General features: G+C 71.3%; 45 protein-coding genes (1 of these 45 running past the window's edge). 25 read left to right on the top strand and 20 right to left on the bottom strand.

Annotated features, from left to right (window positions below; translation table 11 throughout):
• Positions 1-172, bottom strand: partial view of a hypothetical protein gene (locus AB0E78_RS09865; RefSeq protein ID WP_361830096.1) — the 5' portion only. It extends 641 nt beyond the left edge of the window; 172 of the gene's 813 nt are visible here — the first part of the coding sequence; the start codon lies at positions 170-172; its stop codon lies off the left edge, out of view.
• A gap of 31 nt (positions 173-203) precedes the next feature.
• Positions 204-1,565 (bottom strand): radical SAM protein, encoded by a 1,362-nt coding sequence (locus tag AB0E78_RS09860; RefSeq protein ID WP_361830094.1) that lies wholly within the window; start codon positions 1,563-1,565, stop codon positions 204-206.
• 296 nt (positions 1,566-1,861) lie between these two features.
• Between AB0E78_RS09860 and AB0E78_RS09855 the strand changes: the two genes are divergently transcribed.
• Genes AB0E78_RS09855 through AB0E78_RS09820 form a run of 8 tightly spaced genes read left to right on the top strand, consistent with a single transcriptional unit; the run spans position 1,862 to position 17,550 of the window.
• Positions 1,862-3,181: an MFS transporter gene (locus AB0E78_RS09855; protein WP_361830093.1), complete on the top strand. Its 1,320-nt coding sequence runs from the start codon at positions 1,862-1,864 to the stop codon at positions 3,179-3,181.
• Positions 3,178-6,555, top strand: coding sequence for an amino acid adenylation domain-containing protein (locus AB0E78_RS09850; RefSeq protein WP_361830091.1), 3,378 nt, complete (start codon positions 3,178-3,180; stop codon positions 6,553-6,555). The genes AB0E78_RS09855 and AB0E78_RS09850 overlap by 4 nt, the downstream gene beginning before the upstream one ends.
• The gene (locus AB0E78_RS09845; protein WP_361830089.1) at positions 6,556-6,780 is read left to right on the top strand and encodes an MbtH family NRPS accessory protein; all 225 of its coding nucleotides are present in this window, start codon (positions 6,556-6,558) and stop codon (positions 6,778-6,780) included.
• On the top strand, positions 6,777-7,022 hold the full coding sequence (locus AB0E78_RS09840) for a hypothetical protein (RefSeq protein ID WP_361830087.1): 246 nt from the start codon (positions 6,777-6,779) through the stop codon (positions 7,020-7,022). Before AB0E78_RS09845 ends, AB0E78_RS09840 begins: the two co-directional genes overlap by 4 nt.
• 5 nt (positions 7,023-7,027) lie before the next feature.
• Entirely contained in the window at positions 7,028-7,975 is a 948-nt protein-coding gene (locus tag AB0E78_RS09835) for a TauD/TfdA family dioxygenase (protein WP_361830451.1), read from the top strand.
• Positions 7,972-9,981 carry a condensation domain-containing protein gene (locus AB0E78_RS09830; protein WP_361830085.1) on the top strand — a complete coding sequence of 670 codons (2,010 nt, stop codon included), beginning with the start codon at positions 7,972-7,974 and terminating at the stop codon, positions 9,979-9,981. Before AB0E78_RS09835 ends, AB0E78_RS09830 begins: the two co-directional genes overlap by 4 nt.
• On the top strand, positions 9,974-15,991 hold the full coding sequence (locus AB0E78_RS09825) for an amino acid adenylation domain-containing protein (RefSeq protein WP_361830084.1): 6,018 nt from the start codon (positions 9,974-9,976) through the stop codon (positions 15,989-15,991). The genes AB0E78_RS09830 and AB0E78_RS09825 overlap by 8 nt, the downstream gene beginning before the upstream one ends.
• Entirely contained in the window at positions 15,991-17,550 is a 1,560-nt protein-coding gene (locus tag AB0E78_RS09820) for a class I SAM-dependent methyltransferase (protein WP_361830082.1), read from the top strand. The genes AB0E78_RS09825 and AB0E78_RS09820 overlap by 1 nt, the downstream gene beginning before the upstream one ends.
• On the opposite strand, the gene AB0E78_RS09815 is transcribed toward AB0E78_RS09820, so the two are convergent.
• Entirely contained in the window at positions 17,534-19,303 is a 1,770-nt protein-coding gene (locus AB0E78_RS09815) for a non-ribosomal peptide synthetase (protein WP_361830081.1), read from the bottom strand. The genes AB0E78_RS09820 and AB0E78_RS09815 overlap by 17 nt on opposite strands.
• A gap of 260 nt (positions 19,304-19,563) precedes the next feature.
• Here AB0E78_RS09815 and AB0E78_RS09810 point away from each other — a divergent pair, with 260 nt between their 5' ends.
• Positions 19,564-20,040 carry a MarR family transcriptional regulator gene (locus AB0E78_RS09810; RefSeq protein ID WP_361830449.1) on the top strand — a complete coding sequence of 159 codons (477 nt, stop codon included), beginning with the start codon at positions 19,564-19,566 and terminating at the stop codon, positions 20,038-20,040.
• Between the two features lie 211 nt (positions 20,041-20,251).
• Positions 20,252-20,932, top strand: coding sequence for a response regulator transcription factor (locus AB0E78_RS09805; protein WP_361830079.1), 681 nt, complete (start codon positions 20,252-20,254; stop codon positions 20,930-20,932).
• Between the two features lie 25 nt (positions 20,933-20,957).
• Here the strand turns inward: AB0E78_RS09805 and AB0E78_RS09800 are convergent, their stop codons facing one another.
• Positions 20,958-21,821: a hypothetical protein gene (locus AB0E78_RS09800; protein WP_361830077.1), complete on the bottom strand. Its 864-nt coding sequence runs from the start codon at positions 21,819-21,821 to the stop codon at positions 20,958-20,960.
• A 126-nt stretch (positions 21,822-21,947) separates the two neighbouring features.
• Between AB0E78_RS09800 and fes the strand changes: the two genes are divergently transcribed.
• Entirely contained in the window at positions 21,948-23,237 is a 1,290-nt protein-coding gene (gene fes, locus AB0E78_RS09795) for an enterochelin esterase (protein ID WP_361830075.1), read from the top strand.
• On the opposite strand, the gene AB0E78_RS09790 is transcribed toward fes, so the two are convergent.
• From AB0E78_RS09790 to AB0E78_RS09750, 9 genes are all read right to left on the bottom strand, one after another.
• Entirely contained in the window at positions 23,141-23,818 is a 678-nt protein-coding gene (locus tag AB0E78_RS09790) for a 4'-phosphopantetheinyl transferase superfamily protein (RefSeq protein ID WP_361830073.1), read from the bottom strand. The genes fes and AB0E78_RS09790 overlap by 97 nt on opposite strands.
• Positions 23,815-24,006: an MbtH family NRPS accessory protein gene (locus AB0E78_RS09785; protein ID WP_361830071.1), complete on the bottom strand. Its 192-nt coding sequence runs from the start codon at positions 24,004-24,006 to the stop codon at positions 23,815-23,817. The genes AB0E78_RS09790 and AB0E78_RS09785 overlap by 4 nt, the downstream gene beginning before the upstream one ends.
• Complete coding sequence (locus AB0E78_RS09780) at positions 24,003-27,887, bottom strand: amino acid adenylation domain-containing protein (RefSeq protein WP_361830069.1); 3,885 nt, start codon at positions 27,885-27,887, stop codon at positions 24,003-24,005. The genes AB0E78_RS09785 and AB0E78_RS09780 overlap by 4 nt, the downstream gene beginning before the upstream one ends.
• A complete protein-coding gene (locus AB0E78_RS09775) occupies positions 27,884-28,114 on the bottom strand; it encodes a phosphopantetheine-binding protein (RefSeq protein WP_361830067.1) in 231 nt (76 codons plus the stop codon). Before AB0E78_RS09775 ends, AB0E78_RS09780 begins: the two co-directional genes overlap by 4 nt.
• 1 nt (position 28,115) lies before the next feature.
• Complete coding sequence (locus AB0E78_RS09770) at positions 28,116-28,748, bottom strand: isochorismatase family protein (protein ID WP_361830065.1); 633 nt, start codon at positions 28,746-28,748, stop codon at positions 28,116-28,118.
• 83 nt (positions 28,749-28,831) lie between these two features.
• Positions 28,832-30,457, bottom strand: coding sequence for a (2,3-dihydroxybenzoyl)adenylate synthase (locus AB0E78_RS09765; protein ID WP_361830063.1), 1,626 nt, complete (start codon positions 30,455-30,457; stop codon positions 28,832-28,834).
• Positions 30,454-31,674 (bottom strand): isochorismate synthase DhbC, encoded by a 1,221-nt coding sequence (gene dhbC / locus AB0E78_RS09760; protein WP_361830061.1) that lies wholly within the window; start codon positions 31,672-31,674, stop codon positions 30,454-30,456. The genes AB0E78_RS09765 and dhbC overlap by 4 nt, the downstream gene beginning before the upstream one ends.
• Positions 31,675-31,713: 39 nt before the next feature.
• A complete protein-coding gene (locus AB0E78_RS09755) occupies positions 31,714-32,517 on the bottom strand; it encodes a 2,3-dihydro-2,3-dihydroxybenzoate dehydrogenase (RefSeq protein WP_361830059.1) in 804 nt (267 codons plus the stop codon).
• On the bottom strand, positions 32,514-33,494 hold the full coding sequence (locus tag AB0E78_RS09750) for an iron-siderophore ABC transporter substrate-binding protein (protein ID WP_361830057.1): 981 nt from the start codon (positions 33,492-33,494) through the stop codon (positions 32,514-32,516). The genes AB0E78_RS09755 and AB0E78_RS09750 overlap by 4 nt, the downstream gene beginning before the upstream one ends.
• 225 nt (positions 33,495-33,719) lie before the next feature.
• Here AB0E78_RS09750 and AB0E78_RS09745 point away from each other — a divergent pair, with 225 nt between their 5' ends.
• From AB0E78_RS09745 to AB0E78_RS09735, 3 genes are read left to right on the top strand one after another with little or no spacing between them, the layout of a single operon-like run.
• Complete coding sequence (locus AB0E78_RS09745; RefSeq protein WP_361830447.1) at positions 33,720-34,739, top strand: iron ABC transporter permease; 1,020 nt, start codon at positions 33,720-33,722, stop codon at positions 34,737-34,739.
• A complete protein-coding gene (locus tag AB0E78_RS09740; protein ID WP_361830055.1) occupies positions 34,736-35,827 on the top strand; it encodes an iron ABC transporter permease in 1,092 nt (363 codons plus the stop codon). The genes AB0E78_RS09745 and AB0E78_RS09740 overlap by 4 nt, the downstream gene beginning before the upstream one ends.
• A gap of 4 nt (positions 35,828-35,831) precedes the next feature.
• On the top strand, positions 35,832-36,638 hold the full coding sequence (locus AB0E78_RS09735; RefSeq protein ID WP_361830053.1) for an ABC transporter ATP-binding protein: 807 nt from the start codon (positions 35,832-35,834) through the stop codon (positions 36,636-36,638).
• Here the strand turns inward: AB0E78_RS09735 and AB0E78_RS09730 are convergent.
• From AB0E78_RS09730 to AB0E78_RS09720, 3 genes are all read right to left on the bottom strand, one after another.
• On the bottom strand, positions 36,616-37,728 hold the full coding sequence (locus AB0E78_RS09730) for a M20 family metallopeptidase (protein ID WP_361830445.1): 1,113 nt from the start codon (positions 37,726-37,728) through the stop codon (positions 36,616-36,618). The two genes, AB0E78_RS09735 and AB0E78_RS09730, sit on opposite strands and share 23 nt — an antisense overlap.
• A 158-nt stretch (positions 37,729-37,886) precedes the next feature.
• Positions 37,887-39,323, bottom strand: coding sequence for a VWA domain-containing protein (locus AB0E78_RS09725; RefSeq protein WP_361830051.1), 1,437 nt, complete (start codon positions 39,321-39,323; stop codon positions 37,887-37,889).
• Complete coding sequence (locus tag AB0E78_RS09720) at positions 39,320-40,180, bottom strand: MoxR family ATPase (RefSeq protein ID WP_361830049.1); 861 nt, start codon at positions 40,178-40,180, stop codon at positions 39,320-39,322. The genes AB0E78_RS09725 and AB0E78_RS09720 overlap by 4 nt, the downstream gene beginning before the upstream one ends.
• A gap of 211 nt (positions 40,181-40,391) precedes the next feature.
• Here AB0E78_RS09720 and AB0E78_RS09715 point away from each other — a divergent pair, with 211 nt between their 5' ends.
• The 5 genes from AB0E78_RS09715 to AB0E78_RS09695 all read left to right on the top strand — a co-directional run bounded on the left by AB0E78_RS09715 (position 40,392) and on the right by AB0E78_RS09695 (position 45,311).
• Positions 40,392-40,889, top strand: a complete 498-nt coding sequence (locus AB0E78_RS09715) for a helix-turn-helix domain-containing protein (RefSeq protein ID WP_361830047.1) — start codon at positions 40,392-40,394, stop codon at positions 40,887-40,889.
• Positions 40,890-41,002: 113 nt separating this feature from the next.
• A complete protein-coding gene (locus tag AB0E78_RS09710) occupies positions 41,003-41,557 on the top strand; it encodes an SRPBCC family protein (RefSeq protein ID WP_361830045.1) in 555 nt (184 codons plus the stop codon).
• Positions 41,557-42,603: an LLM class flavin-dependent oxidoreductase gene (locus AB0E78_RS09705; protein WP_361830044.1), complete on the top strand. Its 1,047-nt coding sequence runs from the start codon at positions 41,557-41,559 to the stop codon at positions 42,601-42,603. Before AB0E78_RS09710 ends, AB0E78_RS09705 begins: the two co-directional genes overlap by 1 nt.
• Positions 42,604-42,721: 118 nt before the next feature.
• Positions 42,722-44,371 (top strand): cytochrome bc complex cytochrome b subunit, encoded by a 1,650-nt coding sequence (locus tag AB0E78_RS09700; protein WP_361830042.1) that lies wholly within the window; start codon positions 42,722-42,724, stop codon positions 44,369-44,371.
• Positions 44,372-44,450: 79 nt separating this feature from the next.
• Entirely contained in the window at positions 44,451-45,311 is an 861-nt protein-coding gene (locus AB0E78_RS09695; protein WP_361830040.1) for a metallophosphoesterase, read from the top strand.
• 74 nt (positions 45,312-45,385) lie between these two features.
• On the opposite strand, the gene AB0E78_RS09690 is transcribed toward AB0E78_RS09695, so the two are convergent.
• Positions 45,386-47,635, bottom strand: coding sequence for a terpene synthase family protein (locus AB0E78_RS09690; RefSeq protein WP_361830039.1), 2,250 nt, complete (start codon positions 47,633-47,635; stop codon positions 45,386-45,388).
• Between the two features lie 392 nt (positions 47,636-48,027).
• On the opposite strand from AB0E78_RS09690, the gene AB0E78_RS09685 reads away from it, so the two are divergent.
• The 5 genes from AB0E78_RS09685 (at position 48,028) to AB0E78_RS09665 (ending at position 53,621) form a co-directional block, all read left to right on the top strand.
• Entirely contained in the window at positions 48,028-49,980 is a 1,953-nt protein-coding gene (locus AB0E78_RS09685; RefSeq protein WP_361830037.1) for a beta-N-acetylglucosaminidase domain-containing protein, read from the top strand.
• A 262-nt stretch (positions 49,981-50,242) separates the two neighbouring features.
• A complete protein-coding gene (locus AB0E78_RS09680; protein WP_361830035.1) occupies positions 50,243-51,106 on the top strand; it encodes a TetR/AcrR family transcriptional regulator in 864 nt (287 codons plus the stop codon).
• A 72-nt stretch (positions 51,107-51,178) separates the two neighbouring features.
• Entirely contained in the window at positions 51,179-52,075 is an 897-nt protein-coding gene (locus AB0E78_RS09675; protein ID WP_361830033.1) for a 3-keto-5-aminohexanoate cleavage protein, read from the top strand.
• Positions 52,076-52,110: 35 nt separating this feature from the next.
• Positions 52,111-53,103: a 3-hydroxyacyl-CoA dehydrogenase NAD-binding domain-containing protein gene (locus AB0E78_RS09670; protein ID WP_361830031.1), complete on the top strand. Its 993-nt coding sequence runs from the start codon at positions 52,111-52,113 to the stop codon at positions 53,101-53,103.
• 29 nt (positions 53,104-53,132) lie between these two features.
• On the top strand, positions 53,133-53,621 hold the full coding sequence (locus AB0E78_RS09665; protein ID WP_361830443.1) for a thioesterase family protein: 489 nt from the start codon (positions 53,133-53,135) through the stop codon (positions 53,619-53,621).
• A gap of 28 nt (positions 53,622-53,649) precedes the next feature.
• On the opposite strand, the gene AB0E78_RS09660 is transcribed toward AB0E78_RS09665, so the two are convergent.
• The 3 genes from AB0E78_RS09660 to AB0E78_RS09650 all read right to left on the bottom strand — a co-directional run bounded on the left by AB0E78_RS09660 (position 53,650) and on the right by AB0E78_RS09650 (position 56,128).
• Positions 53,650-53,721: an excalibur calcium-binding domain-containing protein gene (locus AB0E78_RS09660; protein ID WP_361830441.1), complete on the bottom strand. Its 72-nt coding sequence runs from the start codon at positions 53,719-53,721 to the stop codon at positions 53,650-53,652.
• Positions 53,722-53,868: 147 nt separating this feature from the next.
• Positions 53,869-55,173, bottom strand: coding sequence for an MFS transporter (locus AB0E78_RS09655; protein ID WP_361830029.1), 1,305 nt, complete (start codon positions 55,171-55,173; stop codon positions 53,869-53,871).
• Positions 55,174-55,249: 76 nt separating this feature from the next.
• Positions 55,250-56,128 carry a hypothetical protein gene (locus AB0E78_RS09650; RefSeq protein WP_361830028.1) on the bottom strand — a complete coding sequence of 293 codons (879 nt, stop codon included), beginning with the start codon at positions 56,126-56,128 and terminating at the stop codon, positions 55,250-55,252.
• 162 nt (positions 56,129-56,290) lie between these two features.
• Here AB0E78_RS09650 and AB0E78_RS09645 point away from each other — a divergent pair, with 162 nt between their 5' ends.
• The gene (locus tag AB0E78_RS09645) at positions 56,291-57,637 is read left to right on the top strand and encodes a 6-phospho-beta-glucosidase (RefSeq protein ID WP_361830027.1); all 1,347 of its coding nucleotides are present in this window, start codon (positions 56,291-56,293) and stop codon (positions 57,635-57,637) included.
• Positions 57,638-57,671: the final 34 nt, after the last annotated feature.

Raw genomic sequence — 57,671 nt, 5'->3', positions numbered from 1 at the left:
GCAGGAGTGCGGCGACCGTGCTGGGCCGCGGCACACCTTCCAGTACCTGCCGTCCGTCCAGTCGGGACGCCAGGTCGGCGAACCGGGCGTCTCCCCGTCCGGCGTCGAAGGCCACCGTGAGGATCAGGCCCGCGTCGCCGTCCCGCAGTACGTGCCATCGAGAAGAAGTCATGGTGCTCCCGTCTTTCCGGGGCCGCGGAAGGCTATACGTGGGCATCGGCCCAGAAGGTGCCGTACGCGTCGGCGGTGCCCGGGTCCGGCGCCGAACCGAAGTACGGGGTCTTGTCCATGGCCTGCGCGAACAGGTCGAGACCCTCCAGGAACACGTCGTACACCTGGTCCGGGGTGGCCTTGTCGGTGGCGAAGACGGGGGGCATGTCCTCGTGATACAGCCGGAAGTCGCGGTGGAGCAGCTTCATCCCGAAGCGCTCGGGGTGGTTGAACATGGCGCTTCCCGGATAGGGCACGAGGCCGAAGAGATACGTCGCCTGCAGCAGGTCCTCGGCGAGCAGTTCGCACACCCAGTCGATGCTGCGCCGCATGTCGTCGATGCTCTGGTCGGGAAAGCCGTTCACGGTGAAGGAGCAGGCGGCGAGCCCGGCGTCCCTGACCTGTTTGAGGGTTTCCCTGGTCGCGCTCAGCTTCATGTGATGTTTGTGCGTCTCATGGCTTTCCTGGGAGGCGGTCTCCAGTCCGATCTCCACCCACTGGCAGCCGCTGCTCTTCAGCTTGCGCAATATGCGGTCATCGGTCAGGCAATTCAGCCGGGTCTGACAGTCATAATTTATGTCACCTTCTTTTTCCAGGAGTTCGAGGAGCTCAAGGGTGCGATCCGGGTGCAGGGTGAAGGTTTCGTCACCCCAGTAGATGTTGTGACGGCCGCCGTAACGTGCCCGGTAGGCGCGGATCTCTTCGAGGACGCGGTCGAGCGGGAAATAGTCGGGACGCCTGCCGATGGTCTGGATGGTGCAGAAAGTGCACTGGTAGGGACACCCGAGCGCATAGACCTGGCGTAAATAGCGGATGTCTTCCCCGGTACTCGAAGGGAAAAGGTCCACCTTGGGAAAGGGGATGTCGGCCGGGTGCAGCTGGGGGTAGCGGTGTGCCGTCCGCACGGTGGTGCCGTCGGCCCGCCGGTGCACCAGATTGCCCACGCCGGCCACGTCGCCTCCGTCGGCGAGCGCGTCCAGGAGTGCGGGAAGGGCCTGCTCGCCGCGGTCGGCCACCACGTAGTCGACGCTCGGGTGGCCGGCCACCTCGTGGGCCAGCGGCGTGGCGACGACCCCGCCGAAGACGACGGTGGCCGCGGGGCTGATGCGCTTCACGGCGCCCGCGATCTCGTACGCGTAGCAGAGGTTGACCGTCATCGGGGAGAACAGGTAGACGTCCGCCGGGTGGGCGCGCACGGCCGCCTCCACGGCGTCCACGGCCAGCACGCCCGGCCGTGTGAACGTGTTCGGGTCGGTGTAGAGATCGACGACATCGATGTCGGTGTAGCCGTGCGCGACGAGCACTCCGCCGAGCCAGTGCATCCAGTGCGGAAGCTCCCACATGTTCTTCCGCATGTGGTCGAGACCGGGATGTGCCGCATGGTATTGAATGTCGAAGTTACGCCAGAAATCTTTGCGCTGCGCAATAGGAACGGTAGACATGGGCGTATGTACAAATGCGACCCGCAATTTCTCTCCAGGCAAGAGGGGGTTGGGGCTTCGCACAGACAATCCAATCGAAATCGAATTTCTAGCATGCATGACAGGCCACCGTCAAGAAGGCCTTCAACTAACCCTTGCCCAAGGCGACCTTGACGCCCTCTGGGGCGTGTGATCTACTGCCCGTCGGCAGCTCTGGATTGGGGGAACCCGTGCCGTCAGGGGAACTGTCCGAGGACCAGGATCAGGTACGGCCGACGGGTGCGGAGGGCGGTCCGCCCTCTTTATGGAGCAACCCCGCGTATCGCATTTTCTTAGGCGTTCAGACCCTTTCCGCGCTCGGCGACTCCTTCTCCTATGTCGCGTTGCCGCTGCTGGTGCTGCACAGCACGGGATCGGTCCTGCAAATGGGCCTCGTCACCGGGCTCACCGGTGTCGCGTCGATCCTGACCGGCCTGGTCGCCGGAGTCGTCGCCGACCGCTTCGACCGCAGACGGCTCCTGATGCTCGCCGACGGGGCGCGCTGTCTGCTCTACCTGCTGATCCCGCTTGCCTGGATCTCCTCGACGCCGATATGGCTGATCTACACCGTCGTCCCCATCGCGGGCTGCTTCTCGATGCTCTTCCAGGTCACCTATGTGACCGTGGTGCCGGCCATCGTCCAGCCGGACCAGATCACCAAGGCCAACGGGCACATGTACGCGACGTACGCGGTCGCCAGTGTCGCCGGGCCCGCGCTCGCCGGCTTCGTGGCCTCGTCCGCGGGTCCCGCCGCCGCGATCGGCATCGACTCCGCGACCTTCGCGGTCTCCGCGCTCGGTGTTCTGCTCGTCAAGTTCAACGGCAGGCCCAAGCCGACCAGTCCCGCCCAACGCGGCAACATCAGCGAGGAGTTCCTGGCCGGGGCGAAGTTCCTGTGGGCCCACCCGGTGCTCCGTCCGCTGACACTCCTGCTCTCGCTGATCACGTTCCTCATCTACGGCCTGACCGACCTCGTCATCTACCTGGTCAAGCATGAGCTGGACCACCCGGACACCACGGTCGGATACGTCCTGACCGCCGGGACCGTCGGCTCGTTCATCGCGTCTGCCGCGGTCGCCCGGGTGCGCAAACGACTCGGGTTCGGCGTGACCTGGATCAGCGCGTTCTCGCTCGCGGGCCTGTCGGTCGCCGGGATCGGCCTGTCCGGGAGCGTCCCGGTGATCGCCGTGCTGATGACGATCACCCTCATGTGCACCGGCATCGCAGGCATCTGTTCCATGTCGCTGCGTCAGGAGGTGACCCCCAGCCACCTGTTGGGGCGGGTCACGTCCTCCTTCTGGACCATCCACACGGCGCTGGGGCCGATCGGTGCCGCCATCACGACCGCGGCGGCCGCCGGAGCGGGCGTCACCACGGTCTGTCTCGTCATGGGCGTCGTCGTCCTGGCCGTCGCACTGACCGGAACGCTCACCGGAATCGCCAGGCCCCACGCCGTGGAGCCCGTGAACCCCGTTGACTCGGTGGACCGCCCGACAGGAGAGGCCGCATGAGCTTCGGCACACCCGCCACCCGGCCCCTCTCCGAGCACGCGCCCTCCGGGGCGGACGCGCTCTCCCCGGCCCAGGAAAGCTTCTGGTTCCTGGACCGCATGCACCCCGGCACCCCGCTCTACAACGCGTGCTCGGCGATCCGACTGACCGGACCGCTCGCCCCCGGCGCGGCAGCCGACGCCGTGAGCGACATCGTCCGCAGGCATGACGTCCTGCGCGCCCGCTTCCCGTCCGACGGCGGCGTCCCCCGCATGCGCGTCGAGCCCGAACTCCCCATGCCCATCGGGCTGATCGACCTGACCGGGCTGCCCCCACAGGCGCGCGCCGCCGAGGCCCACCGCCTCGCCGAGGAGCACGCCCGGCGCCCCTTCGACCTGGAGACCGGCCCGCTGATACGCACGGCGCTGCTGCGCTCGGCCGACGACGACCACACCTTGCTCCTGAACTGGCATCACATCATCTGCGACGGCTGGTCCCGGCAGATCTTCGTCGACGAATTCCTCGAACTCGTCGCCGCCCGCGCCGAGCGCCGCGCCCCCGACCTGGCCCCGCTGCCCGCCCAGTACGCGGATGTCGTCGCCCGGCGCCGCCACCAGGGCGCGGGCCATCCCGCGTACGAGACGGAACTGACCTACTGGCGCGAGCGGTTGGCCGACCTGCCCGACGTCCGACGGCTGCCCCCGGACCGCATGCCGCCCGAACGGCCCACCCCGCCAGCGGCCACCGCGCGTCGCGCACTCGACGCCGAACTGATGCCCCGCATCAAGGAGGTGGCCCGCGCCGAGCGGGTCACGCCGTTCATGGTGCTCCTCACCGGCTTCGTGATCGCGCTCTCGCGCCATCTGGACCAGGACGACGTGCTGGTCGGCACGCCGACCGCCCTGCGCGAGGACGTCGACGCCGACCTGCTGATCGGCCCCTTCCTCAACATGCTCGCCCTGCGCACCGACCTGTCCGGCGACCCGACCGTGCGCCAGGCCCTGGCCCGGGTGCGGCAGACCTGCCTGGGCGCGTACGAACACCAGACGGTCGCCTTCCAGGACATCGTCTCCGCCCTCGACACCGAACGCAGCGAGGGCGACAGCCAGTTCTTCGGCATCACCTTCCAGTACATCGGCACGCCCTCCACGACCACCGGGCCGGGCGGCCTGACCGCGCGCGCCGAGGAGGTGGACATCGGCGTCGCCAAGTTCGACCTGACCGTCGACGTCTTCGCCGAGGAGGGGCACACCGACGTACTCGCCCACTACGACAGTGAGCTCTACCGGGCCGAGACCGTCGACGCGCTGCTGCGGCTGTGGCAGTCCGTGCTCGACGACATGACCCGGGATCCGGAGCGGCCCATCGGCCTGACCGGTGGCCTCACCGCAGAGGACCGCGCGCTGATCGCCGAGGCCGCGACAGGGGCGCGGGTCGAGCCGCACGACGCCGGAGCTCCCGACGGACACCACGAACACGACGCACACCACGAACACGACGCACACGAGATACCCGACGTACCCGACGTACTCGACGTGTTCGAGCAGTGGGCCGCGAGCACGCCCGACGCTCCCGCCCTGGTGCACGGCGACACCCGGCTCAGCTACGGCGAGCTGGACCGCGCCGCCAACAGGCTGGCCCACCGGCTGCGCGGCGAGGGCGTCACGTCCGGCTCCCGCGTCGGCATCTACATGGAACGTTCCGCCGAGAGCGTCGTCGCGGTCCTCGCCGCGTGGAAGGCGGGCGCCGCCCACGTGCCGCTGGACCTCGACAGCCCCGCCCCGCGCCGCGCGATGATCGTCGCCGACGCCGGGGTGGACGTGGTGGTCACCCAGCGGGGGCTCGTCACCGACCTCGTCGGCGATCCCGTACGCAGCCTGGTCGCGGGGCCTGATGGCGCCGACCCCGCGCACTTCCCCGGCACCCGGCCCGAGCGCGCGCTGGGCCCCGACAGCCTCTGTTATGTCATGTATACGTCGGGTTCGACGGGGCGCCCGAAGGGCGTCATGGCCACCCACGGCTCCCTCCGGCGCATCCAGCTCGCGTGGGAGCACGCCTTCGCGCTGCGCGGGCGGATCCGCGGCCACCTGCAGATGGCCAACTTCAGCTTCGACGGCTACCTCGGCGAGCTCGTCCGCTGCATCGGATCCGGCGCGACCCTGGTCGTCTGCCCCCGCGAGACGCTGCTGCTGCCCGCCAGGCTGCTGCGCCTGATGCGCGACGAGGGCGTCGACGTGGCCGACTTCGTGCCCACGGTGCTGCGCACCCTGGCCGCGCACCTCGCCGAGAGCCACCAGGACCTGACCTTCCTCAAGCTGCTCATCGTCGGCTCCGACACCTTCCCCGCCGACGAGCTCGCGCGGATCCGCGGGCTGTGCGGACCGGACACGGAAGTCGTCAACTGCTACGGCCTGACCGAAGGCACCATCGACAGCACCTACTTCACCGTCGGCGCCGATGACCTGGACACCCGGTCCGTGCTCATCGGCCTCCCCCTGCCCGGCACCGAGGCCTATCTCCTCGACGACCGGATGCGACTGGTGCCGCCCGGCGTCCCCGGCACCCTCCATATCGCGGGACCCACGCTCAGCCGCGGCTACCTGGGCGCCCCTGGCCGCACCGCGGACGCCTTCGTGCCGCACCCCTTCGCCGACCGGCCCGGCGCGCGGATGTACCGAACCGGGGACCGCGGCCGCTACCGGCACGGGCCGCACGGCCTGCGCATCGAGTTCCTCGGCCGCCGCGACCAGCAGCTCAAGGTGCGCGGCTACCGCGTCGAACTCGGCGAGATCGAGGCAGCGTTCCGCCGCTCCCCGCACGTCCAGGACGCCGTCGTCCTCACCGAGAGGGAGCAGGACACGACGCGCGTCCACGCCTACCTCGTACCGAGCGCGGGGCAGGAGGGCGTGGACTGGCACGCCGTCGTGCGCGAGCATCTGCCGCTGTACATGCTCCCGGATCGCCTGGTGCTCCTGACCGCACTTCCGCTCACCCCGAACGGCAAGCTGGACCGCTCCGCGCTGCCGGGGTCCGGCGGCACCGAGGTCGCCCCGCCCGGCACGGCCCGCCCGGCCCGCACCCCGGTCGAGCACACCCTGCTCGACCTGTGGCGCACCGCGCTGCGCCGGACCGACATCGGCGTGCACGACGACTTCTTCAGCCATGGCGGTGACTCGCTGATGGTGATGCGCGTGATCGCGGCCGCCCACGACACCTGGGGCGTGGACATCACCGTACGGGCCTTCTTCCGGGCACCGACCGTGGCCCGCCTCGCGCCGCTGGTCGAGCAGTTGCTCGCCGAATCCGCCGCACGCGGCGGGACGGTCGAAAGAACCGGCGCGCCCGACCGGATCGTCCCGGTCGCCCGCCAACGCATCGCGTACGAGGAGGGTTGAGTGACGACTGAACCGCACGGCGGCGACCCGGCCCGATACCGGGTCGTCGTCAATCACGAGGAGCAGTACTCCGTCTGGCCCGAGCGGCAGCCGCGACCGGCCGGCTGGGAGGACGCCGGGCACGGCGGATCGCGCGAGGAGTGCCTGGCGTACATCGAGACCGTCTGGACCGACATGCGGCCCCTGAGCCTGCGCCGCCGGATCGAGCGGGAGGCCGCGGGATGACGCCGTACTACCAGGGATGCCTCCTCGGCGACGTGCGCGGCTTCGCGGGCTGGGCCGACGCGGCGGCGGAGCAGCAGGGTGACCTGCCGGACGACACCGTGGTGTACCTGCGCGACGACCTGGCCGTCGTACGGCACCCGGTCCAGGCCGACCAAGGGGTGCTGTGGGACGCGGCGACACCGCAGTGGCGTGCCTTCTGCACCGACGAGCTGCGGTTCGAGCCGCCCGCCGGACGGGCGTGACGGCCGTGGAGCTGCCGCACGTCATCGAGGCCCACGAGGGCGAGGAACTCCTCGACCGGATCGGCCGGGACCGCGCCGGGATACGGCAGCGGCTGCGCACGAACGGCGCGGTGCTGCTCCGCGGCTTCGCGGTCGGCGGCGTGGACGGCTTCGAGTCCGCCGTGGGGAAACTGTCCGGCGAGGCCCCGCTGCCCTACGAGGAACGCTCGTCGCCGCGCAGCACCATCAAGGGCCGGGTCTACACCTCCACCGACTACCCGCCGCACGAAGAGATCTTCTTCCACAACGAGAACTCCTACCGCCTGTCCTGGCCGATGAGCCTGTACTTCTACTGTGTCGAGCCCCCGGGCGCCCGGGGCGCCACCCCGCTCTCGGACACCCGCCGCGTGCTGCGCCTCCTCGACCCCGCCGTGCGCGAGGAGTTCGAGCGGCGCGGCTGGAAGGTGGTGCGCACCTTCGGCCCCGAGTTCGGGCTGAGCTGGCAGGAGGTCTACGACACCGAGGACCGGGCGCAGGTGGAGCGGTTCTGCGCGGCCAACGGCGTCACCGCCGAGTGGCGCGCGGACGGCAGGCTGCGCACGTCCTCGGTGCGCGAGGCCGTCCACCGGCACCCGGAGACGGGGGAGGAGGTGTGGTTCAACCATGCCGCGATCTTCCACCTCTCGACGCTGTCGCCGGAGAACCGGGAGGGCATGCTCGAACTGTTCGGCGAGGAGGATCTGCCCAACCAGAGCTACTACGGGGACGGCGCGGACATCCCCGACGACGTCATGGCGCACGTACGTGACTGCTACCGGTCGGCGGCCACCAGATTCGACTACCGGCGCGACGACGTCCTGGTCGTCGACAACATGCTCACCGCGCACGGCCGGGAACCCTTCACCCGCCCTCGAACGATCGCCGTCGCCATGGCCGAGGCGGTCGCGGCGGACGGGCGGAGGGGGGCGGCATGACGGGACGGGCCGTGTCCGCCCTGGTGAGCGACGCGTCGTACGCCCAGGCGAGGATGTACTTTCTCGATGAACTCGCCCATAAGTCAGGGGCGTTCACGGTCGCCCGTGTCCTCGACCTGACCGGCGATCTCGACCCGGCGGCCCTGGACGCGGCGGTCCGCGGTTGTGTGCGCAGGCACGAGAGCCTCCGCACCTGCTTCCGTGTCATCGACGGAGAGCTGCGGCAGATCGTCACCGACCAGGAGCCCACGCCGCGCGTCGTCGACCTGCGCTCCCTGCTCGGACGGGAGACCGGGGTGGACGAGCGGGAGCTGGTCGCCGACCTGGCCGGGCAGGAGGCCGCCGAACCCTTCGACCTGCGGCGTGTTCCCCTGCTGCGGACGACACTGATCCGGCTCACCGACCAGCGGGCTGTGCTCCTGCTGACGTTGCATCACATCATCGCTGACGCATGGTCGTTGGACGTTCTTCTGCGGGAGCTGTCGGCGCTCTACCGGGCCGCCGTTGCGGGCGTACCGGATGGCCTGCCCGAACTGCCTTTGCAGTACGCGGACTTCGCCGCCTGGCAGCAGCGGGCCGAAGCGGGTGGCGGCCACGACCGGCTCCTCGCCCACTGGCGCGAACGCGTCCGTGGACTGCCCGAGCTGACCCTGCCCACCGAGCATCCGCGCCCCGAGCGGCTCTCCCACCGTGGCCGGGAGCTCTCCGTCCCGCTCGACGACCACCTCGCGGAGCAACTGGGGTCCCTGTGCCGGGAGGAGGAGGCGAGCCTGTTCATGGTGCTGCTCGCCGGCTTCTATGTCGTCCTGCACCGCTACAGCGGTCGGTCCGACCTCGCCGTGGGCGGCACCACGTCCGGCCGGGCCCGCCCCGAGACCCAGGACGTCATCGGCTCCTTCGTGAACATGGTGGTGCTGCGGACCCTGGTGCGCGACGACCACACCCTGCGGGACGTGCTGCGCGCCACCGCGGAGACCTGCCACGACGCCTACGACCACCAAGAACTGCCCTTCGAGCGTCTGGTGGCCGCACACGGCGGTGCCCGGCGGGCCAACGTCCACCCGCTGTTCCAGATCGTGTTCCAGATGATCGTCCAGCCGGAGGACGACCTGTCCGTGCCGGGGCTGAACATCCGGATGCGCGAACCGGCCACCACCGTCTCCACCTTCGACCTGGTGTGCACCGTCACGAACACGAACGGCCGGTTGTCGGCGACGCTGGAGTACGCGACCGAACTGTGGGACGCGGAAACCGTCGCCGCCCTGGGCCATGCCTGGCAGTGTGCTCTGAGCGAGCTGGCCGCGCGGCCCGACCGCGCCGTGCGGGACACACCCCTGGCCGAGGAACACCCCTACGCCCCGGCCGCGTTGCCGGACGAGCTGCGCCGGGCGCCGGTCCTCTCGGACCTGCCCGCCGAGGCCGTGCTGACCGTCCGCGACGCCTTCGGCCACCCCGCGCCTCGGGGGGCGTTCGGTGAACTCTTCCGCCGCGATCGGCCAGGCGCTCCCGTGACGCCGACCGGAGTGACGGTACGTCCGGCCGGGGACGGCCGTCTCATGGCCGTGCCCGCGCAGGACGCTTTCCCGGGCCTCGCCCCGCCGGAGGCGGACGTCGTGCACTGCGCTCCGGTCGGCCCAGTGGAGCGTGAACTGGCTTGGCTTTGGGGCGAGTTGCTCGGCGTTACTGATGTCGGACGCAACGACAACTTCTTCGAGCGCGGCGGCCACTCGCTCCTCGCCACGGTGCTCATCACCCGGGTTCAGGAGCGCTACGGCACCGACGTGACCCTGGAGGCGTTCTTCCGGCTGCCCACCCCGGCGGGCCTTGCCGAGGCCATCGCCGCCTCGACGGACAGCGGCGACGGGCCCGGTGGCGGGGGAACGGGCGAACTCGGCGCGCTGGCCGCACTCGTGGACGCCCTGGAGCAAGGAGCCCCGGAGCAAGGAGCCTCGGAGCGCGGGGCCTTGGAGCAAGACGCCTTGGAGCGACAGGAGGGCCATGCCTGAAGCCGACCTCGCCGAGCGGATCCACAACCTCAGCGCGCGGCAGCGCACGGAACTGCTCCGGCAGCTGCGCGAACGCGGCATGAGCCCGCCGCTGAGCCTGTTCGCCGGAGCGGCCTCCGGTGACGCGCCGGTGTCCTCGGCGCAGCGGCGCATCCTCTTCCTGGGCGCACTGGAGCCCGAGAGCGCCGCCTACACCAGCGTGAACCCCTTCCGGCTCACCGGGCGCCTCGACCCAGCCGTCCTGCACCGCTGCCTGAACGAGATCACCGCCCGGCACGAGATCCTGCGCACCGTGTTCCCCTCGGTCGACGGCGTCCCCGTGCAGCGCGTCCGCGGCGCCACGTCCGTCCCGATGGCCGTCGTCGACCTGCGCGGACTCCCGCCCGCACGGCGCGCGGCCGAGGCGGACCGGCTCATCGCGGCCGAGCGCCGCATTCCCTTCGACCTGGCGGCCGCCCCGCCGGTGCGTTTCCGCCTGCTGCGGCTGTCCGCCGACGAGTCGGTGCTTCTGTCCGTGTTCCACCACGTCGCCGTCGACGGCTGGTCCCTCGCCGTCCTCGGCCGCGAACTGACCGCTCTGTACGAGGCGTTCGCCCTCGGCCTGCCCAGCCCGCTGCCGCCCTTGCCGGTGCAGTACGGCGGCTATGCCCGCTGGCAGTCGCTCCGTGAGGACGGCGACGACGCCCGGCGGCAACTGGCCTACTGGGAAGCGCATCTCAGCGGTGCCCCCGACCGGCTCGACCTGCCCACCGACCGGCCCCGGCCACCCGTGCAGAGCCACCGGGGCGCCACCCACCGGTTCGTGGTCGACCCGGATCTGACGGCTTCATTACGGGAGTTGGGCGTCCGGCACGGGGCCACCCTCCATATGACGCTGCTCGCCGCGCTCGCCACCGTGCTGTACCGCTACAGCGGCCAGGGCGACATGCTCATCGGCGGAGCCGTCGCCAACCGGCGGCAGAGCGAACTGCACGATCTGATGGGCTTCTTCGCCAACTCGGTGCTGTTCCGGGTGCGCCTCGACGACGACCCCACCTTCACGGACCACCTGGCCCGGGTACGCCGGACCTGCCTGGCGGCGCACGACCACCAGGACGTCCCGGTGGACCTGATCGCCCAGCGCCTGTTCCCCGAGCGCGACCTCGCGCGCAACCCGCTCTACCAGGTGAATTTCACCCTGCACAACACGCCCGCCGTCACCGGTCACCCTGCCGGTCTGACCGTGACGATGCTCGACACGGCGACCGAGTCCTCCGAGACCTGCCGCTTCGACCTCGATCTCAACATCCTCGAGACCGACGAGGGCCTGGACTGCCTGGTCGACTACGCCACCGACCTCTTCGACGCCGCCACCGTCGCCCGTATCTCGGAGTCCATCGGCGAACTGCTCCGTGCCGTCGCCGCCGACCCCGGCCGGCACCTCTCCGACCTGCCGGTGCTGCCCGCACACGAACTGCGGCGCATCGTCAGCGACTGGAACGACACCGGCACCGAGACGTGCGCGACCCCGCTGCACGAACTGGTGGCGGCGCAGGCTTCCCGCACCCCCGACGCCGTCGCGGTGCACCGGGCGGACCACACCATGGCGTACGGCGAACTGGACGGCGCGGCGAACCGGCTCGCCCACCATCTGCGGGACGCCGGTGCCGGGCCCGGCACCGTGGTGGCCGTACTGATGGACCACAGCCCCCTGACCGTGACCGCGCTGCTCGCGATCCTCAAGACCGGCGCCGCCTACGTGCCGCTGGACCGCACGCATCCCCCGTCCCGGACGAACGCGATGCTCGCCGACAGCCGGGCCGCCGTCCTGGTGGTCTCCGACGGTCTGCCCGCGGAGGTGGACCCCGCAGGCGCCCGAGTCGTCAGGCCGGACGACGAAGCCGAAGCCGACGCCATCGCGCGGCGGCCCTCGACCGCCCCGGATGTCCGGGTGTCGGCGGACGACCTGATCTACCTCATGTTCACCTCGGGCTCCACGGGCCGCCCCAAAGCGGCCCTCCTCACCCACCGCAACATCGTCAACTACCTGCTGTGGGCCAAGGACCACTACGCCGCGGCCACGGGAACGGGCGTACCCGTGCACTCGCCGCTCGCCTTCGACCTGACCGTGACGAGCATTTTCGCGCCCCTGCTCACCGGGCAGCGCGTGCTGCTCCCGGCGCCCGCGGCCGACGATGCCCCCGACGCCGCCCTGCGCGACCTGCTCGACGGTGCCGCCGACCTGAGCTTCGTCAAACTCACGCCCTCACACTTGAGGCTCCTCGAACAGGCCGCGGACGGGGCGCCCCTCGCCCTGCCCGCCCGGACGGTCATCCTCGGCGGGGAGGCCCTGCACGAGGACGCCCTGTCCGCCCTGCGCGCGGGTACCCCCACGGCCCGGATCATCAACGAGTACGGGCCCACGGAGACCGCCGTGGCCTGTGCCGCCTACGAGGCGGCAAGCAGCGCGCCGGAGGAGGGCGCGGGCCGAGTGCCGATCGGCCGACCGATCACCAATGTCCGCGTCCACGTCCTGGACGACGCGCTGCGCCCCGTGCCGGTCGGCGTAGCGGGCGAGGCGTGCGTCGGCGGCGCCGGAGTGGGCCAGGGCTACTGGCGGCGGCCCGGACTCACCGCCGACCGCTTCGTGCCCGACCCCTTCGGCACGGTCCCCGGCGCCAGGCTGTACCGCACCGGAGACCTGGTCAGGCTGCTGCCCGGCGGGGAGCTCGAGTACCTGGGCCGCCGGGACGAACAGGTCAAGGTGCGGGGCCACCGGCTCGAACCCGCCGAGGTCGAGGCCGCCGTGCGCAGCCATCCGGACGTACGGCAGTGCGCCGTCGAGGTGGTGAGCCGCGCACCGGGCGACGAGCGGATCGTCGCCTTCGTCTGCCTGCGGGACGGGTCGAGGAGCGACGGGGACGGATCGAAGATCGGTGGGGACTGGGACGGCGACCGCGTCGAGGAGTGGCGCAGGCTCTACGGGACCACCTACGAGGATCTGCCCGGGGAGCGCGACGTCTCCTTCAACCTCGCGGGCTGGCTCAGCAGTTACACCGGCCGCCCTCTGGACCCGGCCCACATGCGCGCGTGGCTGGACGGCACGCTGGAGCGCATCAGCGCCCTGCGCCCGCGCGATGTCCTGGAGATCGGCAGCGGCACCGGCATGATCCTGCTCAACATGGCCGCGGAGTGCCGGAGTTACCGGGCCACCGACCTCTCCGCCCCCGCCGTCGCCTACGTACAGGACGCGGTGGACGCCATGGGCCTCCCGCCCGGCCGGGTCGAGGTCCGCACGGCTCCCGCGCATCAGAGCATCACCCCGAAGGCGCCGGGTCCGGCGCCCGACACGGTGGTGCTCAACTCGGTGGTCCAGTACTTCCCTTCGGCGGACTACCTCCTCGACGTGCTCCGGCAGGCCGTCGACGCGGTGCCCGACGGCGGTCACGTCTTCCTCGGTGATCTGCGCAGCCTGCCGCTGCTCGACCTGTTCCACACGTCCGTCCAGGTGCACCGGGCCCCGGCGAACATGCGCATCGCCGAACTCCGCTCCAGGATCCGCCGCCAGAGTGCCCAGGACCCCGAACTGTGCGTGGATCCAAGCCTGTTCGTGAAACTCGCGGCACGCTGGCCCCGGGTCGCACGGGTTCGTGTGCTCCCCAAGCGTGGCCGTCACGACAACGAACTCAGCCACTACCGGTACGACGTCATCCTCACCGTCGGCCCCAAGGCGCCCAAGGCCGACGTGCCTGAGCCGGAGCCAGCCGCGACGCTTCTCGACTGGGCCGCATCGCCTCTCACCCCCGACGAGCTCCTGCGCCTCGTCGAGCGGGAGCGTCCCGGTCGCCTGCGCCTCACCGGCGTGCCCAACGCCCGGCTGAGCGCGGCGCTCTCCTTGGCAGAGCTCATCGAGGAGCGTGAGCCGTCCTCCTCCGTGGGTGAACTACGCGCCCGCGCAAGCGCCTTGCCCCCGCACGGCTGGTCGCCGGAGGACTGGTGGGCCCTGGCGGACCGGTGCGCGTACGAGGTGGAGCTGAGCTGGCTGGAGGGGCGGCCCGACGGCGCGTACGACGTCGTCCTGGTGCGCCGCGACCCGGGCGGCAGCTCCGAGCTGCTCCCGAGCGACTCCACACGCCGTGGCGGCATGCCCCAGGCCGAGCTGTTCGACGCACGGCGGTACACCAACGACCCGCACTGGCGCCGGGCCTGCGCGGTGACCATCCCGGACATCGACGCCCACGTACGGCGCTGGCTGCCCGAACCGCTGCTGCCGGCCCACTACGTCCCGCTGCCGGAGCTCCCCCTCACCTCGAACGGGAAGGCCGACCGCACCCAGCTGCGCCGTCTCGCGGCGGACCCGGCGGTCGTGGAGCGCGCCGTATGGGGAGCAGCCGCCCGGGAGCTCACCGGCACCGAACAGGTGGTCGCCGAGGTCTGGCGCGAGCTGCTCGACTGCGGGGACGTCACGCCCGACGACGACTTCTTCGGCCTCGGCGGGCACTCCCTGCTCACCCTCCAGGTCGTCTTCCGCCTGCGCAAACGCCTGGGCGTGGCCCTTCCGGCGCGCGCACCGTTCGACCACCGGACGCTCGCCCAGCTGGCCGCCCGCGTCGACGAGCTGCGGGAGCCGGAGCACGCCGAGCCGGAGTGCGGCGCCGCGCCGCCGCCGCTGACCGCCGTGCCCCGCGCCGCCGTGCTCCCGGCCTCGTGCGCCCAGGAACGTCTGTGGTTCATGGACCAGTTGAGCCCGGGGGACCCCCGCTACAACGTGCCGGTCTTCGACCGGATCATCGGCCCGCTCGACACCGGCGCGTTGACCCGGGCCCTCGACGCACTGGTCGCCCGGCACGAGGTCCTGCGGACCCTGATCACCGCGCCCGACGGCGAACCCCGGCAGGAGATCCGGCCGCCCGGGCCGGTGCCCCTGCCGCTGGTCGACCTCACCACCCTGCCCACGGCCGCCCGGGAAGCGGAACTGATCCGGCTCGTGCGGGCGGAGTACCACCGCCCCTTCGACCTGGCCGAGGGGCCGGTCCTGCGCACCCACCTCGTGCGCATGGCTCCGGAGGACCACGTCCTGTTGCTGTCGCTGCATCACATCGTGCACGACGGCTGGTCGTTGGGCCTCTTCAACGCCGACCTCGCCGCGTTCTACGAGGCCTTCGCCGAGGGACGCGAGCCCGACCCCGCCCCGCCACCGGTCCAGTACGCCGACTACGCCGTCTGGCAGCGACGCCTGCTCGACGAAGGACACCTGGACGCCCAGCTCGCCCACTGGAAGCGCAGGCTGGCCGGCGTCACGGACCTGCCCCCGCTGCCCACCGACCACCCGCGGCCCGTCCGGTCCACCGGCAGGGGCCGACTGCTCCCGGTGTCCATCCCGGCGCGGACCGTGGGCGAGATCCGCAGGCTGTGCCGCACGTCCGGGGCCACCCCGTTCGCCGTGCTGCTCACCGCGCTCGGCACGGCCCTGTGCGCACGCTCGGGCCAGCGCGAGGTGACCGTCGGCACCGATGTCGCGGGCCGTACCGTCGCCGAGACGCAGGAGATGCTCGGCTTCTTCGTCAACCAGCTCGCGCTGCGGATCGACCTGGACGGCGAACCGACCTGGCGGGAGCTTCTCGCGCGCGTCCACGGCACGGTGCTCGAAGCGCTCAGCCACCAGGACGTGCCCTACGAGCGGGTCGTCCAGGCGCTCAACCCGCCCCGCAGCCGCAGGCACAGCCCGCTGTTCCAGACCAAGCTCGTCCTGAACAACACACCGGGACGCTCCGGCCTCGAACTCCCGGGGCTGCGCATCACGCCCGTCCCGGTCGGCCTCGACACCACCAGGTCCGACCTGGCGCTCGTCCTCCAGGAGAGCCAGGACGTACGCGACGGGAACAGCCCCTCCGAGACGGCCGGGGAGATCACCGGCTTCCTGGAGTACAGCACCGAACTCTTCGAGGAGCCGACCGTCACCGGGCTGCTCGACGACTTCCTCCGTGCCCTCAAGGCCATGACCGACGACCCGGGATCTGGTGCCGCCTGATGAAGACGCTCTGGACGTATCTCCATGGGGCCCCTGTCCGCAGGCTGCGCATCGGCGCCGACGGCCATCACGTCGTCCTGGACGACCCCGACGGAGGCGCCCTCCTCCTCGATCTCACCGGAAGGCCGGTCGTCGGCTCACGCCTTCCGGCCGCCGCGGACCTGGTGACGACGGCCGGCGGGCGCCGCGGCACCGCCGACGGCGTCCGGCTGACGCTCACTCCCGACGGGATCGGCCTGGACGAGGCCGAGTTGGACGGCCCGGTCACCGCCATCGTCACCACACCGGACGGCTCCGTCGTCGTCGCGGGCACGGAGCGGGGCACGGTGTACGGGTTGCGTCCCCGGCTCGCCGAGGACGAGGCCCCGGCGAGCCCCGGCGACGCCCGTTCCGCGTTCGAGGAGGGCCGGGCGCTGGCCGCGGCGGGGGAGCACCGCGCGGCGATCGGCCTGCTCCAGCGGGCAGCCGAGGACGCCGGGCTGCGCTCGCGGGCGCTGTACCTGGCCGGTGAGTGCTTCCAGCACATGGGGGCGGAGTCGGCCGCGGCCATCGCCTACGAACAGGCGGCGCTGAGCGGCCCCGGCGATGACGACAAACGCCTGCTGTACGACAACGCGCGCGCTCTGCGGGATCAGGGCCGGCACACCGAAGCGGCCGATCGCCTTGAGACGCTGCTCGCCTGGGACGCCACGTACGAGGACGCCTGGAAGCTCCTTGAGGACTGCCGGGCGCGCGCAGCCTCGGCCACCCCGGGTGTGGACCCCTCCGGGACGGTCTCCTCGCCCCCCGAGGTGCGCGTCAGGGATCTGGAGGCGCGCGGGCTGCTGGGGAACTCCGACTCCCGGCTCGCCGCGTATGACGCCCTGTTCTACGTCCAGTTCGACCACACCGGCGTGCACGACAGCGCCAAGAAGCGGATGGAACTGGTCCAGCTGCTCACGGCCGTCGGGGACCTCTCCGCCGTGGCCACCTCGCTCGACGTCGGCAGCGGCACCTTGCGCTACCCCCAGGTACTCGACCGGTTCGGGGTGCGGTCGTACGGGATCGACCTCAGCGACGCGGGGATCCACTCCTGCGTGGACGAGCGGTGGGCGAGCCGGTTCGCCGTGGCGGACGGCACGGCGATGCCCTTCCGCGACGGCAGCTTCGACCTCGTCACCTGCATGATGGGCACGGTCAACCACCTGTCCGCCGCGCAGCGCGCGCGCTTCCTCGCCGAGTCGTTCCGGACGCTGCGGCCCGGCGGGCTCCTGGTGGTGAGCGCGTGGGATCCACAGTGCCGCTTCCAGACCTTCCTGTCCTTCTACTCACCCGCCGAAATGGCCCAGCTGCGCGGGCAGTTGACCGAACGGGTGCCACTGCGTGCGGAGTGCGCGGCTGCGGGGTTCGGCGAGGTGCGCACCACGCCGTTCTGCACGTTCCCCGACTGGCTGGTGACGGGGGCGGGCCCGGGGACGGACGCCGATCACCTGGCCCGGCTCGCGGATCTGGACCGGGACCGCGCCGCTCACGACCCGACGGCCCCCGGCCAGATGTTCCTGCTCAGCGCGCGGCGCTGACCTCCGTCCCGCCCAACGCGTCCGTAAGGGTGTCCGCGGTGAGGAAGCGGATGCTGCGCACGGTGATTCCCTCGCGTCGGCAGGCGGTGGCCAGTTTCATCGCCGTGATCGAATCCCCGCCCAGGTCGACGAAATTGTCGCTGCCCCGCACATCGCGCACACCGAGGATGCGCTCGCACAGGGCGAACACCCTGCGCATCGCCTCGTCGGGCTCGTCGGGCTCGTCGCTGGCGGGCCGTGCCCCCGCACGGCCCGCCTGCGCCTGGATCTCCTTCTCGAACAGGTCCTGGAGGAGCCGGCGGTCGAGCTTGCCGTGCCGGGTGAGCGGTAGTTCGCCGAGGGCCGAGAAGTGCTGGGGGATCATGTACGGCGGGAGCGAGGCCGCGAGGCCGTCCCGCAGGCGTGCCGGGAGGCCCGGGCCGTCCAGGACCACGAAGGCGGCAAGGACGTTCCGTGGCTCGCGGGCCTTCACCACCGCCGCCGCGCGTATGCCGTCCATCGCGCACAGCAGCGCCTCGACCTCGGCGGTCTCCACGCGATGGCCGCGGATCTTCACCTGTCCGTCGGCCCGGCCCACGACGACCGGACGGCCCTGTGCGTCCAGCCGCACCAGATCTCCCGTGCGGTAGACACGGCCGCCCCCGTCGGGCAGCGTGCCGAACGCGTCGGCCGTGGCGTCGGGAAGGTTGAGATAGCCGCGGGCGATGCCCGTCCCGCTGATGAGCAGTTCACCCATGCCCTCGGCCGCCTGCTCGGCATCGGTGCGGTCGACGGTCAGGCGGGTGCCTGGTATCGGGTGGCCGATCGGCAGCGGGTCGTCCGGCGCGTACTCCTCGGCACGGAACCCGGCGGCCTCGTCGAGGCGGAGGAAGCAGCGGCCCACCACGGTCTCCGTCGGCCCGTAGTGGTTGTAGACGACCGAGCCGGGAAAGAGCCGCCGCAGGGCCGTGAGATGCCGGGCGCGCAGCACCTCACCACCGACGACGAACTGGCGTGGCCCGCGCAGCCCCCGCCGGCCGGCGAGGCGGGCCGCGAGCATCTCGATGTGGGAGGGCGTCAGGCGCACCAGGTCGAGAGCGGGGTCCTGGATCGCCGTCGCGAGATCCTCGGCCTCCTGGTCCTGCGGGGCGAGGTGGAGGGTGCCGCCGGTGACGAGCGGCAGGAAGAAGCTCGTCAGGGAGAAGTCGAAGCTGAGCGGCGTGTGCAGGTACGCGTCCACCGGGCGTCCACCGGAGAATTCCGCCACCGTCCAGTGGACGTAGTTCGACAGCCCGGAGTGTTCCACCGCCACACCCTTGGGGTGTCCGGTGGAGCCGGAGGTGTACAGCACATAGGCGAGGCGTGAGGGGTCCGGTGCCTGCGGCTGCGGAGGGGTATGGGCAAGCCGCTCGGAATGGGTGCGGATCGGCACGGTCCGCAGCGCGGTGTCCGCCGGCAGATGCCGGTGCCGGGCATCGGCGACGGCGTATTCCATGGCTGTGTCGCGCACCATGAAGGCCAGCCGTTCCGGCGGGAGTCCGCCGCCGAGCGGAACGTACGCCCCGCCCGCCCGGAGGACGGCGAGTGTCCCGACGACGAGGCCGGGGGAGCGGTCCGCGAGCAGTCCGACCGTTCGTTCCGGACCGATTCCGCAGCGCAAGAGTTCCTCGGACAACCGAATGACCTCGGAGTGCAATTGCCCGTACGTCATCCGTACGTCGCCCTGGATGACGGCCGTCGATTCGGGCCGCTGTTCTGCCTGACCGGAAAACATGTCGTAGACAGAAGGAAGCGGATCGTCCGTGTGTGCTGCTTCCTGATGTCCCGTCACGGCCATGGACGACTCCGTTCGGAATTCCGGCACGGCGGCGCGCCCCGGTGAATCGAGTGACAGGCGAGGAACTGAGTGACAGCCGCAGAAATGCTAAAGGCGTGACCGCGGTCCTTCAACAGGGCCCAGATGTGCACTGTGCATGTAAAGTGCATGATGCACATATCGATTAGAATGTCTGCATGGACAAGCCCGGTCGCCGTATGGACAAGCCCGCAGGACGCACGGAGAAGCCCGTGCGAAAGGTCGAATTCGAGACGATGCTGCTCGGACGGCACTCGCATCTGTTCAATCCCCGCACCCGCTCGTCCGGCGGGCGCCTCGACCGCAGCGCGTACATCCTGCTCAGCCGCATCCAGATGGACGGACCCATGTCCATCGGCCAGCTCACCGAGGCCTTCGGCCTCGACGCCTCCACCCTGAACCGGCAGACCGCGGCCATGATGCGCGGCGGACTCGTCGAGCGCATCCCGGACCCCGACGGCGGCATGGCCCGCAAGTTCCGCATCTCCGCCGAGGGCACGCGGCAACTCGACGCCGACCGGGCCGAGTACACCCAGGGCCTGGAGAAGGTCATGGACAACTGGTCGGCGGAGGACGTGGCGACGTTCGCCGGCTTCCTGCAGCGCTTCAACAGCGACATCGAACGCCTGGAGGGGCACCCCTGGCCGCGCCCGTGAAGGGCCCTGGTCCGCACCGGGGGTAAATCTCGCCGGGTCGCCCGTGTTTCGCACGGGCGGCCGTGTGTCGCGCCGGGACGCCGCGTCGTCGACCTTGGATCAAGGTCCTTGATGACAGAGTTCGACGATCACCCGATGGAAGCGCCGTGCGGCGCTCCGTCACCGCCCACCTGCCGCCGCACCCCGAGAACCCGGAAGAGAACCGCACCACATGACCCTCCGCGTCCTGCTTGCCGACGACCAGGCCCTCCTCCGGGCGACCTTCCGCACCCTGATCGACTCCTGCGACGACATGGAGGTGGTCGCCGAGGCCACCGGCGGCGAGGAGGTCCACGGACTCACCCGGACCCACCGTCCCGACCTCGCCCTCATGGACATCCGCATGTCCGGCACGGACGGCCTGGCCGCCACCACCCGGATCTGTACCGACCCGGACCTCACCGCGACCCGCGTCCTCATCCTCACGACCGGCGAGACCGACGAGCACGTCGCCCGGGCCCTGCACGCCGGCGCGAGCGGATTCCTCGGCAAGGACGTCGGCGTCGACGAACTCCTCGGCGCGATCCGCATCGTGGCCGCGGGTGACGCGCTGCTCTCCCCGCCCGCCACGCGCGCCCTCATCACCCGCTTCCTCGCCACCCCCGACCCCGACGGCCACCTCGCGCCGCCCGAGAGCCTCGCCGCCCTCACTGAACGCGAGCGGGAAGTGATGACCCTGGTCGCCGAGGGAAAGGCCAACGACGAGATCGCCGACGCGCTCCTGACCAGCCCGGCCGCCGTGCGCACCCACGTCCAGTGCGCCATGACCAAACTCGACGCCCGCGACCGCGCCCAACTGGTCGTCATCGCCTACCAGTCGGGCCTCGTCCGCCCCACGCCGCCCCTCTGTTGAGTTCAGGGCCGCCCGGGCCCGTCCCTCACTTCTTGAGCCCGTCCATCGTCACCCGCGTGTCGGACGTGAGCATGTCCTCGACCTCCGCGGCGGTCGGCGGCTTCGTCTTGCCGTCCGAGCCGCCGTAGTAGCTCCAGCGCGTCTCGATGGTGAACCAGCCCTCGCGCACGGCGAGCGTCATGCCGTTGAGGTCGTCATTGCCCGAGCCGCTCCTGTCAGTCACCAGGTAGGCCTCGTCGCCGATGCCGCTCACGGCCTTGGTCTTGTAGGTGTACGTCTTCTGCGACTGGTCCTCGTAGGCCTTCTGTTCGGAGGCGAACTCGCCCTTCGGGTCGGTCGCCTTGTGCCAGCGGGCGGTCGAGTAGACGTAGATGCTGGAGTACGAGTCGGCGGCCGCCTCCGGGTCCTTGAGCTTGCGGCTGCAGTAGCTCATGTCGAACCCCTTCTGCCGCGAGCCGTAGTGGGTGGTCGAGGTGGTGTCCGTGTCGATCTCGTACTTCTTCTTGAAGCCGTCGAGCGGGGAGACGTCGCAGAGGTCCTTCGTGTACTGGTATCCGGCGAGGTCCGCCTTCGCGCCGTCGCCGCCGTCGGAGCCGAGGTTGCCGGTGGCGAAGAGCGCCCCCGCCCACAGGGCCGACGCGACCACGACGCCGCCGATGCCCCACACCCAGCCGGGCGTGGGCTTGCGCGGTCCGGCCGGGGGCGCGGGCGGTGCGGGCGGCTGCCCGTAGGGGCCTGGCTGCTGTCCGTACGGGCCCGGCGGCTGGCCGTAGGGCTGGGGCGCGCCCTGCGGCGGCACCGCGCCCGGGGGCTGCTGGTACGGATTCGGGGTCTGCTGGTACGGGTTGGGCTGATTCGGCTGGTTGGGCTGGGGGTTCGGTATCGACATGGCGGCAATGTACCGCTGGCCCGAGGGTGGCAGGACCCGGCCCGGCCCTGGTCGCCCCGGGGGCGACCGGCTCAAGTAAGGTCACCCTTAGCTATATGCACGCAGTGAACCCCTGGAGGCTCCCCCATGCCGCTCACCGCTCCTCCCGCCGGGGCGACCCGTCGGCCGCCCCGCATCCCGCGGCCGCGGCCCGTCGAGCGCGCTGCCAGCGCGTGGGTGGAACGGGCCGTGGAGCGAGGGGATTTCTGGGACGCCGTGCGGGACGCGGGCGGTGCGCCGGTCGTCGAGCCCGACCCCGCGGGCGACGACGGGCATCGGGTGGTCACCTTCCTGTGGCGCGGCACGGACGCGACCCGCGCCGTCCTCGTCATGCCGAACAAGATCGTCGACCCGCGTGACCTGGCCTCCAACCTCATGGAGCGGGTGCCGGGCACGGACATCTGGCACTGGTCGATCCGGATGCGTGCGGACTGGCGGGCGACCTACAGCCTGTGCGTGGACGAGGGTGACGGCCCGACGGCCGACGCCGAGTACTGGCCGTGGCTGCGGCAGCAGCAGCGCACCGACCCCCTCAACTCGCGCACTCTTGCCCGGCGTTGGGGCGGTACGCCGGTCTCGTACGTCGAGCTGCCGCAGGCGCCGGCGGGCGACGACTGGCAGCGTCGGGACGGCGTCGCGCGCGGCACCGTCAGCACCCACACCGTCCGCAGCGAACTGCTCGGCAACGAACGGCGGGTGCACCTGTACGAGCCGCCGGGCGGCGGCAGCGACCTGCCCGTCCTGGTGCTCATGGACGGTGAGATGTGGCAGCCGGGCCTGGATGTCGCCGCCCTCCTGGACAACCTCATCGCCGACGGCCGCATCCCGCCCCTGGCCGCTCTGCTGCCCGAATCCCTGAGCGCCGACCAGCGCTGGGCCGAGCTCGCCTGCAACGAACGGTTCGTCGGATTCCTGGAGACCGAGCTGCTGCCCTGGGCGGGCGAACGGCTGTCCCTCACCACCGATCCGGCGCGGACCGTCGTCGCGGGCCAGAGCCTCGGCGGCCTCACCGCCGCCTACGCCGCCGTGATCGCGCCGGGCCGGTTCGGCCGCGTCCTGGCCCAGTCGGGTTCCTTCTGGTGGCCGGACGGCCCCGACCTCGCCCGCTCCGAGTGGCTGAACGGGCGCATCGCCGAGAGCGAGAAGCTGCCCGTCCGGTTCTGGCTGTCGGCCGGTGAGCAGGAGTGGGTCGCGCTGCCCGCCATGCGCAGGCTGCGCGCCACCTTGCGGGAGAAGGGGTACGAGGACGCTGTGTACCGCGAGTTCAACGGCGGCCACGACTACCTGTGCTGGCGCACCGAGCTCGCGGACGGGCTCGTGGGGCTGCTCGGCGCGCGGTCCGCGGGGGAGTCAGCGGTGGAGACCGCCGCCGCATAGCCCGCGGGGACGGCCACGTCCCGCACCGTCCAGCCTCGCACGCCGACGGGCTCGACGCCCGTCCCCACCAGCAGCGACGCCGTGCCGCCACCGGCAAGGCCCTCCCCCGTCCCCTTGAGGCACGCCTCCTTGCGCGTCCAGCAGCGGGCGAAGGCCAGGGGTCGTTCCGTGGCGGGGAGGCCGGCCAGTTCGGCCTGCTCCCGGGGGTGCAGCGACCCGGCCGCGTCGGCCACCATGCTCACGGACGGCAGCCTCTCGACATCGACGCCGACCGGCCGGTCCGCGAAGGCGAGCAGGGCGAGGCCGTCCGTGTGGGACAGCGAGAAGTGCGGGCCCGCCCCTCCGGCGACGGCGGGGCGGCCGTGCGGAGCACCGCACAGCGGGCACGGCAGCCGCACCAGCTCCACCGCCGCCGGGCCGACGCCGAGGTACGCGCCGAGCCGCCTGCGCAGCGCGGTGTGCGCCGCCGCGTACAGCTCCTGGTCCGCGGGGCGCCGCAACGCCGCGGCCCGGCGCCGCTCCTCGGCGTCGAGGAGCGACACGTCGAGCGGGGCCGGGCGGACCAGGTGGAGTTCCGTCACTCGGGCGGGTCCTGGAGCCGGGCCATGCAGCGGCCGTACGTCTGCGGGCCGTACACCGAGGTCCAGCCCTCGGGCGCGGCGCGGAAGACCGGCCACAAGGAGTACTCGCCGAGCGCGTTCTCCAGGATCAGATGGGTCGGCTCGGCGTCCGCGCCGGCCGGGTCGAAGGGGCCGGGTGTCGTCGTCATGCGTGGTCCAGCTCCTTGAGGCGGGCGGCGAGGACGGCACAGACCTCGTCGAGGCGGCGCGGCTGGGTCAGCTCCGGGTGCAGGCAGTCCACGTCGTGGTTGCTGATCGAGCCGCCGACGTACGGCGCCCAGGCCTCCCTGGTCAGCCAGTCCTCGGCGCGCGGCGCGGCCGCCGTGAAGAACAGGGCGTCGCCGTCGAAGGGGCGGTGGTCGTGCTCGCGCATCAGGCGGGCGTTGTTGACCACGATGCCGAGGACCGCCGTCAGCGTCCGGTCGGGCAGGCCCGCAAGCGCGCTGCCCTCGCGCTGCAGCGTGGCAAGGACCTCCTCGCGGGTCATCTCGTCCGTCCGGTCGTAGCCGGCCATCCGCAGCAGCGCCGCCAGCGCGTCCTGCTCCTCCGGCACGGCGGCATCGCGCCACTGGTCGGAGGGGTAGGCATCGAGCAGTGCGAGCAACTCGACCTCCTCGCCCGCCTCTTGGAGCAGCACAGCCACCGTGTGCGCCAGGACACCGCCGACCGACCAGCCGATCAGCCGGTAGGGGCCGTGCGGGCGGACGGCCCGCAGTGCGTCGACGTACTCGGCAGCCATCTCCTCCATCGTGGAGGGGAGTTCGCCCTCGCCATGCAGGCCGCGCGCCTGGAGGCCGTACACCGGCTGTCCCGGGTCGAGCCGCGAGAGCAGCCCCGAGTAGCACCAGCTCATGCCGCCCGCCGGGTGGAACGCGAACAGCGGGGTGCGGTCGCCGCCCGCGCGCAGCGGGAGCAGCACGTCCAGGGAGCGGTCGGCCTCGCTGTGGTCCGCGTCCAGATGGGCGGCGAGCGCCGCCGGGGTCTGCGCCTGGAAGAGCGTGCCGATGGTGAGCTCGGCGCCGAGCGTGTCACGCACCCTGGCGACCAGGCGGGCCGCCAGGAGCGAGGTGCCGCCGAGGTCGAAGAACGCGTCGTCCACACCGAGAGGGGGCACGCCGAGGATCTCGGCGAACAGCCGGGTGAGCGTCTCCTCGCGGTGGCCGCCGGGCACCCGGCCGCCATCGCCCGAGCCCTCGAAGGAGGGGGCGGGCAGGGCACGCCGGTCCAGCTTGCCGTTCGGGCTGAGCGGGAAGTCGTCGAGGACGAGGATGGCGCCCGGCACCATGTAGTCGGGCAGCGTGCGGGCGAGCCGGGCGCGCAGTTCCTCCGGGTCGGGGGCGGCTCCGGAGTCGGACGTCACGTACCCGACGAGCCGCTGGTCGCCCGGCCGGTCCTCGCGGACCAGGACGCTGGCCGCACCCACCGTCGGGTCGGCGGCCAACTCGGCCTCGATCTCGCCCAGTTCGATGCGCAGTCCGCGCAGCTTCACCTGATGGTCGGTGCGGCCCAGGTACTCGATCTCGCCGTGCCCGGTCCAGCGGGCCAGGTCACCCGTGCGGTACATGCGGGTGCCGGGAGCGCCGTAGGGGTCGGCGACGAACCGGGACGCGGTCAGTTCGGGGCGGCGCAGGTACTCGCTCGCCAGCTGGGTGCCGGCCAGGTACAGCTCGCCCTGGATGCCGGGCGGGCATGGCTGGAGCGCCGCGTCCAGGACGTACAGGCGCGTGTTCCAGACGGGCTTGCCGATCGGCACCGGGCCCGCGGCGTCGATGGCGCACGGGTGGTACGTCACGTCGACGGCCGCCTCGGTCGGGCCGTACAGATTGTGCAGCGGTACGCCGTCCAGGACGCGCCCGAACTCCCGCACCGTCTCGCGCGGCAGCGCCTCGCCGCTGCAGAAGACGTGCCGCAGGCACGCACAGTCCGCGGCGGCCGGTTCGGACAGGAACACCTGGAGCATCGACGGCACGAAATGGCAGACGGTGACGCCCTGTTCGCGCATGACGCGCGCCAGGTACGCCGGGTCCTTGTGGCCGCCGGGCTCGGCGACGACGAGCGTCGCACCCACCCGCAACGCCCAGAAGAACTCCCACACCGACACGTCGAACCCGGACGGCGTCTTCTGCAACACCCGGTCACCGGGGGAGAGTTCGTACGTCGCCTGCATCCAGCGCAGCCGGTTGTCGATCGCCGAGTGCGGCACGACGACACCCTTGGGGCGGCCGGTCGAACCGGACGTGTAGATGACATAGGCGGGGTGGTGCGGTGTGAGCGCGCGCGGCGGGTCGTACGAGCCGTACGGCGTCGTGTCCAGGGTGTCCAGGGCGACCAGCGGCACACCCGAGGCGGGCACCCGGCCGGCACGGTCGGCGATCACGCAGGCCGGTCCCGCGTCGTCCAGCATGTACGCGAGGCGGTCCGCAGGATAGTCCGGGTCCAGCGGGAGATAGGCGCCGCCCGCCTTCAGCACGGCGAGGAGCGTGATCACCAGGTCCAGGGAACGGGGCACCGCGACCGCCGCGAGCGCGCCCGGACGGACGCCGGCCTCGATGAGATGGTGGGCCAGGCGGTTGGCGCGGGCGTTCAGCTCGAAGTAGGTGAGCTCCTGGTCGCCGAAGACCAGGGCGGTGGCGTCCGGGGTGCGGACCGCCTGGCCCTCGATCGGGCCGATCAGGGTGGTGGGTGGCACCGGGTGCGCGTTGGCGTTGAACTCCTCGACCACCAGGGTGAGTTCGGAGCGGCGGGCGATCGTGTGATCGGCCAGCGGGATGTGCGGGCCCGCCTCGGCGACGCGTTCCAGGAGCTCCATGAAGCGCGCCTGGTGGACGCCGAGTTCGTCCGGCTCGTACAGGGCGGGGTTGCCGTCGTAGTCGATGCGCAGGCCACTGCCGTCGGCGCGGTCGTAGACGTTGACCGTGAGGTCGTCGACCGGGCCCGCGGAGAGGTTGTGGGCGTCCGTGCGGGCGCCCGCGAAGGTCAGGCCATAGTCGAACGGCATGACGTTGATCAGCGGGCCGACCAGCGAGCGGCCCTCGCCGAGCAGGCCCAGGTCGCGGCGGATGTCCTCGTAGCGGAAGCGCTGGTGGCGGCGGGCGGCGCGGATGCCGAGCACCACCTGCCGGGTCAGCTCCGCGAAGGTCGCCTGCGGGGTCACCGTGAGCCGCAGCGGCAGCACGTTCATCACCATGCCGGGCACGCGAAGCGCCACCGAGCCCATGCGGCCCATCATCGGCAGGCCGAGCACCACCTCGGCGGAGCCGGTGGCCCGGGAGACGTACAGCGCCTGCGCGGCGACGAGCACCTCCGGCCAGGTCGCCCGCATCGAGGACGCCACTTCCCGCAGCCGTGAGGTCGCCTCGGGGGAGAGGTGGGCGCTGCGGCGGTGGAAGGAGCGGGACGGCAGCGCGGTGCGCCCCGCAAGATTGGGGGCGTCCGGGCGGTCGGCGAAGGCCCCGTCCCAGTACCTGCGGTCCGCCTCGAACGTCTCCGACGAGCGGTAGGCGGTGTCCTCGGCGACGAGGTCCTCAAGGCGCCCGAAGGGGCTCGCGCCCGGCTCATCGCCCGCGGCGAGCGCGGTGTAGATCTCCGCGGTGCGGCGGGCGAGCAGCGAGTAGCCGAAGCCGTCCATCACGATGTGGTGCACCCGCTGGTACCAGAGCCACCGCTCGTCGTCGACGCGGAACAGCGCGTGCGCGAAGAGCGGCCCCGCCGCCAGGTCGAACGGCGTGGCCAGGTCCTCGCGCATCCACGCCTGCGCGTCGGCGTCCGGATCGGCCGCGGCCCGCAGGTCGCGCACCTTCAGGGGCAGCGTCGGTTCGGCGACCTCCAACTGGTGCGGCCCTTCGGCCCCTTCGATGATCCGCACGCGCAGCGCGTCGGCCTCGGACACCACCTGACGCAGCGTCCGGGCGAACAGCGACGGGTCGATGGGACCGTGTATCTCCAGGCACTCGGCCGTGTTCTGGGCCGGGCTGCCGGGGTCGAGCGCCTGCGCGAACCACATGCCCGACTGGGCAGCGGTGAGCCTCATGCCGAGGCTCCCAGCATCGGCGCCCAGGCCTCGATGGCGGGCTGCTCGGCCAGGTCCACGAAGGTGGCGGTGATGTCGTGCTCGCGGCGCCAGCGCTCGATGAGCGACATGATGCGCACCGAGTCGAGGCCGTAGTCGACGAGGTTCTCGTCGAGGGGGATGTCGGCCGGGTCCTCGCCGAGCACATCGGCGACGTCGGCCCGTATGAGTTCCACGCTGAGCGCCATGTCAGATCCCCTTCAGAACCGTGTCGGTGGTGGTGACGACCGCGCACCGGCCGGCCGCGTACCGCAGCGCCATGTCGTGGTCCTCGCGGGAGAAGTCGGCCACGGCGTCCGCCACGACGAACGCCTGCACGTCACGCATCCACGCGTCGCAGGCCGTCATCAGGACGCCGATGTGCGCGTACACGCCGACGATGACGAGCTGGTCCCGGCCCGCCTCGCGCATGCGCTCCTGGAGGTCGGTGCGGACGTACGCGCTGTACTTCCACTTCGTGAGCACGGTGTCGCCGGGCTCCGGCGCGACCGGGCCCGCGATCGCCTTCGCGTGCTCGTCGTCGGGCAGCCCCGGGCCCCAGAAGTCCTGCTGGAGTCCGCGCTCGGCGGGCGACTGGCCGCCCGGCTGCGCCGAGTACATCACCGGGATGCCGGCCGCACGCGCCGCCTTCGCCAACACGCCTACGTTGGCCAGGAGTTCGGTCGTCGGCGAGGTGTCGGGGGTGTACGCGGTCAGGAAGTGGTTCTGCAGGTCGTGGACGAGCAGCACCGCCCGCCGCGGGTCGATGGTCCACGCGACCCGGTTGTCGGGCAGCTCGTCGGGCGAGGGCATCGGGTACGGCGTGACGGCGGGGAGCGCCATGGTGGGGGCCTTTCGGGAACTCAGGAAAGCGGGGTGGATCGGGGTGCGCCGGGCAGAGGTCGGCCGCCCGGAGCGGGCAGAGGTCAACTGCCCGGCGTGGCGGCGGTCGTCCGCTGGTCCTTCTTGCTGATCTTGCCGATGCCGGTCTGTGGGAAGGCGGTCACGAACTCGACCCGGTCGGGCACCTTGTACGCGGCGAGACCGCGCTCCCGGACGAACTTCTTGATGACGACGGGCTTCAGCGGTTCGGCGTCCGCGCGCAGGATCACGTACGCCAGGGTCCGCTCGCCGAGGTACTCGTCGGGGACGGCGACGACCGACACGTCATGCACGTGGGGGTGGGCGAGGATGATGTTCTCGACCTCCTCCGGTGCGATCTTCTCGCCGCCGCGGTTGATCTGGTCCTTCGCCCGGCCCTCCACCACCAGATGCCCGGTGGGGGTGCGGCTCACGATGTCGCCGGTGCGGTAGAAGCCGTCAGCGGTGAACGAGCGGGCGTTGTGGTCGGGCGCGCGCCAGTAGCCGCGGATGGTGTACGGGCCGCGGGTCAGCAGGTGGCCCGCCTCGCCGTCCGGCACCTCCTGGTCGAGGTCGTCGACGATGCGGATCTCGTCGGCCGGGGAGATCGGCCGGCCCTGCGTGGTGACGATGGTCTCCGCCGGGTCTTCCAGGCGCGTGTAGTTGACCAGGCCCTCGGCCATCCCGAAGACCTGCTGGAGGGTGCAGCCGAGCGCGGGGGCGACCCGGCGCGCGGCCGACTCGCTGAACTTCGCGCCGCCCACGAGGAGCACCTCCAGGCTGGAGATGTCGTATGGCGTGCTGCGTCCCGCGTCCGTCCACACCAGGGCGAGCGGCGGCACGAGACCGGTGATCGTCACCCGTTCCCGCTCGATGAGCGGGAACGCCGTGTCCGGGTCGGGCTGCGGGCACATCACGACACGGCCGCCCGCGTAGAACAGACCGAGCGAACCGGGGGACGACAGAGGGAAGTTGTGGGCCGCGGGCAGCGCCACGAGGTAGACGGAGTCCTCCGTCACCCCACAGATCTCGTTCGAGCCCCAGAGTGAGTACATGTAGTCGTCGTGGGTGCGGGGGATCAGCTTAGGCACGCCGGTGCTGCCGCCCGACAGCTGGAGGAAGGCGAGGTCGGACGGGGCGGGTCCGTCGATCTCGATCGGCTCGCGCGGCACGTCGGCGAGCGCGGTGTGCTCGCCCGGGTCGCCGACTACGAACACCTCGCGCAGCGTGGGCACTTCGGCGCGAACCTTGGACGCGAGGTCACGGTGGTCGAAGCCACCGGACCGGTCCGGGATGACGTAGGCGACGGCCTCGGTGAACTCGCAGAAGTAGTGGATCTCCGTCTCGCGGTGCGCGGGCAGCGCGAAGACCGGCAGGGCGCCGATCCGGAACAGCGCGAAGATCACCTCGAAGAACTCGGCGACGTTCGGCAGCTGGACGACGACCCGGTCACCCTTGCCGATGCCACGGGCCACGAACCCGGCGGCCAACTGGTCGGCACGCACATCGAGTTCGCCGTACGTCCAGTTCCGCTCCCCGTCGGTGATCGCGACCCGGGCGGGGTGGGCGTCGGCGCGCTCGCGGAGCATGCCGCCGAAGGTCTCACCGCGCCAGTAGCCGGCGGCGCGATACCGCTCGGCGAACACCTCGGGGATGGGCGGCGCGTCTCTGCGGCTGTCTGCCGTCGTCATCGGTCGACTCCCACCGCGTCCAGGAACGTACGGAACTTGGCGCCCGTCTCGGCGCGTTCGGCCTCCGGCGACGAGTCGGCCACGACGCCCGCGCCCGCGAACAGCCGAAGCCGTCCACCGCCGCCGCGCGTCTCCTCGGCCTCCGCGCAGCGGATCGTGACGACCCACTCGCCGTCGCCGCGCGCGTCGCTCCAGCCCACCATGCCGGTGTAGTGCCCGCGGCCGAAGGGTTCGAGCTCGCCGATCACGTCACGGGCGTGCCCGGTAGGGGTACCGCAGACAGCCGGAGTCGGGTGCAGGGCCGTCGCCAACTCCAGTGCGGAGGTGGCCGGTTCGGCCAGCTCGCCGGTGACCGTCGTCGACAGGTGCCACATGGTGGCGGTGCGGACCAGGGTGGGCCGCTCCGGCACGTCCAGGTCGGTGCAGAACGGGGCGAGCGCCTTGTGCACGGCGTCCACGACGACGGCGTGCTCGTGCAGGTCCTTCGCCGATTCGAGCAGTGCGGCGGCCCGGCGCACGTCCTCGGCGAGATCCGCCGAGCGGGGCGTCGAACCGGCCAGGGGGTTGGCGGTCAGGCGGTTGCCGTGCCGGGAGACGAGCAGCTCCGGGCTCGCTCCGAGCAGGGTGCGGCCCGCGCCCGACGGGACGGCGAAGGAGTAACCGAGCGGGTCGCGCCGGGCCAGGCGCTGGAGCATCGCGGGCAGGTCGAGCGGGCTGTCCGTGGACAGCTCCAGGGTGCGGGCGAGGACGACCTTGTCGAACTCGCCGTTCTTCATGCGCGCCACGGCGGCCTCGACCGACGCGGCGTACTCCTCGCCGGAGGGCACCTCCCGCACCCGCCAGCCGCCTGCCGTGGCGGGCGGCGGGGTGGGCAGCGCCACGAGCGGGTCGGTGCGCAGCGCGGGCGCCCAGCGCGCCGCTTCGGGCACGGCGAGCACGGCGGGCTCGGCCGGGTCGAACGGGATGGAGCCCACCACCACCGGGGCGTGGTTGCCCGCGCGCTGCTGCGCGTCGAGAGTGGCGGCGACCCGATCCGTCAACGGTCGCTCATCGTGCGGGACTTCGGAGGCCGTGCCGTGGGCGAGGAGGGTGCGGGTGGGCGACGCGAAGAACCGGGTGTCGCCGGGTCGGTAGGCGTCGAGCAGCGCGGTCGCGGCGCCGACGGCCCCGGGGGTGGTGGGGGCGGCGGCTGCGACCACGTCGTTGGGGGATGTCACGGATGACTCCTCGTCAAGTAGGGGAGGGCGGCGCGGCTTTCAGGCGCGCAGGGTGGCGCCGCCGTCCACGTACAGGTCGTGCAGGGTGATGTGCCGGGCCCGGTCGGAGACCAGGAAGGCGACCGCGTCGGCGATGTCGGAGGGGTCGGCGATCCGGCCGAGCGGAATGCCGACCCGGTACGAGTCCGGGTCACCGTCGATGACACGGGCCGCGGCCTGCTCGTGGTCGCCCGTCCACAGCTGCCGCTGCATGTCGGTGTGGGTGGAACCCGGCGACACGACGTTGCAGCGCACGCCGTCGCGGGCGACCTCGAGGCCGAGGCATTTGGTGAACATCGTGGCCGCGGCCTTGGACGCGGCGTACGCGGCCATCTGGGTGCGCGGCACCCCGGCGGCGTTCGAGCCGACCGTCACGATGGAGCCCCTGCCCCGCGCGCTCATACGGCGGGCCGCCGCGCGCGACGTGTGGAAGACGCCGTTCGTGTTGACGGCGAAGGTCTCCGCCCAGTCGGTGTCGGTGAGTTCGACGACCGGTGCGGGCCTGAGGATGCCCGCCACGTTCACCAGGATGTCCAACGGCCCCGCGGTGCGCTCGACTTCCTCGAACGCCGCGTCCACGGCCGCCGAGTCGGTGACGTCGAGGACCATGCCGGTGATCCGGCCGCCCGCTGTCCGCTCCTCGGCGTCCGTCTGCTTCTTGACGTCGGGGGACCGGTCGGCGGCCACGACCCGCGCGCCGCGCTCGGCGAGCGTGCGCGCCACGGCCTGTCCGATGCCGCGGCCCGCGCCGGTGACCAGGGCCACCCGTCCCGCGAGCTCCGGGCCGGTTGTGCCGGAGGTCACTTGCCCATCGCCTTCTCGACGTCCTCCAGGACGGAGACGGCGGCCTGCGCGCCACCCAGGCTGGTCCACTTCGAGCCGTCGATCTCGGTGGTGTGGTCCTTCTTGACGGCGTCGAGCTGCTTGTACGCGGCCTTGCCCTTCAGCTCCTTGAAGAGGTCGGCGTCCGGCCCCGCGGAGGCGAGGGTGCCGATGAACAGCCAGTCGGCGTCGATCTGCTTCAGGTCCTCGTCGCTGAGCGGCGTCGAGTGGCCCTCGCCCTTCTTGTTCTGGATGCCGGGCCGCTTGAAGCCGAGGTCCTTCAGGACGTCGGAGATGAACACGCCCTGCTGCATGACGGCGGTGCCCTTGGCGGAGTAGCGCGCCACGGAGACGCTCGCGCCCGCGTTGTCGCCGAGGTTCTTCTTCACGTCGGCGGCCTTGGTGTCGTAGTCCTTGAGGAACGCACTCGCCTCGTTGGACTTGCCCAGGACCTTGCCGGTGAGCTCCAGGGACTTCTTCCAGTCCTTGGTCCTGTCGATCGTGACGACCGTCGGGGCTATCGCCTTGAGCTGCTTGAGGACCTGCGGGTCGGCGAGCTGCCCGGCGAGGATGACGTCCGGCTTGGCCTGCAGGACCTTCTCCACGTCGGGACCGGTCACCGCGCCGACGACCGGGATGCCCTTGGCCTGGTCGGCCAGGTACTCGGGGGCACCCTTCTGGCCTCTGCCCGCGGAGAGGCCGACGGGCTTGACCTTCAGGGCGAGAGCGGAGTCCAGGTCCATCTCGCTCAGCGCGATGACCTTCTTGGGGTTGGCCGGAACCTTCACCTCCGCACCGGAGGCATCGGTGACGGTGACGGCCGCGGCGTTTTTGGCGTTGCTGCTCGAGCCGGAGTCGTCGGACGAGTCCGAACCGCAGGCGGAGAGGGTGAGCGCGGAGGCCAGAGTGAGGGCCGCGACCGCGGTCAGCCGGGTGCGCGGGGAGTGGTTCGAGGACATGTCCGTGTTCTCCATGCTTCAGAGTCCGGTGGTCAGGCCGGACATAAGGGTTGTCTCTGGCCGCGTCGGGGCATGACGAATCGCCCCTGAAGGAACAGGGAGTTCGCCGCCACCCCGACTCGGGGCTCCAGGTCAAGGTTAGGTTAGGCTAACTTCATGTTGGTTGCGCAAGGGGGGCCGGTCCCAACGTCCGGATCCAGACCTCCGATACCGGACTTGGCGAAGATGCATCGCCCCACGCTGTGGGCGGCTGCCGCCCTCGTTGTCCTGCTCCTGTCGCTCGGCCTCCTCTCGCTCCTGGTCGGGTCCGGGTCCACGCCGATGGGCCGCGCCTGGGACTTCCTCACCGGGGACCCGTCCGCGCGGGCCGACGCCCAGATACGGCTCGCCGTCATGGACGTTCGCCTCCCGCGTACGCTCGCCGGCGCCCTGGTCGGCGTCGCCCTCGGCGCGGCGGGCTGCCTCCTGCAGGCCGTCACCCGCAACCCGCTCGCCGAGACGGGCCTCCTCGGGGTCAACTCCGGGGCGGCGCTCGGCGTCGTGATCGGGCTCACCTACTTCGAAGTGACCTCGGCGTACGGCGTGTTGGTGTGGGCGCTCGTGGGCGGGATGGCCGCCAGCGCGGTGGTGCTGCTGCTCGCCGCGTCCGGCCGGTCCGCGGGCTCGCCGCTGCGGCTGGTCCTCGCCGGATCGGCGCTCGGAGCGACCTTCCACGGCATGACGTCGTACGTCCTGCTCGGCACGCAGTCGACCTTCGACACCTACCGCTACTGGACCATCGGTTCGCTGGCCGGCATCAAGACGTCCGAGACGTACCCCCTGATCCCGCTGATCGCGGCCGGGCTCCTGATCGCCTTCTGCTGCGTACGGCCGCTGTCCGCGCTCGCGCTCGGCGACGACAGCGCACGTTCCCTGGGGCATCACCCGGGGCGTATCCGGCTGATCGTGGCCGCGGCGGTGACACTCCTCGCGGGCTCGGCCGTCGCCCTCGCGGGCCCCATCGCCTTCCTCGGCCTCCTTGCCCCGTACGCCGCCCGAGCGGTCACAGGACCCCGGATGGCGGGCCAGTTGGTGCTCTCCGCGCTCGTCGCGGCGAACGTGATGATCGCCGCCGACCTGCTCGCCAGGATCGTGATCCGCCCCTGGGAGACCCCGGTCAGCGTGCTCCTCGCCTTCATCGGCGGCCCGTTGCTGATCTGGATCGCCCGGTCGCAGCGGATGTCCACGGCGGGGGTCGCCGCGTGAGTACCGAGCGCATACCCGAGGCCGGGCCCGGGGCATCGCCCGACATCCTCCCGCCCGACTCCACCGCCGTACGCGTCGGGACCTTCTCCTGGCTCTTCCCCTACCGCAGCGCCCTCGCCGCCGTCGGGCTCACGCTCCTCATCGGGGCCGTCGTCGCGCTGGCCACCTTCGCCAGCTCCACCGGCATGAGCTTCTCCGACAGCCTCTCCGGGCTCCTCGGAACGGGCGACTCCGCCACCGTCATGCTCGTCCAGGACTTCCGCCTGCCGCGGATCGCCGTCGGTCTGATGGTCGGTGCGGCGCTCGGCATCGCCGGGTGCCTGACCCAGACGCTCGCCGGGAACCGGCTCGCCACCCCCGACATCATCGGCGTCAACGAAGGCGCCACCGCCGCCGTCGTCGCCTCCGTCGTCGGCTCGTCCACCGGGATGATCGGCGACTGGTGGCTCGGGCCCCTCGGAGCCGCCGCCGCGGCCATGGTCGTCGTCGCCTGCGCGGGCGGCGCGGGCAGCGGCGGGTACCGCATCCTCGTCGTCGGCATCGGCGTCTCCACCGTCATCGGCGCCGTCACCGACCTCGTCATGTCCCGCGAGAACGACAACACCGCGGGCGGCGTCTTCCTCTGGACCGTGGGCTCGCTCAGCGGCCGGGACTGGAGCGTCGGCACGCCCCTGTCCCTGATCCTGCTCGTCCTGGTCCCGCTGTCCCTCGTCGCCGGGAGTCGCCTCCAACTCCTGCGCTTCGACGACGACATGGCGGCCACCCTCGGCGTCAACGTCCGCCGCGTCCGCGCCGTGACCCTCGCGCTGGCCGTCGCCCTGTCCGGCGTGGCCGTCGGCATCGGCGGCCCCATCGCGTTCGTCGCGCTCGCCGCACCCGTCGTCGCCACCCGGCTCAGCGGCCCCACCCGCGTCCCCGTCATCGGCTCGGCCCTGGTCGGCGCGGCCCTCGTGGGTGCCGCCGACGCGCTCGGCCGTGTCGTCGCCCCCGTGGAGATCCCCGTCGGCGTCATCACCAGCGTGCTTGGCGGACCCTTCCTCCTGTGGGTCCTCTTCGGCAAGAACTCCGAGCAGACCGGAAAGGCCTGACCCCGTGCAACTGACCGTCGAGGCACTCACCTCCGGCTACCCCGGCCACACGGCCGCCGTGGACGGCGTCGACCTGACCATCCCCAGCGGACAGGTCGCCGCCATCGTCGGCCCCAACGGCTGCGGAAAGTCGACGCTGCTCCGTTCCATCTCCCGGCTCCACAAGCCGAGTTCGGGCACGGTACGCGCCGGGGACGAGGACGTGTGGCAGCTCACCCAGCGCCGCGCCGCCCACCGCATCGCACTGCTCGCCCAGTCCCCGCAGGCCCCCGAAGCCGTCACCGTCGCCGGACTCGTCCGCTACGGACGCCACCCCCACCAGGGCCTGTTCCGCCAGTGGTCGCGCGAGGACGAGGCCGCCGTGCGCGCGGCCCTCGAAGCCACCGGGACCACGGACCTCGCCGCGCGCCGCCTCGACCATCTCTCCGGCGGTCAGCGCCAGCGGTGCTGGCTCGCGATGGTCCTCGCGCAGGAGACACCGATCGTGCTCCTCGACGAGCCGACCAGCGCCCTGGACCTCGGGCACGCCGTCGAAGTCCTCTCCCTGGTAAGGGAAGTGGCCGCCGCGGGCCGCACCGTCGTCATGGTCCTGCACGACCTCGCGAGCGCCGCCCGCTACGCCGACACCGTCATCGCCATGAACGCGGGCAAGGTCGTCGCGAACGGCCCGGCCCGCGAGGTGGTGACCGCCGAGCTGGTCAAGGAGCTGTACGGGATCGACGCGGACATCCTTGAGGCGCCGGGCGACGGCTCCCCGGTGGTCGTACCGACGTTGAAGGCGAAGGCGCCTACGAAAGCGCCGACCGGCTGACCGCGAAGTCCGCGGCCGTCCACGCGAGCCCCACGGCCCCGTCGATCAGGGCCTGTTCGGCCACCGGTGTGGCGGCCGCGGCGGCGAACTCCGGCTGGTGCGGGCCGCAGCCGCCCCCGCTGATGTCGAGCACGGGGTGGATGGACGGCACGATGTGCGAGACGTTGCCCATGTCCGTCGACGCGAAGGGCCCGCGCCGCTGCGGCTCGGGCCGCCCAAGGGCGCGCGCGTTCGCCTCCCACAGCGCGAGCAGAGCGGCATCGGACCGGAAGTCGAGATAGTCGGGCGCGGGCTGTTCGAGCTCCACCGAGCACCCGGCCGCGAGCGCCCCCGCCCGGAAGCAGTCCGCCACCCGCTCCCGCAGCTCGCGCAGTTCCTCCACCGAGGGAGTCCGCAGCGCGTACGCGGCACTCGCCCGCTCGGGAATGGCGTTGAGTGCCGTCCCGGCCTCAGTGGTGATCCCGTGCACCTTCCACTCCCCGGGGAACTGCTGCCGGAGCAGCCCGATGGCCACCTGCGCCACGGTCAGCGCGTCGGCCGCGTTCCGCCCGTCCTGCGGGTTGAGCGCGGCGTGCGCGGACTTCCCCGTGTACGTCACGGAGAGCGCCCCCATCGCGTACGAATGGAAGTCGGCCACCTCGAACGGGCACGGGTGCACCATCATCGCCGCGTCGACCCCCTTGAAGGCCCCGGCGTCGAGCAGCAGCGCCTTACCGGCACCGCTCTCCTCGGCGGGCGTACCCAACACCCGTACGGTGAGCCCCAGTTGATCGACGACCGGAGCGAGACCGAGGGCTGCCCCCACGCCCGCCGCCGCGATCAGATTGTGCCCGCAGGCATGCCCCATGCCGGGCAGCGCGTCGTACTCGCAGGCCAGCGCGACCGTCACGGGCCCCGACCCCAGGGTCGCCTCGAAGGCCGTGTCGAGCCCGTACGCCGGAGCCGTCACCGCGAAGCCGTGGCCGCGCAGCACGTCCGCGCACCACCCGGCGGCCTGCCGCTCCTCGAAGGCGATCTCCGGATGAGCGTGGATCCGCCGGCTGAGCCCGACGATCTCGCCGTGCACCTCGTCGATCCGAGCCCGGATCACGTCCTTGAGCCCATCGAGTCCATCGAGCCCATCCAGCCCGTCGCCTGCCACGCGCGTCCTCCTCGCCACTTCACCGACCACCGGCCACCGACCACCGGCCAAGGACGTCCGGCCACCGACATCCCGCCCGGCCAGCTTACGGTCGGCCGCGCCTCCGCTCAGACGGGCAGCAGACGTGCGATCAGCGCGCTGAGCTGCTGCGCGTTGCGGCACTCGTACATCTCCACGAGCTCCGCATAGGTGCCGGCCGCCGAGTCGCCGGTCTGCCACTGGGCGCGGCGCTCCGGGTTGAGCCAGTACACCTTGCGGGCGCGGGAGGCGAGGGTGCGCAGGGCGGGGACGTTCGGGTCGCTCATGTTCGTGCGGGCGTCGCCGAGCACGAAGACCGTGGAGCGCGGGGTGACCGCATCGGCGTAGCGCTCGGCGAACTCGCCCAGGGAGGTGCCGTAGTCGCTGCTGCCGTGGTAGCCGGTGACGGCCGCCCCCGAGATGATGCGGCTGCCCAGGCCCTCGGGGTCGGCCGTGCCGCGCGCGATGAGGTCGGTCACCTCGTCGACGCGGTTGACGAAGGCGAAGACCCGCACCTTGCTGAACTGGTCGTGCAGCGCCTGGACGAGCAGCATCGTGAAATTGGCGAAGCCCGCCACCGAACCGGACACATCGCACAGGAGGACCAGTTCGGGGCGCGCGGGGCGGCGCCGCCGCAGGACCGGGCGCATCGGGATGCCGCCCGTGGACAGCGAGCCGCGCAGCGTCCTGCGCAGGTCGATGTGGCCGCGTGCGGCACGGCGGCGGCGCGCGGCCAGGCGCGTCGCCAGTTTGCGGGCCAGCGGCTGGACCGTCCTGCGGAGCTCGTCGAGCTGGGCGCGGCCCGCGATGAGGAAGTCCACCCGGTCGGCGGTCGGGGCGATGGCCCGCCGCGCGATCTCGTCCGCGCCACGCCGCTCGGCGACCCGGCGGCGCGCCTCGGCACCCACAAGGCCCCGGAAGCCCTCGATACGGCGGCGGATCTCGTCGGCGGTGAGACGGTCGGCGAACTCGCCCTCGGCCGTTCCCTCGCGGATGCCCGCGAGGATGCGGGCCAGCAAGGTCTCCGGGCGGAGCCTGGACAGCGTCTGGTGCGACGACCAGCCGTCCGACCCGCCGTTCCCGCCGTTCTCGCCGGTCCCTCCGGAGCCCGGCCGTGTCCCGTACCCGCCCATGCCGTCGACCGCCTCGGCCGCCAACTGGGCAAGCAGTGCTTGGTCGTTGGCGGCGAGCGCGGCGGCAAGGCGCTCACGCAGGTCGTCCCTGTCGAACTCCCGGACCGAGCCGGGGCTTGAGCCGGAGCCGGAGCCGTCCAGCGCGCCCGGAGCGCCGATCCCTCGCGGAAAGTACAGGTCGAAGACGGGGTCGAACACCGGCCGCTGCCCCTCGCTGTGCAGCAGCGCGGCGGCGAGCCCCTCCCGTACCCGCTCCCGGTCGGTGAGGCCGAGCGCCTCGATCGCCTGCCCCGCGTCCACCGTCTCGCCCGTACCGATCCGGATGCCGTGCGAGCGCAGCGCCTGTACGAGCGCGGTGAGCCGTTCCGGGACCCCGGTGGCCCGCGCGGTCACACGGCGTCCAGGTCCAGCTTGGCCGCCGCCTTCAGCACGTCCTCCTGGTGCTTGAGGACGACGCCGAGCGTGTCGCGCACGACGTCCTCGTCGAGGGAGTCGGCGCCGAGCGCGAGGAGCGTACGGGCCCAGTCGATGGTCTCCGCCACCGACGGCACCTTGCGCAGGTCCATCGCACGCAGCGCGCCGACCACGCGGACGACCGACCGCGCGAGGGCCTCGTCGAGTCCTGGCACCTTCAGGCGCACGATGCGGCGCTCCAGCTCCTCGTCGGGGAAACCGATGTGGAGGAAGAGACAGCGGCGGCGCAGTGCCTCGGAGAGCTCTCGGCTCGCGTTCGACGTGAGAACGGTGAACGGGCGGCGCGTCGCGGTGATGGTGCCCAGCTCGGGGACCGTCACCTGGAAGTCGCTCAGGACCTCCAGGAGCAGCCCCTCCACCTCGACGTCCGCCTTGTCGGTCTCGTCGATCAGGAGCACCTTCGGCTCGCTGCCGCGGATGGCGGTGAGCAGCGGGCGCGGGAGCAGGAACTCCTCGCTGAAGATGTCCGTGCGCGTCTCGTCCCAGGACTCGTCGCGGCCCGCGGTGATGCGCAGGAGCTGCTTGGCGTGGTTCCACTCGTAGAGCGCGCGCGACTCGTCCACGCCCTCGTAGCACTGGAGCCGGACCAGGCGCGCGTCCGCGACCTCGGCGACGGCCTTGGCCAGCTCGGTCTTGCCGACACCGGCCGGGCCCTCCACGAGCAGCGGCTTGCCGAGCCGGTCGGCCAGGAAGACGGTGGTGGCGACGGCCGTCGAGGCCAGATAGCCCGTCTCGGCGAGCCGCGTGGCGACATCGTCCACGGATGTGAAGAGCAACGGGGCCTCCGGCTTGGCGGTGCGACGCGTACGCGCGTGCGGGTCGGGTCCACGGCGAGTACCGCCACTTGATCAGTCCTCCGGGCCGCTCCACAACGGGGGCGCCGCGTTTGCGTCGAACGTCACGTGACGGCGCCGGCACCCGCCGCGGGCTGCTGAGTCCAGTTCCGAGACCCACCGGGATCCGTGGCCCTTCTCGTATCCTTGCGGCATGAGGCGGACCTCCTTTGCCAACTGGCCCTGTTCCATCGCGCGCACCATGGACCTGCTGGGCGACTGGTGGACGCCGCTCGTGCTGCGCGAGGCGTTCTACGGGATCAAGAGGTTCGACGTCTTCCAGCAGGAGCTGGGCATCGCGCGCAACACCCTGACCGACCGGCTGCGCCGCCTGGTCGACGAGGGCCTCATGGAGAAGCGCGCCTATCAGAGCGAACCGGTGCGCTACGACTACGTGCTCACCGAGAAGGGCCGCGACTTCTTCGGTGTGCTCGCCGTGATGAACAGCTGGGGCAACCGCTGGCTGAGCGGCGACGAGGGAGCGCCGGTCGTCTTCGAGCACGACCGCTGCGGGCACGAGGCCGCGGCCGAGGTGGTCTGCGGCCACTGCAAGGAGCCGATGTCGGCCGCGGACACGCATCCGCGCCTCGGACCCGGCTACCCGGCACGCCTGGCCGAACGGCCGGACATCCGGGACCGCTTCAGCCGCTGAGCAGGCGCGGGACGGCCGTAGGACCCCTTCCTCCACTGCCGGGGCAGCGCTCTTGACGAGTGAGTCTATCTACGCAACTCTCGTGGTCAGTGACTACAGAGAGGCAAACCACGATGGAGTGGACAGGCGCGCGCTACGCGGACGGGCCGACGGCCGAGGTGCGCACACGGATCGCCGCGTCACCGGAGCGCGTGTGGGGGCTCGTCTCCGACATCGGCCTCATGCCCCGCCTGAGCACGGAACTGCGGTCGGTCGAGTGGCTGGACGGAACGCCCCGGCCCGCCGTCGGCGCGCGGTTCGTCGGCCGCAGCGAGCACGCGTCGTTCGGCGCGTGGGAGACCACGTCGTACGTCGTGGAGTGCGCGGCCCCGCGCGTGTTCGCCTGGGCGGTCGAGGACCCCGAACGTCCCAGCGCGGTCTGGCGGTTCAGCCTCGCGGCGGCGGACGACGGAGGAACCGAGCTGACCCAGTGGATGCGGATGGGGCCGGGCCGCTCGGGTCTTTCGTACGCGATCGACCGGATGCCGGAGAAGGAGCAGAAGATCGTGTACGTACGGATGCGGGAGTTCGAGCAGAACATGGCGGCCACGCTGGACGCGATCAAGAAACTGGCCGAGGGCGGCGCGTCCGGGGATGAGGGCGCCGCTTCCCGGGAGGCGGACGCGTGATGCGCACGTCGACGACCATCGAGGCGTCCGGGGCGAACTGGCGGGAGACCGTCGACTTCGTCACCGAGGCCGAGAAGCTGGGGATGGACATCTGCTGGGTCGCGGAGGCCTGGGGCTCCGAAGCGCCCTCCCCGCTCGGCTACTTGGCCGCCCGTACGGAAAGGATGCTGCTCGGTTCCGGCATCATCCAGCTCGCGACCCGGACCCCGGCGGCCATCGCCCGCGCGGCGATCACCCTCTCGAACATCTCCGAAGGCCGCTTCCTCCTCGGGCTCGGACCGTCGGGGCCGCAGGTGATCGAAGGCCTGCACGGAGTGCCGTTCGCGCGGCCGCTGACCCGGATGCGGGAGACCGTGGAGATCATCCGCCAGGCTGCGACGGGGGAGAAGATCTCTTACGCGGGGCGGGAGTTCACCCTCCCGCTGCCCGGCGGTGAGGCGAAGCCCATGCGCCTGTCCATGCGCGCCGAGCACGAACTGCCCATCTACCTCGCCACCCTCTCGCCCAAGATGCTGCGTCTGACCGGCGAGATCGCGGACGGCTGGCTGGGCACCAGCTTCGTCCCGGAGGGCGCGAAGGAGGCCTACTTCGACCACCTCGACGCGGGCCTTACCGCCTCCGGCCGCACCCGCGGCGACCTGAACATTTGCCAGGGCGCCGAAGTGGCCTTCGCCGACGACGAGGACGCCCTGCGCACGATGGTCGCGAGCCGCAAAAAGGAGCTCGCCTTCAGCCTGGGCGGCATGGGCTCCGCCACCACCAACTACTACAACAACGCCTACAGCAGACAGGGTTGGGCCGACATCGCGGCGGAGGTCCGCGCCTACTGGCAGTCCGGCGACCGCGACGCTGCCGCCGCCCTGATCACCGACGACATGGTCCTCGCCACCACCCTCATCGGCACCGAGGACATGGTCCGCGAACGGCTGAGGGTGTGGCGCGACGCGGGCGTGGACACGGTCCGCTTCTATCCGGCGGGCGAGAGCCTGGAGGCGCGGCTCGCGACCCTGGGGCGGGCGATCGAGTTGGTGCGGGAGGTGACCTGATGACCCGCACAGGGCCTGACCTGCCTGTTCGATGATCGTCAACTACCGGTCATGGAGGCCCTGTTGGCTCTCGGTACCCCTTGATCTAATGTGGTAGCCGCCTGAGGGGGGTAGCCGGATGAGTGGACGTTTCGAGCACACCCGGGACAGCGAACGGCCGGCTCCGGCCGGCAAGGGGGAGCGGGTCGCCGACTGGGCGGACGGTCGCCTCGGCATCAACACTCTGGCCAAGAGCCAGATGCGGAAGATCTTCCCCGACCACTGGTCCTTCATGTTCGGGGAGATCTGCCTCTACAGCTTTCTGATCCTGATCCTCACCGGCATCTATTTGACGCTCTTCTTCGAGCCGAGCGGCTCCGAAGTCATCTACGACGGTGTGTACACGCCGCTCAAGGGCATCCAGATGACCCGGGCGTTCGAGTCCACGGTCGACATCAGCATGGAAGTGCGCGGTGGTCTGCTGATCCGGCAGATCCACCACTGGGCCGCGGTCGTCTTCGTCGCCGCCATGCTCGTGCACATGATGCGGGTGTTCTTCACCGGTGCCTTCCGCAAGCCGCGCGAGGTCAACTGGCTGTTCGGCTGGACGCTGCTGTTTCTCGGGATCATCACCGGCCTCACCGGATACTCGCTCCCGGACGACCTGCTCTCGGGCACCGGCATCCGCTTCGCGCAGGGGGCGATCCTGTCCGTCCCGATCGTGGGGACGTATCTCTCCTTCTTCCTCTTCGGCGGAGAGTTCCCGGGGGACGCCATCATTCCGCGGCTCTTCAGCGTCCATGTGCTGCTGTTGCCGGGGATCATGCTGGGGCTCGTCGTCGCCCACCTGATCCTGGTCTTCTATCACAAGCACACCCAGTTCGCCGGGCCCGGAAAGACCGAGAAGAACGTGGTCGGGGCGCCCTTCATGCCCATCTACGTCGCCAAGGCGGGCGGCTTCTTCTTCCTCGTCTTCGGCGTCCTCGCGCTCATGGGCGCGATCGCCACCATCAACCCCGTGTGGGTGATCGGGCCCTACCGGCCGGATCTGGTCTCCACCGGCGCTCAACCCGACTGGTATCTGGGCTTCTCCGAAGGTCTGATCCGGGTGATGCCCAGCTGGGAGATCAACGCCTGGGGGCACACGCTCCAACTGGGCGTCTTCATCCCGTTCTCGCTCTTCCCGCTGATCCTGATGGCCATCGCCGTCTATCCGTTCATCGAGGCCTGGGTCACCGGCGACAAACGCGAGCACCACATCGCCGACCGGCCGCGCAACGCCCCGGTGCGCACCGGGCTCGGCGTGGCGTGGCTGACGCTGTTCGCCGTGCTGATGGTCGGCGGCGGCAACGACATCTGGGCGACGCACTTCCATCTGTCCATCAACGGGATCACGTGGTTCGTGCGGATCGCCTGCTTCGCCGGACCGGCGCTCGCCTTCTTCGTGACCCATCGATGGTGCATGGGGCTGCAGCTCCGCGACCGCGAGAAGGCGCTGCACGGCCGCGAGAGCGGCACGATCAAACGCCTCCCGCACGGCGAGTACGTCGAGGTCCATGTCCCCCTCTCACAGGGAGAGTTGTACAAACTGACGGCGCACGAGCAGCCCAAGCCCTTCGAGATCGGCCCGGCGGTCGACGCACACGGCGTGGCGCGCAAGGTCCCCCGGGGCGAGCGGCTGCGGGCCCGCCTGGGACGGGCCATGTACGGACCATCGGCACAGGTACCCAAGGCAACCCCCGAGGAGTACTTGCAGATCCAGCAGGGCGGCGGCGACGGACACCACTGACGGCAGCCGGTCCCGGCCCCGCGCGGTGAAGGAAGCTGATCGCGCCACGCGGGGCCGGCTCTGCGGTTAGCCTCACTGAGTGACACAAGTACGCGAGAAGAAACCGAAGTTGTACGCCATCAGCGATCTGCACGTCGCGTACGACGACAACCGGAAGTTCCTCGAGTCCCTGCGCCCGGAGACCGACGAGGACTGGCTGATCGTCGCGGGCGACACCGCCGAGCGCATGGCCGACGTCGAATGGGCGCTGCGCACCCTCACCGACCGTTTCGCCAAGGTGGTGTGGACACCGGGTAACCACGAACTGTGGACGCCGCGCGACGACCCGAACCAGCTGCGCGGCGAGGCCCGCTACCGCCATCTCGTCGACCTGTGCCGCTCCCTGGGCGCCGCGACCCCCGAGGACCCCTACCCGGTGTGGCGCGGCGCCGGCGGCCCGGTCACCGTGGCCCCGCTGTTCCTGCTCTACGACTACACGTTCCGCCCCGAAGGCACGTACGCGAAGAGGGACGCGCTGGAGGCGGCGCACACGGCGGGCGTCGTCTGCACCGACGAGGTGCTCCTGCACCCCGACCCCTACCTGGGCCGCGACGACTGGTGCCGCGCCCGCGTGGCGTTCACCGAGGAGATGCTCGCCCGGCGTGAGCCCGGCCTCCCCACGGTCCTGATCAACCACTGGCCGCTGGTGCGCGACCCCACCCGGATCCTGCACTACCCCGAGTTCGCCCTGTGGTGCGGCACCGAACTGACCGCCGACTGGCACGTGAAGTACGAGGCGGCGGCGGTCGTCTACGGCCACCTGCACATCCCCCGCACCACCTGGCACGACGGCGTCCGCTTCCAGGAGGTGTCGGTCGGCTACCCACGCGAATGGCACCGCGAACGACACCCTGACCCACGCCTCCACCAAATCCTGCCGGAACCCCGGGACGCCCGTTAGTCAGCCGGGAGCGGGACGTGCGGGAGCCGAGGCGGGCTGACCGGGCAGCCCGCCGCAGTCCGACAGCGGCCCCCTCAGCTCCGCCCCCGACCGAGTGTCTCCTCCATCTGGCGGTCGGCGGCCAGGCCGAACTCCCGCAGCCAGTCCGGGCGTACGGCGGCCATGCCGAAGCCTGACGGGGGCCGCAGTGGGCCGTGGGACAGGTGTTCCTCGCGGTAGCGGCGGCAGTCCCGGTGCCAGGTGTAGATGCCCGCCATCCAGTTCTCCAGCTCGCGCACATAGCCGTCGAGAATGTCCCGCGTCGATGGTGGCAGGTCGAAGTCGTCGTACAGCACCGGGAGTTCATGGGTCGCGATGTGCTGGAACTGGCTCAGGCGCGACCGCATCAGGTCGTCGATGATGCCGAGCGCTGTCGGATAGTCGCAGCCGAAGAAGTTCTGGACGACGAGGACGCCGTTGTGGACCTCGCCCTCGTACTCGATCTCCTTCTGGTACGAGAAGACGTCGTTCATCAGGGCCGAGTAGTCGACGGCCGCATTCTCCAGGTTCCGCACCGGGCCGCTCCGGTAGACCTCCGGCGGGACCTGCGGGCCGTGGCCCAGGCGGCACAGGCTCAGGGTGAGCGGGGCGCCGAAGGTCAGGCGGCGCATCTCGATGTAGTCGACGGGGTCGGGGATACGGTTCAGCGCCTGGTTGTCCAGCTCCCAGAGCCAGCTCTCCGTCATGACCTCGACGGCCGTGCGCAGCGTCCGGCGCGCCTCCGCGTCCATCGGGCCGGCGGTGCGTTCCCACAGGTCGGCGAGGCCCCGCTCCAGCGCGCTCGTCGCCGGCGGCATGTCGGCGAGGTCCAGCGGCATGAAGAGCGCGAGCCGTTCGTCGCAGAGCTTCGCGCCCGCCAGGTCGCGGCGCCTGCCGAACACCGCGGGGAAGTAGTCGTCGCCGTACGTCCCCCAGGTCAGCCACTGCGAGCCCAGGTCGAGGGCTTCGAGGTCCGCGTCCGGGTGCAGGCCCGCCGCGCAGAGCGGGAAGTCGTAGCCGTACAGCTTGTGCTCGTCCCAGATGTCCGAACCCGGCACACCGGCCTGCGGTTCCAGCATGCCCATCCGCGCCGCCCACTCCACGGCGCGCGGGCGCGAGGCCTCCAGGTACGGCGAGAGACGCGTCTCGAAGGGCAGATTGAAATCGGGCAGCCGGGACGGGCCCACCCGCTGGAAGGGCACGTGCGTATGGCCGCGCAGCCGCTCGGCACCCGTGGCGGCGATCAGCGCCTTGATCCCGGCGGCGGACGTTCCGGCACCGGCGGGCCCGGCGAGCGGTGAGCGCGCGGCGGCGCCGCCCTTGTTCATGTAGCGGCTGGAGACCATGTGCCACTCCTGCCCGCCGGACTGCCAGTCCTGGAGCCCCTTGGTGTACGCGAGGACGTCCGCGCACTCCTTCGGGGGCAGCCCGGTCCGCGCGAAGAGCGGCGCCAGCTCGGTCAGCGCCGTGTTCTCGAACTGCTGCATTCGCGAGGTCAGCAGATCGTTCACGGCGTCCGCCGCCTCCTGCGTGCCGCAGTCGAGGAACTTCTCCAGGACCAGGACACCGTTGGAGAGTTCCCCCTCGTCCTCGATCTCCCGCTGGTACGAGAAGAGGTCGTTGCGCAGGTGGACAGCGTCGGAGAACGTCTCCTTGAGGACGCGCAGCGGCCTGGAACCGGCGACGGCCGCAGGGACCTCCGCCCCTGTCGCGTACTCGATGAGCCCCGCCGACCAGGGCGCGCCGCCCACCTTGCGGCGCATCTCGATGTACTCGACGGGGTTGGCGATCCGTCCCTCGTTGATGTTCGAGAGCTCCCACAAGGACTCGTTGAGCAGATTCTGCGTGCTCTCGGCGAACCGCGCCCGCCAGTCACGCGACATGAACGGCACGGTCCGCGCCCACAGATCCGCCAGACCCGCCTCGACCGGATTCGTCGGTTCCGGCACGGGCGCGGAGAGGTCCATCGGCATGAAGGCGGGCAGCCGGCCCAGATACGCCCTGCCGCCCTCCCGGTCATGGGTCCGTTTGAAGAGTTCGAGGAAGTGGTCGTCGAAGAAGAACACCCACACATACCAGTCGGTGACCAGCGACAACGCGGGGCCGTCACAGTCGGGATGGGTGTACGCGCACAGGAGCGCGTAGTCGTGGGCGTCCAGGTCGCGCTGCTCCCACACGCCCGAACCCTCCAGCATCCCCATGTCACGTGCCCACTTCCTGGAGTGCTCCCGCGCCTCTTCCACATGGGGGTTGAGGCTCGCGGGATGCACCATGTAGAAGCTGGGCAGTTCAAAGGGCTGCGACATACGGCGTACTCCTCGCGGCGGCGGCTTACGGGCAGCGGTGCACTACCCGCGCGAGCACGGCCGATGCGGCGACCGCCGCAGCGTCACACCATTACGTGATCCGCCGCGTTCAAACATCAGCGAACCGGAGTCGGCTACAAGGGCGCGCGCCGCGCGGTCCGAGCCTCGGCCGGGCGGAAGGGTGAGGCAGAAACAAGGCCCCGTCAATACCCGTGCCACCCCCGGTATTTGACGTCCGACGCCCCCTTGTATAGGGCATCTTTCTCGATCTAGCCTGCTGGCGCTCAAGCGCTTTAGCTCGGTGGCTGCCAGCCGTCGGCGACTCCTCTCGCTCCTGGACAACGTTGCCAACGTGACGCGCCCGCACCCCCATCCCGAAGCCCGGAGGTTCCATGCCCCGCCCCACCCGCACGCTCAGACCGCGAACGGCGCTTCTCGCGCTGGCCGTCCTCGCCGTCCCGCCGGCGCCCGCCGCGGTCGCCGCGCCCGCGGCGGCCCAGGGGAAGGCCGCCCAGGAGGAAACCGTGGCCCGCACGCTCCCCGCCGTCTCCCCGACCCCGCAGCACATGGCCCGGGCGGGCGACGACCTACCGCTCGCGCGGCGCGCCGAACTCGTCGTCGGCGAGGCCACGGACGAGGCGGCCCGGAGCCGCGTCACCGAGACGCTGCGCGCCCACGGGGTGCGCGACATCGACGTACGCGCCAGGGCGTCGGGCCGTGCCCCGCTGACCGTCCTGCTCGGCCCGGCCACGCGCCCCGACATCGCGAAGGCGCTCGGCGGGACGAAGGTGCCGGAGCAGGCGGAGGGCTACGTGCTGCGGGCGAAGCACCGCACCGTCGCGCTCGGGGGCAAGGACGCGACCGGGCAGTTCTACGCGGCGCAGACCCTCGGCCAGCTCATGTCGAAGGGGCGGATAGCGGGGGCCGAGATCTCCGACTTCCCCGCCATGCCGCTGCGCGGCAGCATCGAAGGGTTCTACGGGCCGCCCTGGACCGGGGCCGAACGCCTGGACCAGATGGACTTCCTGGGCGACACCAAGGCCAACACCTATGTCTACGCGCCCAAGGACGACCCCTACCACCGGGAGAAGTGGCGCGAGCCGTACCCGGCGGACAAGCTCACCGAACTCGGCAAGTTGATCGACCGCGCGACGGCCAACCATGTGCGCTTCACGTTCGCGGTCTCGCCGGGCGGCTCCATCTGCTACTCGGACCCGGCCGACGTCACGGCGCTGACGGCGAAACTCCAGGCGATGTACGACCTCGGGGTGCGGTCCTTCTCGGTACCGCTGGACGACATCAGCTACACCAAGTGGAACTGCGACGCCGACAGGGCGAAGTTCGGCGAGCCGGGCCGCGGTCCCGCGGCCAAGGCGCAGGTGGGGCTGCTCAACACCATCCAGCGCGACTTCATCGCCAAGAGCGAGGGCGCCAATCCGCTGCAGATGGTGCCCACCGAGTACGGCGACCTCACGGACACCGCGTACAAGCAGACGATGCGGGCCGAGCTCGACGGTGCCGTCGAGGTGATGTGGACGGGCACGGACGTCGTCCCCCCGGAGATCACCAACGCCCAGGCGGAGAAGGCCGCCGAGCTCTTCGGGCGGAAGGTGTTCGTCTGGGACAACTATCCCGTCAACGACTTCGCGCGTACGGCGGGGCGGCTGCTGCTCGCGCCCTACGACAAGCGTGAGCCCGGTCTGTCCGGTCACCTGAGCGGCATCGTGTCCAACCCGATGAACCAGGAGGGAGCCAGCAAGCTCGCCGTCTTCACCATGAACGACTTCTCCTGGAACGACCGGGGGTACGAGCGGGCGCGGTCGGGGCGGCAGGCGGCGCTGTATCTCGCCGGGGGCGATGAGCGGGTCGCCGACGCCGTGCAGACATTCGTGGACCTCAACCATGCGGCGCCCACGTTCGGTGAGTCGAACTGGCAGCCGCAGTCCCCGGTTCTCGGACCGAAGCTGGACGCGTTCTGGAAGCGCTACGAGAGTGATCCCGCCGGGGCGGTACGAGGGCTGCGCCCCACGGCGCGGGAGATCGAGAAGGTCCCCGCGGTGCTGCGTTCCGGGGTGCCGGACCAGCAGTTCCTCCACGACGCGAAGCAGTGGCTCGACGCGACGGAGCTGTGGGGGTCCGCGATGCGGCACGGGCTCGCGGCGCTGACCGCCGCCCAGCAGGGGGACGATGCGGGGGCCGCGAAGGAGCGGGCCTCGATGGAGTCCCTCGCGGGACGGGCGCGGGCGATCTCGGTGGACCCGGCGGAGCATCATCAGCTGGGGCCGGTGAAGATCGCTGATCCCTACCTGGATGAGTTCGTCGCCGGCGTGGCGGACCGGACCTGACGTCGCCCGATGCTGTCCCGCCGCTTCGCGGCGGATCTCTCCTGCCCACCCACCCGTTTGCCCCGCAGTAAGGGGGTGAGCGGGTGGGCGGGGCGTGTGGTGCCGTGCGCCTTGCGTGCGTGGATCGATGACGATTGTGGTGACTGATACGTCAGTCAGAATCGCAATAGCAGGAGAACCCGGTAGTCAGCACTAACCCAGCGTGGGAAAGCCAGCCCCAGCAGATTGCGATCAGCGCAACGCCCGGGTAGCGTGACCGACCATGCAGCAAGACCCCGAGGTCGCGGACAGGGTCCGCAAGGTCATCGCCGACGCCGGCGCGACCCAGCGCGAATTCGCCCGGCGCATCGTGATGGACCCCTCCAAGCTCTCCCGCTCCCTCGGCGGCACCCGCCGCTTCACCGCCGCGGAGCTGGCCCGCATCGCCGACACCGGCGGCGTGGACGCGGGCTGGCTCCTGGGCACCCAGAGCGTGGCACCCCCGGCCCGCCGGGAACGCACGCCCGCCGCCCCGGAGGGCGGACGCCCCCTCCAGATCGTCCGCGAAACCGTGCGGCTCGTCGCCGAGCGCGGATTCCACGCCGTCCGCGTCGCGGACATCGCCGAGGCCTGCGCCACCAGCACCGCAGCCATCCACTACCACTTCCCCGGCCGCGACGACCTCCTGGAGGCCGCCGTCCGCTGGTGCATGGACGAGGACACCGCCCGCCGGGCGGCCCGTATCGCCGACGCGGCCGACGCCGCCGACGAGCTGCGCCAGCTGATCGAGCTCCAGATCCCGCGCACCCCGCAGCAGCGCTGGCAGTGGAGCGTCTGGCTGGACCTGTGGGCGGAGGCAGCTCGCTCCACCGCCGTGGGACGGCTGCACGCCGAGTACTACCGGCAGTGGCGCGCGACGGTCGCCGACGTCGTCCGGCGCGGCGTCGACCAGGGCGTGTTCCGCCTCGTCGACCCGCAGTCCGCCGCGCTCCGGCTCACCGCGCTGATCGACGGCCTCGCGACCCAGGTGCTCGCCTCCACCCCCGGCATCGACGGCACGACCCCCGACGACATGCACGAGGCGCTGCTCGTATACGTCGACGCGACGCTCGCCACGCCGCGCGAAGACACGCCACGCCACGCGTAGACACACCGCTCGCAGACGCGCCCAGTCATTGCACCACAGCACCAACACCCCATCCCCGAGGGAGAGTTCACCATGCCCGTGAATCAAGACGTCATCATCACCGCCGCCCTCACCGGCGCGGGCGACACCGTACGCAAGAGTCCCCACGTCCCGGTCACCCCCGAGCAGATAGCCACCTCCGCCGTGGAGGCCGCCGAGGCCGGTGCCGCCGTCGTGCACATCCACGTGCGCGACCCCGAGACCGGCGACCCCTCGCGCGACCCCCGCCTGTACCGCGAGGTCGTCGAGCGCATCAAGGAGACCGGCACCGACGTCGTCATCAACCTGACGGCGGGCATGGGCGGCGACCTCGTCATCGACCCGGTCCAGCCGCTGAAGGACCTCGGCGAGCTGCCCGGCACCGACCTCGTCGGCGGCCTGGACCGCCTCCCGCACGTCGAGGACCTGCTCCCCGACATCTGCACCCTGGACTGCGGCTCCCTCAACTTCGGTGACAACCTCTACATCTCCACCCCCGACATGCTCCGCCAGGGCGCCAAGCGCATCCAGGAGCTGGGCGTACGGCCCGAGTTGGAGATCTTCGACACCGGTCAGCTCTGGTTCGCCAAGCAGCTCCTCGCCGAAGGGCTGCTCGACAACCCCACCGTCTTCCAGCTCTGCATGGGCATCCCGTGGGGCGCCCCCGCCGACCCGGGCGTCCTCCAGGCCATGGTCAACATGCTCCCCGAGGGTGCCCAGTGGGCCAGCTTCGCGCTCGGCCGCATGCAGATGCCGTGGGTCGCCCAGTCCATCCTGCTCGGCGGCCAGGTCCGCGTCGGCCTTGAGGACAACCTCTACCTCGGCAAGGGCAACAAGGTCAGCAACGCCCAACTCGTCGAGCGCGCCGTGCAGATCACCGAGAACCTCGGCTCGCGCGTCGCCACCCCGGACGAGGCGCGCCAGAAGCTCGGCCTCAAGCCCCGCGCCTGATCGCTTCCCCCCCCCACGACGAGTAGGACCCCTCCATGAGTGACATCACCACACCCCCCGCCCCCTGCGCCCCCGAGGACGTACGCCGCATCGCCTGCGTCGGCGCCGGAGTCATCGGCGGCGGCTGGGTCGCCCACTACCTCGCCCGCGGTTACGACGTCACCGCCTGGGACCCGGCTCCCGACGCCGAGCAGAAGCTGCGCCGCCTGGTCGACGCCGCCTGGCCCGCGCTCACCCAGCTCGGCCTCGCCGAAGGCGCGTCCCCGGACCGCCTCCGCGTGACGCCGACCCTCGAAGGGGCCGTCGCCGACGCCCAGTTCGTGCAGGAGAGCGCCCCCGAGAAGCTGGAGCTCAAGCGCGACCTGCTGGCCCAGCTGGACGCCGCCGCGCCCGCCGGAGTCGTCATCGCGTCCTCGACCTCCGGCTATCCCATGACCGACATGCAGACGACGGCCGCCGATCCGGGCCGCCTCGTCGTGGGACACCCCTTCAACCCGCCCTACCTGATCCCGCTGGTCGAGGTGGTCGGCGGCGACAAGACGGCCCCGCACGCGGTGACGTGGACCTCCCGCTTCTACGAGGTCGCGGGCAAGTCCGTGATCACCATGGCGAGCGAGGTCCCCGGCTTCATAGCCAACCGCCTCCAGGAAGCCCTGTGGCGCGAGGCCCTGCACATGGTCGCCAACGGCGAGGCCACGGTGAAGGAGATCGACGACTCGATCACCGAAGGCCCCGGCCTGCGCTGGGCGTTCATGGGCCCCATGCTCACCTTCGCGCTCGCGGGCGGCGAGGGCGGCATGGCCCACATGCTCGACCACTTCGGCCCGTCCCTGAAGTCCCCGTGGACGCGCCTCGAAGCACCCGAGCTCGACAAGGAGCTGTACGACGCCGTGGTCGCCGGATGCGACGACGCGGCGGACGGCAGGACCATCGCCGACCTGGTCGCCGAGCGCGACCAGGGAGTCATCGACGTACTGCGGGCGACGGGACGCCTGCCGCAGCAGCGCACCCAGGAGGACACCAAGTGAGCGACTCCCTGCCTTCCGGGCCCCTGCCCATCGAGCCCCTGCCCCTCCTGCACCGGACGGTGCGGCCCGAGTGGATCGACTACAACGGTCACATGAGCGAGGCGTTCTACGTCCTCGTCTTCGGTTACGCCACCGACGCCATGATGATCGAGACGGGCCTGCACGCGGGATACCGCGAGTCGACCGGCTGCTCCCTCTACACGGTCGAGGCGCACATCCGCTATCTCGACGACGTGGCGGAGGGCGCCCACCTCGCCGTCCGCACCCGCATCCTGGGCGCGGACGCCAAGAAGGCGCGCTTCACCCACGAGCTGTACGTGGTCAAGGAGCCCGACGCGGAGATCGCCCCGGACGCGACCCCGGTGGCGACCACCGAACTCCTCGCCCTCCACGTCGACCAGAACGCGGGCAAGTCGGCGCCGTTCCCGGACGCGATCCGCGACCACCTGACGGCCCTCACGGAAGCACCCCAGGAGTGGGCGGGCCGATCCATCGGCGCGGTCCCGCGCCAGCAGTAGGGGCGTAACCGCTCGGCCGCGAGGCTGCTCAGGTGTCGCAGCCGACCCCGTCGCCGTCACGGTCGAGGTGAGGTCCATAACCGGGCTCACCACGGTGCACGGGCGCGGCTACGGCGACACGGGCCTCGCTGCAGTTCCCGTAGGAGACGCTGCCGCCCCCGCCGGAGCCGCTGCCACCCGAGCCGGGATCGGCAGCCTCCGGCCGGGCGGTGACGTATCCGTGATCGCTCTTCCGGCTCTCTTCCGGCTAGCGTTCCAGTTCCTTGTGGGCCGTTTCCGGGAGCTTGAGATAGACCGCCGATGACACGAGGCAGAGCACGGCCACGTACCAAGGGAAGAGACCCGGGTTCCCTATCTCCTTGAACAAGGTGCCCATGTACGGGGCCGTGCCGCCGAACAGGGCGACGGTGAGGGAATAGGGGAAGCCGATGCCCGCGGCCCGTACCCGGGCGGGGAACACCTCCGCGTTCACGGCCGCCGAGATCGACGTGAAGCCGGTGAGCAGCACCATGCCCGCGCACTGCACCATCAGGAGCGAGGCGAACGAGCCGTTCAGGGACCGGAGCAGCGGCACGCTCAGGACGGCGAAGCCGAGGCCGAAGAAGAGCAGGAGCGGCCTGCGGCCGAAGCGGTCGGAGAGCAGTCCGCCCACCGGCTGGAGCAGTGCGAAGAACGCGAGCGAGAGGGTGCCGGACAGCAGTGCCTGGCTCTTGCTGATGTCGGTGTTCAGCTCGGCGTACGTCGGAAGGTACGACGTCCACGTGTAGTACGCGATGGTGCCGCCGGCGGTGATGCCGCAGATCAGCAGCGACTGGCGCGGATAGAGGCGCAGGGCGTCGAACAGGCCGGGGCGTTCGGCCTCGTCCTGGGGTGCCTGATGGGTCTCGTGCGCACCCTGCCTGATCCAGAAGCCGACCAGGCTGAGCACCGCGCCGACGACGAACGGCAGCCGCCAGCCCCAGCCGTCCATCTGCCCGTCGGAGAGCGTGGCGACGAGCAGCGCCGCGATACCGGACGCGGCGAGCTGCCCCGCGCTGGTCGACACGTACTGGAAGCTGGAGAAGAGACCGCGCCGTCCGGGACCGGCGGACTCGACGAGGAAAGTCGTCGACGCCGCGAACTCGCCGCCCACGGACAGACCTTGGAGCAGCCGCGCAAGGACGAGGACGACCGGCGCGAGCACCCCCACGGACGCGTACGTCGGCGTCAGGCCGACCAGCAGACTGCTGCCGCCCATCAGCAGGATCGTGACGGTCAGCGCCGCGCGCCGGCCACGCCGGTCGGCGACCGCGCCCATGAGAAGACCGCCGACGGGACGCATGAAGAACCCGACGGCGAAGACGGCGAACGTGGAGAGCAGCGGTACGAGGGAGTTGCCCGAACTCTTGGGGAAGACCTGGTCGGCGATGTAATTGGCGAGGAACGTGTAGGCGTACCAGTCGTACCACTCGACGGCGTTGCCCACCGACGCGGCGAGCAGTTGCCGGACGGGGCGGCGGGACCGGGTGGGGAGCGGGTCGGACACGGATGCGTGCCGGTATTGCTGTGTCATGATCGCGACCATCCCCCGCCCGGCCCACTCGCACACGTCCGGCTTGTACAGGGTGTGTTCAGAGTGGGTGCGCAGGTCAGCCCGTCGTCGGCCGGTACGCGTAGACGGACGTCGTCACCAGGCACGGCGCCGGCGGCACGACCTCGGCGCGCAGCGTGCGCCGCCCGGCGTCGTAGTCCACGCCCTCCGTCTCGAACGTGCCGCGGCAGATGCTCCGTTGCGGGGCGGCGAACAGGCTCGTGACCTTGCCCGTGACCTGCTTCCCGTCGAGCGCGCGCTCCAGGTCCACCTGGAGGACGGGCCGGTCCTCGGGCCACAGCTCCTTCGACGCGTCGTTCGACGCGCACACGAGCCGGGTGTCGGAGACGAAGTCGCAGCCCTGGATGTCACGGACCGGCTTGTCGAGCGAGATCTGACCGGCCTGGGGGAGCGCTCCGCCGGTGGGCGGCGTCGAGGAGTTGAGGAGCGGGGCGGGGAAGACCTGGAGCCGGTTCTGGTCGCCCCACTCGCCCGACACCAGCCACTGCTTGTCGGGCGAGACCGAGGCGAAGGAGTTGTTGAGCTTCTCGCCCGCGTCGAGCTGGTGCTCGTAGAGGTAGCGCTTGCCGCCGGGTGTCGTGACGGCGAACATCTTCGACTTCGCGTCGTCGCCGCCCTGGTAGGCGTCGAAGGTGTGGCCGTCGGCTATGTCCGGGTCGCCGACATGGGTCCAGCCCTTCACCCGCAGGTCGAGCGGGACCGAGGCGAGGCCCCGGTAGAGGAGACTGCCGTCGGCGCGGCTCGCCAGGCCCTGGCTTCCGGTGAGGGAGTTGACGGACGAGACGCCGGACTCCTGCCAGCCGCCGGGGGATCTCGGAGCGGTGTCGGCCGATGCGCCGGTGCCGGTGGTCACCGCCAGCGCGAGGGCGCCGAACAGGGCTGCGGATGCCTTCGCGGACGTCTTGAGGTGTGTCATCGGTGCGCTACCTCCGTGGGGGGTCGATCGCTGCCGGGCAATCGTACGTAACGTGACCTCTGTCGACGGGTGAGTTCTGACAGGTCGACAGATGTGCGTGTGCCGGTGGCCAGGTGTTCCGACGCCGGTCCGGCGGCTGTTCCGACAGAAGGTGGTTGAGACGTGAAGCTGGTCATTCTCGGTGGCGGCGGATTCCGCGTTCCGCTCGTGTACGGCGCGCTGCTCGGCGACCATGCCGAGGGCCGGGTCACGGAGGTCGTGCTGCACGACCTGGACGCGGGGCGGCTCGGCGCGGTCGCCCGTGTCCTCGCCGAACAGGCGGCCGGGGTCCCGGACGCCCCCGCCGTCACCGCCACCACCGACCTCGACGAGGCTCTGCGGGGCGCGGACTTCGTCTTCTCGGCGATCCGGGTGGGCGGTCTGGAGGGCCGGGCGGCCGACGAGCGGGTGGCGCTCGCGGAGGGCGTCCTGGGGCAGGAGACGGTCGGCGCGGGCGGCATCGCGTACGGCCTGCGGACCGTGCCCGTCGCCGTCGACATCGCACGGCGCGTACGGCGGCTCGCCCCGGACGCCTGGGTCATCAACTTCACCAACCCGGCGGGCCTGGTCACCGAGGCGATGTCCCGGCACATCGGCGACCGCGTCATCGGCATCTGTGACTCACCGGTGGGCCTGGGCCGCCGAGTGGCACGCATGCTGGGCGGCAACCCCGACGAGGCGTTCATCGACTACGTCGGGCTCAACCACCTGGGCTGGCTGCGGGGCCTGCGGATCGCGGGACGCGACGAACTGCCGAGGCTGCTGGGCGACGCACAGCTCCTTGGCTCGTTCGAGGAGGGCCGGCTGTTCGGCGCGGAGTGGCTCCAGTCGCTTGGCGCCATCCCGAACGAGTACCTGCACTACTACTACTTCAACCGCGAGGCGGTCCGCGCCTACCAGGAGGCCGAGCAGACGCGGGGAGCGTTCCTGCGGGGACAACAGGCACGGTTCTACGAGCAGTTGAGCCGGGATGAGGAAGTCTCATCGGCGCTGAAGGCCTGGGACGCCACGCGTGCCGAGCGCGAGGCCACGTACATGGCCGAGAACAGGGAGGCCGCGGGGGTCGGTGAGCGCGAGGCCGAGGACCTCGAATCCGGGGGATACGAGAAGGTCGCCCTCGCCCTGATGCGGGCGATCGCGCGCGACGAGCGGACGACGCTGATCCTCAACGTCCGCAACCGCACGACCCTTTCGGCCCTGGACGCCGACGCGGTGATCGAGGTCCCGTGCTCCGTCGACGCCAACGGCGCGCACCCCATGGCCGTGGACCCGCTGCCCGGCCATGCGACAGGGCTGGTGTGTGCGGTGAAGGCGGTGGAGCGAGAGATCCTGTCGGCGGCGGAGAGCGGCTCACGCGCCACGGCGGTGAAGGCGTTCGCGCTGCATCCGCTGGTGGATTCCGTGGAAGTGGCGCGACGGCTGGTGGAGGGATACCGGGAGGTGCATCCGGGCCTGGCGTACTTGGGCTGACCGGGCACCACGCACAGGCCGACGAGCCAGAATC

Source organism: Streptomyces sp. NPDC032198 (assembly GCF_040636975.1).
Classification (GTDB): Bacteria; Actinomycetota; Actinomycetes; order Streptomycetales; family Streptomycetaceae; genus Streptomyces.
This window is presented reverse-complemented; position numbering and strand designations above follow the sequence as displayed.

Bases quoted from the DNA above. Each gene is read 5' to 3' on its own strand.
- AB0E78_RS09860 (WP_361830094.1), bottom strand. From the start codon at position 1,565: ATGCGGAAGAACATGTGGGAGCTTCCGCACTGGATGCACTGGCTCGGC.
- AB0E78_RS09850 (WP_361830091.1), top strand. From the start codon at position 3,178: ATGAGCTTCGGCACACCCGCCACCCGGCCCCTCTCCGAGCACGCGCCC.
- AB0E78_RS09840 (WP_361830087.1), top strand. From the start codon at position 6,777: ATGACGCCGTACTACCAGGGATGCCTCCTCGGCGACGTGCGCGGCTTC.
- AB0E78_RS09830 (WP_361830085.1), top strand. From the start codon at position 7,972: ATGACGGGACGGGCCGTGTCCGCCCTGGTGAGCGACGCGTCGTACGCC.
- AB0E78_RS09825 (WP_361830084.1), top strand. From the start codon at position 9,974: ATGCCTGAAGCCGACCTCGCCGAGCGGATCCACAACCTCAGCGCGCGG.
- AB0E78_RS09820 (WP_361830082.1), top strand. From the start codon at position 15,991: ATGAAGACGCTCTGGACGTATCTCCATGGGGCCCCTGTCCGCAGGCTG.
- AB0E78_RS09815 (WP_361830081.1), bottom strand. From the start codon at position 19,303: ATGTTTTCCGGTCAGGCAGAACAGCGGCCCGAATCGACGGCCGTCATC.
- AB0E78_RS09810 (WP_361830449.1), top strand. From the start codon at position 19,564: ATGGACAAGCCCGCAGGACGCACGGAGAAGCCCGTGCGAAAGGTCGAA.
- AB0E78_RS09805 (WP_361830079.1), top strand. From the start codon at position 20,252: ATGACCCTCCGCGTCCTGCTTGCCGACGACCAGGCCCTCCTCCGGGCG.
- AB0E78_RS09800 (WP_361830077.1), bottom strand. From the start codon at position 21,821: ATGTCGATACCGAACCCCCAGCCCAACCAGCCGAATCAGCCCAACCCG.
- fes (WP_361830075.1), top strand. From the start codon at position 21,948: ATGCCGCTCACCGCTCCTCCCGCCGGGGCGACCCGTCGGCCGCCCCGC.
- AB0E78_RS09785 (WP_361830071.1), bottom strand. From the start codon at position 24,006: ATGACGACGACACCCGGCCCCTTCGACCCGGCCGGCGCGGACGCCGAG.
- AB0E78_RS09780 (WP_361830069.1), bottom strand. From the start codon at position 27,887: ATGAGGCTCACCGCTGCCCAGTCGGGCATGTGGTTCGCGCAGGCGCTC.
- AB0E78_RS09775 (WP_361830067.1), bottom strand. From the start codon at position 28,114: ATGGCGCTCAGCGTGGAACTCATACGGGCCGACGTCGCCGATGTGCTC.
- AB0E78_RS09770 (WP_361830065.1), bottom strand. From the start codon at position 28,748: ATGGCGCTCCCCGCCGTCACGCCGTACCCGATGCCCTCGCCCGACGAG.
- AB0E78_RS09765 (WP_361830063.1), bottom strand. From the start codon at position 30,457: ATGACGACGGCAGACAGCCGCAGAGACGCGCCGCCCATCCCCGAGGTG.
- AB0E78_RS09750 (WP_361830057.1), bottom strand. From the start codon at position 33,494: ATGTCCTCGAACCACTCCCCGCGCACCCGGCTGACCGCGGTCGCGGCC.
- AB0E78_RS09745 (WP_361830447.1), top strand. From the start codon at position 33,720: ATGCATCGCCCCACGCTGTGGGCGGCTGCCGCCCTCGTTGTCCTGCTC.
- AB0E78_RS09715 (WP_361830047.1), top strand. From the start codon at position 40,392: ATGAGGCGGACCTCCTTTGCCAACTGGCCCTGTTCCATCGCGCGCACC.
- AB0E78_RS09710 (WP_361830045.1), top strand. From the start codon at position 41,003: ATGGAGTGGACAGGCGCGCGCTACGCGGACGGGCCGACGGCCGAGGTG.
- AB0E78_RS09705 (WP_361830044.1), top strand. From the start codon at position 41,557: ATGCGCACGTCGACGACCATCGAGGCGTCCGGGGCGAACTGGCGGGAG.
- AB0E78_RS09700 (WP_361830042.1), top strand. From the start codon at position 42,722: ATGAGTGGACGTTTCGAGCACACCCGGGACAGCGAACGGCCGGCTCCG.
- AB0E78_RS09690 (WP_361830039.1), bottom strand. From the start codon at position 47,635: ATGTCGCAGCCCTTTGAACTGCCCAGCTTCTACATGGTGCATCCCGCG.
- AB0E78_RS09685 (WP_361830037.1), top strand. From the start codon at position 48,028: ATGCCCCGCCCCACCCGCACGCTCAGACCGCGAACGGCGCTTCTCGCG.
- AB0E78_RS09680 (WP_361830035.1), top strand. From the start codon at position 50,243: ATGCAGCAAGACCCCGAGGTCGCGGACAGGGTCCGCAAGGTCATCGCC.
- AB0E78_RS09675 (WP_361830033.1), top strand. From the start codon at position 51,179: ATGCCCGTGAATCAAGACGTCATCATCACCGCCGCCCTCACCGGCGCG.
- AB0E78_RS09670 (WP_361830031.1), top strand. From the start codon at position 52,111: ATGAGTGACATCACCACACCCCCCGCCCCCTGCGCCCCCGAGGACGTA.
- AB0E78_RS09655 (WP_361830029.1), bottom strand. From the start codon at position 55,173: ATGACACAGCAATACCGGCACGCATCCGTGTCCGACCCGCTCCCCACC.
- AB0E78_RS09650 (WP_361830028.1), bottom strand. From the start codon at position 56,128: ATGACACACCTCAAGACGTCCGCGAAGGCATCCGCAGCCCTGTTCGGC.